Raw genomic sequence first — 57671 nt, 5'->3', positions numbered from 1 at the left:
AGGAAAATCCCGATCGCATCCTTTTCATATTTCAGTCTGTCAATTAAAGTCCATTCGGTAGCTACCGGCAGGGTCGGTTCATTAATCATGTCCGCTACCGTTCCTCCAAACAGGGATGACTGTGAAGAAGATTCACTATTCTGAAAATCATTGGAATATTTGATCAGTTTCTCAATGCCATTCAGTTTATCATTGATACCCATAAAGAAGAACTGCGCCCGGTGGAAACCAAAACTGTCGAAGGCTCCGCTATAGACAAAGCTTTCGTAAGCTTTCTTATTCACCGTCCGGGTATTGGAACGTCTGGCAAAATCGTAAATACTGGTATATAGTCCTGTCTTATTCCGTTCATCGATAATACTCTCTACCGCTTTCTCACCTACTCCCTTGATTCCAGAGAGGCCAAAACGTACTTCTCCATGATTATTTACAGAAAACTTGAGGATAGACTCATTCACATCCGGGCCTAATACCTGTACGCCCATCTGCTTACACTCTTCCATGAAAAAAGCAACCTGCTTAATATCACTCATGTTGTTGGTCAGTACCGCAGCCATGTACTCTGCCGGATAATGTGCCTTCAGATAAGCAGTCTGATAAGCGATCCAGGCATAACAGGTAGAGTGTGATTTATTAAATGCGTAAGAAGCAAATGCCTCCCAGTCTTTCCATATCTTTTCTAAGGTAGCCGGAGCATGTCCTTTTTCCGCCGCCTGAGCAACGAATTTAGGTTTCATCTTATCCAGGACGTCCTTCTGCTTTTTACCCATTGCCTTACGCAGTACATCGGCCTCACCTTTGGTAAAACCGGCCAGCTTCTGCGACAGAAGCATCACCTGTTCCTGGTAAACCGTAATCCCGTAAGTTTCTTTTAAATACTCTTCACAGGCATCCAGGTCATACTTAATTTCTTCCTCCCCGTTTTTCCTGCGTACAAAACTCGGAATGTACTCCAGTGGTCCCGGACGGTATAAAGCATTCATTGCAATCAGGTCACCAAATACTGTTGGCTTAAGTTCCTTCATGTATTTCTGCATTCCTGTCGACTCATACTGAAAGATACCTATAGTTTCACCACGCTGGAAAAGTTCGTAGGTCTTCACATCGTCAATCGGAAAATCATCGGGATCAAGCTGGATCCCTGTTCTTAACCTCACCAGTTTGACAGTATCTTTAATCAGGGTCAGGGTCTTTAAACCCAGAAAGTCCATTTTCAGCAATCCCGCACTTTCAACCACAGAGTTGTCAAACTGCGTCACATACAAATCCGAATCCTTGGCCATGGCCACAGGTACGTAATTTGTAATATCATCCGGCGTAATAATTACACCGCAGGCATGGATACCTGTATTTCTTAAAGATCCTTCCAGTATTCTGGCCTGTTGTATCGTCTCCGCACTTAAGCTTTTGGATTCGGCCAGATCTTTCAGTTCAGCTACTTTTTCATATTCATCGGCCCGCAGTACCCCTCTCAGCGATTTCTCATCAAGGTTAAAGATCTTGGCCAGTTTCAGGTTCGGAATAAGTTTGGCAATTTTATCTGCTTCAAAAAGTGGCAGATCAAGCACCCTTGCTGTATCCTTGATAGAAGACTTGGCCGCCATCGTACCATAGGTAATAATCTGGGCTACCTGGTTCGCACCGTACTTTTTGATTACATAGTCCATTACCCGGCCACGTCCCTCATCATCGAAGTCAATGTCTATATCGGGCATGGATACCCTGTCTGGGTTCAGGAAACGCTCAAATAGGAGATCATATGTAATCGGGTCGATATTGGTAATCCACAGACAGTAGGCAACTACAGAACCCGCGGCAGAACCACGTCCTGGTCCTACAGAAACATCGAGATTCCTTGCCTCCCGGATAAAATCCTGCACAATCAGGAAGTACCCCGGATAACCTGTTTTTTCAATGGTCTGCAACTCGAAATCCAGACGCTCTATGATTTCAGGAGTCAGCGTTCCGTATCTCTTTTCTGCGCCTACATAGGTCAAATGGCGCAGATATTTGTTTTCACCCCGTTTACCTCCATCCTCTTCATCTTCAACAACCAGAAACCGTTCAGGAATATCAAATTTAGGTAAGAGTACTTCCCTGGCCAGTTTATAAATCTGTATCTTCTCAATGATTTCCTGAATATTCAGAATGGCTTCAGGCAGATCAGCAAAAAGCTTTTTCATCTCCTCCGAAGACTTGAAATAATATTCCTGGTTAGGCAGGCCATAACGGTATCCACGGCCACGGCCAATAGGTGTGGCTTGTTTTTCCGCATCCTTCACACATAACAGGATATCATGTGCGTTGGCATCTTTTTTATTGATGTAATAGGTGTTGTTAGTCGCGATCAGTTTGATCTCATGTTTTTTTGCCAGTGCAATCAGTGACTTATTCACTACAGTCTCATCATCCTGGTTATGGCGCATGATCTCGACATAGAAATCAGGGCCAAACAACGATTTCCACCAGGTCAGCGCTTCTTCTGCCTGGTTTTCACCCATATTCAGTAATTTACTGGCAATTTCCCCGTAAAGGTTCCCTGAAAGAACAATGATGTCTTCCTTATACTGCTCGATAACGGCCCTGTCAATTCTCGGCACATAATAAAATCCTTTAGTATAGGCAATAGAAGACATCTTGGCCAGGTTATGATACCCGCTTTTATTTTTTGCCAGCAGTACCATCTGGTAACCATTATCCTTACGCGATTTATCCAGGTGATTTTCACAAACAAAGAATTCGCAGCCCACGATCGGGGTAATCGGCACCTCTGAAGGTTCCTCTCCTTTTTCTTCAGCCGCTTTATTTCTGGCTTCAACTCCTTTATTGTGATTAAGCACCTGGTTCACAAAATGGAAGGCCCCCATCATATTGGCATGATCTGTCATCGCCACAGCAGGCATTTTATCTGCCGCTGCTGCTGCAATCAGCCCGGGAATATTAATCGTTGACTGTAAAACAGAAAACTGCGTATGATTATGTAAATGGACAAAAGCAGCATCTTTAAGTTCCTGCTGATTATCCCTGAGTGTTTGTTTGGAAACTCCCGGTCCTTCGGTCTTCTCCTGTCTTTTCCTGATTTCATCAGAAGCAGCCTTGAGATTAAAATGTTGCAGTCCGATCACCGGTATAACCGCTGGCTGATGAGCTTGAAATTCGCGGAGATAATTCGGGTCTGCCTGGAGCTGTTCAGGTGTAAAGACCTCCATTCTGACTAACTGAAGGAAACAGCGCGTGGTTGCTTCCACATCCGCCGTTGCGTTATGCGCTTCAGCAAACGGTACACCAAATAAATAAGTATGTAATTCGGTCAGTGTAGGCAATTTGAACCTGCCTCCTCTACCTCCGGGGATCTTCAGTAAATTTGCAGTAACTTCAGTACAGGTATCCAGCACAGGCATTTGGGCCATAGGGCTCTCTACGCCCATACGGTAAAACTCTGACCCCATAATATTGACGTCGAAGCCAATATTCTGTCCTACCACGAACTTTGCCTTTGAAAGCGCCAGGTTAAATTTCTCCAGTACTGAACGGATATCAATCCCCTGTTCTGTGGCTAACTCTGTTGAAATACCATGTATGCGTTCGGCATCATAAGGAATATTAAAACCATCTGGTTTAACCAGGTAGTCTTCATGTTCCATGAGATTTCCTAATTCATCATGCAACTGCCAGGCAATCTGAATACACCTTGGCCAATTGTTCGTATCGGTTACGGGTGCATTATAATTGGCAGGTAGACCTGTAGTTTCGGTATCAAAAATTAAATACATAGAAGGGTAATTATGAATCCTTGTTTTTTCAAACAAATCAGATCAGCAAAATTACGGTTTTTTAAGAGTCCTAAGTATACGAATTTAATAAATTTCAGGAAGAATAGCTGTGTCCCTTTGGTACTGCAGCTTTATGTTCCTGAGAGACAAGCTTTGAAATATCATAGCCTCTTTGCTGACAGCGGTCGATAATTTCATCCAGCAGACTGGCTGGTAATTCAGGTTTCCGTGACAGGATAGAAAGATGCTTATGTTTGGGATGTCCTATTACCGCATAAGAATAATCTTCTGCCAGTTCTACAATCCAGTAATCTATCTTTAAAGGCCAGACAAACTGAGCTTTAAGCTGCGCATTATTAGTTCCTCTGACTACAATAAGTTTGGATCTTACATATTTTGTTTCCGTCTCACCAGCTACTTTATAAGTTGTGAATACGGCATAGTAACCATCAGGATGTATGACATATGTCTCTGTGGTTTCATGCCAGTTCTTATCCATGAAAGTCGGTATGGACAATAAAGAATACCACTTACCTGCATAAGACATGATATCAACTTTTTCAACAGGCGTATTATCCAGCATAGCGTTCCCCCTTATTTAAATGGTATTATAAGCATGTCCAGAAATTATCTGGTAAGCTCCGGCAAATGTAAATTCTTTATCATAAAACCAAGAAGGTCTGATAAAGTTTTAAAAAGCATTTTAAGAAATTCTAAAATTTGTCCATTAATTTGTTTTGATGAATTTTAAACAGTTTTTAGAAACTCCCTTAAATTTTATAACTTGGGCAGAAAGATCTGCTGAAGATTTTATCACATTTAAAAAATTGAATCCATGAAGATAACAGTTGTTGGTGCAGGAGCAGTTGGTGCTACTTGCGCAGATAATATTGCAAGGAAAGAGTTAGCAGAAGAGTTAGTTTTATTAGATATCAAGGAAGGTTTTGCCGAAGGTAAAGCAATTGACATGATGCAGACTGCCGCATTACTCGGCTTTAATACTAAAATAACTGGCGTGACTAATGATTACAGTAAAACAGCAGGTTCTGCAGTCGCTGTGATTACGTCCGGATTACCACGCAAACCGGGGATGACCCGCGAAGAACTGATTGGTATTAATGCAGGAATCGTTAAAGGGGTTGCTGAAAATATATTAAAATTCTCTCCTGACGCGATTATTATTGTGATCAGTAATCCAATGGACACGATGACTTACCTGTCGCTTAAATCATTGGGACTGCCTAAAAACAGGATTATTGGTATGGGTGGTACACTGGATAGTGCCAGATTTAAATACTACCTGAGTGTAGCGCTGAACTGTAATTCAAATGACTTACAGGGATTTGTTATTGGTGGGCACGGAGATACTACAATGATCCCTTTAACCCGCTATGCTACTTATCAGAGTTTACCTGTAACAGCTCTTTTATCAGCCGACGTACTTGCTAAAGTTGCTGCTGATACGATGGTTGGCGGAGCTACTTTAACTGGTTTACTTGGAACCTCTGCCTGGTATGCTCCCGGAGCTGCCGGAGCTGCCCTGGTTGAAAGTATAGTTCGTGATGAGAAGAAACTGTTTACCTGCTGTGTTGCCCTTGACGGAGAATATGGACAAACAGATATCTGTCTGGGCGTACCTGTAATTGTGGGCCGTAATGGTTGGGAGAAAATCATTGACTACAACCTGAACGAAGAGGAAAAAGCAGCCTTTAATAAAAGTGCTGATGCAGTCAGAGCGATGAATAATGTTCTTAAAGAAATGAAGCTTATTTAATGCGTACGATCGCAGTTCCACTTACTTTAATAAACTTAAATGATGACGGTTTCCACCTCCTGGTGGAAATCGTTGTTTATGGTCAGAAATATTGGGCCGTTGTGGATACTGGGGCTTCCAGATCTGTCTTTGATAAGGCCTTTATCGAAAAACACAGCGATGATGTTATTGTTCCGGATGACACTAATGCGACTACCCTGTTTACAACCTCCAGTACTATACAAACTATTATTCCCAGGTTAAAAATCGGCAAGCTGAATATTAAATCCTATCAGGCCGTTGCATTGGATCTGGAAACCGTTAATGAAGCCTATGTCGCAATGGGGCATCCCAGAATTGTTGCTATTATTGGGAGTGACATCTTCTTTCAGTACCAGGCAAAAATCAACTATAAGAAACTGAAAATTCAATTTTGTGCTAAACCAGCCTGATTTTTTTTAAGTTTATCCTAAAATACCTGTTTATGAAACTCCTGATTGTAGAAGACGAGCCCAATGTGGTCTCTGTGCTGAAAAGAGGATTAAGCCAGGAAGGATTTGAACTGAGTGTCGCTCCAGACGGGTTTATTGCTCTGGAAATGGTTGCGGCTCATTCTTTCTCTTTGATCATTCTGGATATCATGCTTCCAGGGATCAATGGGCTTGACTTATGTAAACAAATTAAAAAGAACCATCCGCAAACCCCTATTATTATGCTGACTGCATTAAGCAGTACAGAGAATATAGTTACCGGGCTGGATAATGGTGCTGATGATTATCTGGTTAAACCATTTAAAATAGCAGAACTGAGTGCCAGAATCCGCACGCTGCTCAGACGGTACGACGGCTTTCAGCAGGCAGATGAATTAATTACCATTGGAGATTTACAAATCAATATTTCCGCAAAAACAGTAAGCAGGGCACAGCAGGAAATCACCCTCACGGCCACCGAATACCGGCTGCTCCAGTTCTTCGCCAAAAACAAAAACAAAACTCTTTCCAGAATAGATATCCTCGAAAATGTCTGGGACATTGATTTTAACATGGGCACCAACGTCGTCGATGTTTATGTAAATTACCTGAGAAAGAAAATAGACAAAGGTTTTAGCACCAATCTTATTCATACAGTAGTTGGCCTGGGCTATCTGCTTAAAGAGAAATCGATGTAATGACATTAAACACCAGGATTACCTTCTTATTCGCTATTTTATCAGCTACTATCATCTCTTTACTGAGTGGATTCGTCTGGTATTTCGCCAATGAATTTGCTTTTGAAGATTTCTACAAAAGACTGGAGGCCCGGGTAAATATCACGGCAAAGATCAAAGTCTATCCAGGAGAAAACACCGCCGAATTTAAAGAGGTAAGACAAAAGTACCTTGAACGCCTTCCCAAAGAAGACGAACAGGTATTCGTTGCTGATAAAGCCAGTAAAATGGCTTTCGACAAAAAGGTACATCTTCCTTATAGTTTCTACAAAACCATTGAGTCAGGTCAGATGGCCCGGTATCGGAATGAGAATGTATTTTATGCTGGCAAATATTTCAAAAACGGTCTGAACGGGTATATTGTAATTATCTCAGCAAAGGACCCCTATGGATACCGCGAATTAAAGGATCTGCAAAAGATCCTGATCGCAGGTTTCTTTCTTTCTATTGCCTTATCCTATTTTGTAGGCAGGAAATTCTCGGAATTCACTTTCAGACCAATAAGAGTATTAATCAAAAAGGCCAAGGGAATCAGCGCAGAAAATTTACACCAGCGTCTGAATAATGTAAAAGGCAATGATGAGATTGCAGAAATTTCCCAGACATTTAATGAAATGCTCGACAGGTTGGAAACTGCGTTTGAAACACAGAATAACTTTATCAGTAATGCCTCCCACGAACTCAGAACCCCATTAACCATCATTAGCGGAGAGGCTGAGCTGGCCATTTTCAGAGCCGGCAGTCATGATCCTGATCTTCAGAAATCACTCCATACTATTCAGAACGAGGCCGAACGTCTTGAAAACATACTAACCAGCTTATTAGGCCTGGCCCAGTCGGGTTTCGACGGGCAGAAACAGCGTTGGGAGAATATTCGCGTCGATGAACTGATCTGGGATGTAAAAGCATCTATAGACCTGATCAATCCTGAAAACCAGATCCGGATAGATTTTTCCGGTCTCCCTGAAAATTCAGAGAGCATCAATCTCAACGGAAATTTAAACCTGATCAAACTGGCTGTTACCAATATCGTAAACAATGCCTGTAAATACTCGGATAACCGTGTTGTTGACCTCGGTTTATCCGTAACCCAACACAATATAGTAATCAGTGTCAAAGACCAGGGAATAGGCATTCCTGAGGATGAGCTGCAACATGTGTTTGAGCCATTTTTCCGTGCTTCAAATACCACCCGTTACAATGGATATGGAGTTGGACTTCCTTTGTCCCTGAATATTATACGGCTCCACAAAGGAAGTATCGCTATCAAAACTGTTCAGGAATCGGGTACCGAAATGAACATATTACTGCCCCGTTCCAGATAAACAGACCGGCAGACAATTCTAATCACTTTCTAATCTCACTCTTATACCGTTGCAATCTTCGGATAGTATCCTTGTATTAATTAATCATCAAGATACAATCAGAAAATACTGCATCATGAAAACAATTTTAATTCCTACAGATTTCCACGAAACATCAGTTCAACTTTCAGAGAATATTTTAAAGAGTTTTAAAAATGAACCCGTTAAGCTTATTTTCTTTCACGCCTACAAGCTGACTGATTCCATTTCCGATTTATTAATGCTGTCCCGCAGAAGCGCAGAGTATGGACAAATTCCAGAATCATTTTATAAGGCCTGTTATGATCTTCGCGAAAAATATAAAGAAGAAATAACCCAGATTGGCATTGAACATTTTTATGGAAGTACAATGGCTTCTTTCCGGAATTTTGCTGAAGCAAATGAGGTAGACTTCTTTCACCATCCCGAACCTTATAACTTCTGGAAAATATCAAAATACAGTATAGACCCGACTCTGTTCCTCGCAAAATCAGGTATTCCGAGACTTAAGGTTACACAGCCGGAAGAAGTTCAGACAAAACCTAAAACTGCGGCTACAAAACCTGTCATTGCTCAACTTGTCTAATCCTTTACCCTTTAACACAATGTTATGTTATTAAAAAAGAATGTCCCGCTAACCTATATATTTGGCAAAATAGCTAAAGAATTAATCATGGTATCTGCATATGCTGTCGGCATTGTTGTGCTCTATGAGAATTTCCATTTTACCAGAATCTCTATCCCGATTGCCGTACCAGCCTTATTAGGTACAGTGATCTCTCTTTTACTTGCATTCCGTTCCAACCAGGCCTATGACCGTTGGTGGGAAGCACGTATCATCTGGGGAGGAATAGTAAATGATTCCAGATCGCTTACCAGACAGCTATTATACTTTATTGACGATCCTTATTACTCGGCCGAAATACAACTGTTTAAAGAACGGTTTGTCAGAAGACAAATCGCCTGGTGTTTTGGATTAAGTCAGGCACTGAGAAATGACAATCCGACAAAGGGTCTGGAAAGACTAATGAAAAAAGAAGAACTGGACTTTATCAGCAAATATAAAAACGTACCGATGTCTATCCTTGAATTACATGGCAGGGATATTAAAATGGCACTTAAGGAAGGTTGGATTAATCCTTATCAGCAGGTAGAACTGGACAGAACATTGTCTAGTTTATGTGATCGTATGGGGGGCTCGGAAAGAATTAAAAACACCGTATTCCCGGTCACTTACAGTAAGTATATTAACATGACCATTTATCTGTTTATTATACTGCTGCCTTTCGGGTTAATCGAATTTTTCGGTTATGTAGAAGTGCCCATTGTCATTGCAATTTCTGCTGCATTTCTTTTAATTGAGAAAATGGCAATCCATCTGCAGGATCCTTTTGAGAACAAACCGACGGATACACCGACCACTACAATCTCAAAAACCATAGAACGCGATTTATCACAGATGCTGAATGATGCCAGCTACCAGGAAGACAAAATGGCGATGGAACCCGTTCATAGTTCCAAGACTTATTATATTTTATAATTCACCAAATCAGACACAAAAAAAGGAGGAGCTTATGGCCCCTCCTTTTTTTGTATAAAGACTGCTTACCTAAGCATCAATCTTCGCGTATTTCGCATTTCTTTCAATGAATTCTCTTCTTGGTGCTACCTCATCTCCCATTAACATAGAGAAGGTATGATCACACTCAGCAGCATTTTCAATTGTAGCCTGCAATAAGGTACGGTTTGCCGGATTTAAAGTAGTATCCCAAAGTTGTTCAGCGTTCATCTCACCCAAACCTTTGTAACGCTGGATATGTACACTTTCTTCTTTACCCTGACCTTTTAACCTTTGAACAGCTGCATCACGCTGCTGATCATTCCAGCAATATTCCTGCTCTTTTCCTTTTTTAACCAGATATAGTGGTGGAGCAGCGATATAAACGTAACCAGCTTCAATTAACGCTTTCATATATCTGAAGAAGAATGTCAGAATCAGCGTAGTAATGTGTGATCCGTCAATATCAGCATCCGTCATGATGACAATTTTATGGTAACGAAGCTTTGTCATGTTCAATGCCTTATCATCTTCAGGAGTACCTATACTTACCCCAAGGGCAGTAAACATATTCTTGATCTCATCGTTTTCGTAGATCTTGTGCTCCATTGCTTTTTCCACGTTAAGGATCTTACCCTTTAATGGAAGAATAGCCTGGAAATTACGGTCACGGCCTTGTTTTGCAGTTCCACCCGCCGAATCTCCCTCGACCAGGTACAATTCACATTTTTCCGGATCGCTGTCTGAACAATCGGCAAGTTTACCTGGTAAACCAGAACCGCCCATTACACTCTTACGCTGAACCATCTCACGTGCTTTACGTGCTGCTGCACGTGCAGTCGCAGCAAGGATAACCTTGTTGACGATCATTTTAGCTTCTTTCGGATATTCTTCCAGATAGATACCTAATGCTTCACCAACCGCGATATCTACAGCACCCATCACCTCAGTATTACCTAATTTGGTTTTGGTCTGCCCTTCAAACTGAGGCTCCTGTACTTTTACCGAAATTACCGCAGTCAGACCTTCACGAAAGTCATCACCGGTAATTTCAAATTTCACATTCTTTAATAAACCTGACTTATCAGCATATGCTTTCAGCGTACGGGTTAATCCTCTTCTGAAACCGGCAATGTGCGTACCGCCTTCATGTGTATTAATATTATTTACATAAGAGTGTACATTTTCAGCATAGCTGTCATTGTACTGCAAAGCAAGCTCTACAGGAATACCATTTTTAATTCCCTCTACATAAATAGGCTCAGCAATTAATGAAGGACGACCTCCGTCTAAAAACTGAACAAATTCTTTCAATCCACCTTCAGACAGGAAAAGTTCAGTCAGGAAATTCCCCTGATCATCTACTTCACGCTCATCTGTCAACGTTAAGCTGATACCTTTATTTAAGAAAGATAACTCTCTTAAACGGGATGCCAGTGTATCATAACGGTACTCTGTAGTCTGTGTAAAAATGGTATCATCAGGCGTAAAAGTGATTACTGTACCCCTTTTATCTGTTTCACCAACTTTTTTTACATCATACTGTGGTTTACCCATACGGTATTCCTGCGCCCAGATCTCTCCATCGCGGTGTACCTCTGCTTTCAGGTGTACTGATAATGCGTTCACGCAACTTACCCCCACACCGTGTAATCCTCCGGAAACTTTATAAGTATCTTTATCAAACTTACCACCGGCATGCAATACAGTCATTACAACCTCTAAAGCCGATTTTTGTTCTTTCTGCATGATACCAGTCGGAATACCACGACCGTTATCTTCAACCCTGATAGAATTATCTTTAAGAATATTTACCGTAATGGTATTGGCATGACCAGCGAGAGCCTCATCAATAGAGTTATCTACTACCTCATAAACCAAATGGTGTAATCCTTTAACACCCGTATCACCTATATACATTGAAGGGCGCTTACGCACCGCTTCTAAACCTTCTAATACCTGTATATTATCTGCCGAATAATTTGACTTTGAATCTTTTTCTTCGCTCATAAATGTTAATAAAAAATAAGATTCAAAAATAACCAATTATGGCCAATTAAAGGCAAATGTGGATAACTATTTGAACAAAAAATCGCTTTAATGACCCAAAAAAAACAAGTTATTTAGGATACTAAATTGGAAATTTTATATTTGCTAAAATTTACCCCTTCAGTTTAGGCCAGAATCGGGTATCAGAACTGAAAAAGAAATAAAAAACACAAAATAATAATAGCATAAATGAACAGAACATCCCTTAAACTAAGCACACTGGCTACAGCTGTAGCATTAGTTTCCGTAATGGCTTCCTGCCAGAACAAAGATAATAAAGCGGCTACTACAACTGCTCCGGCTAAAACCGATGCAACTGCAGTAAAACAAAACGAGTCTATAGTTTATGTAAATTCAGATTCTTTATTAACTAAATATCAGTATTTCAAAGATCTTAAAGTTAAATTAGATGCTAAATCTAAAGCAGCCCAGACAGATCTTGCGGCAAAACAACAAGCTTTCCAGCGTGAAGTTGCCCAGTATCAGCAAACTCAGAACACTTTACCAGCTGATCAGAGAGCAACTACTGAGCAGAGATTAGCTCGTAAACAACAGGAATTACAAGCTTATCAGCAAAATGCTGGTGCAGCTTTACAGAACGAACAAGGTGCTGAGCAAGAAAAATTATACAACAAAATTGCTGATTACCTGAAAATCTACGCTAAAGGAAAAGGTTATAAAATGGTATTGACTTACCAGAAAGGTAACAGTGCTATTTTATTTGCTGATCCATCCCTGGATGTGACCAGCGAAGTGATCACTGGCCTGAACGAAGGTTATAAAGCTGACAAAAAATAAGCAGCCTATCCATAAAAAAAATGCCCCGGAAAAATCCGGGGCATTTTTTTTATCCTTAAACCAGGTTATCCTTCTGCTTCATCTTCCTCAAAAAGATTACCTTTCAAATCGTCAATTTCTCTTCTGTCTCTCTTGGTAGGTCTTCCAGCCCCCCTGTCCCGGATTAATACCGGCGAATGAAACATAGATTTATACCCTTGTGTTTCTTCCAGCGGGGTAATATCCTTATATTTTGTAATTGCGATCTTAGATTCTACTCTCGTATACAATAGCTCAACTACCTCTATCACTTTTTTCTCTATTCCTTTAGAAACCTGATAGATATCTCCAGGTTTCACAATTATAGAAGCCTTCACATTCTGTCCGTTAAATTTAACGCGGCCAGCCTTACAAGCTTCAGTTGCTAAAGTTCTTGTTTTAAACAATCTTATTGCCCACAAGTATTTATCTATCCTTAATTTTTCCTGCTCTGCCATAAAAAATCAAAAATACATAAGTAAAAGATCGCGCAATACATAAAATTGATTTATTTTGTGAAAAAATAAAAATTGATAATGATTAAAGAACTCAAAAAATTAATAGAGGCGGCCTGGGAAGATAGAACTCTATTAGAATATACAGAATATTGTGAAGCGATTGAGGCTGTTATTATGCAGTTGGATAAAGGTGAACTTCGTGTTGCAGAACCGATTTTAAACTCTTGGGGAATTAACGAATGGATAAAAAAGGCAGTTATCCTGTATTTCCCGATCAGAGAAATGAAAGAAAGTACTGTTGGTCCTTTCGTATTTCATGATAAAATGAAACTGAAAACCAATTACAAAGAATTAGGTGTAAGAGTAGTTCCTGGTGCTAGCGCCCGTTATGGTGCTTACTTATCTAAAGGCGTGATCTTAATGCCTTCTTATGTAAATATTGGTGCTTTTATTGACGAAGGTACAATGGTTGATACCTGGGCAACAGTAGGCTCATGTGCACAAATCGGAAAACATGTTCACCTGAGCGGTGGTGTGGGTATTGGTGGTGTTTTAGAACCAATCCAGGCAGCTCCGGTAATTATCGAAGATAACTGTTTCCTGGGCTCAAGAGCAATCGTAGTAGAAGGTGTGCGTGTAGAACGTGAGGCTGTTTTAGGTGCGAACGTTGTATTAACTGCTTCTACAAAAATTATCGATGTAACCGGAAGTACTCCAGTTGAATATAAAGGTATCGTTCCTGCAAGATCAGTTGTGATCCCAGGTAGCTACACTAAAAAATTCCCTGCCGGAGAATACCAGGTTCCATGTGCACTTATTATTGGAAAACGTAAAGAATCTACAGATAAAAAGACTTCACTTAATGATGCATTAAGAGAAAATAATGTAGCTGTTTAATGAATATTGGTTTTGATGGAAAAAGGGCTGCCAATAACCTGACTGGTTTAGGTAATTACAGCAGGTCACTGATCTTACAATTATCAGAATTTTTCCCTCAAAACCAGTACTTTGTTTACACTCCGAAATACAAAAAAACGGGGCAGATCAATCATTTTTTTGAGAAAAAGAATATCCGTCTCGTATTGCCCGAACAATTTTCTTTTTTATGGCGTAGTTTCGGGATCAGGAAACAGCTAAAAAAGGATAATATTGCTATTTATCATGGTCTGAGTGGTGAGATTCCTGTCGGGATTCCAGCTGAGATCAGGACTGTGGTCACTATTCACGACCTTATTTATCTCCGTTTTCCACAGCACTACAAATTCATCGACCGCACCATTTACAATCTCAAGAGTAAATATGCATGCAAACATGCTGATCATATCATTGCCATCAGTGAACAGACCAAAAACGACATTATTGAATATTATCAGGTTGAGCCTTCCAAAATAGAAGTCCTCTATCAAACCTGCGATGATTCCTTTAAACAGATTATACCGCAGGATTTCAAAGACACTATCCGCCTGAAGTATAACCTGCCGGAAAAATACATCCTCAATGTAGGAACTATAGAACCCAGAAAAAATCTGTTAATTCTGATCCAGGCACTACCTTCAGTTGATCCAGCCTTTAAGTTGGTTGTCGTTGGTAAAAAACAAGCTTATGCAGAGCAGGTCATAGCCGAAATTACCCGGCTGGGACTCGAAGAAAGAGTAATTTTTCTGAAGGATATTCCATTCACTGATCTCCCTTCAATTTACCAGCTCGCAACCCTGTTTGTTTATCCGTCTTTTTATGAAGGTTTTGGCATTCCTGTGATTGAAGCCCTCTATGGAGGAATCCCTACTATAGCTGCGACAGGGTCTTGTCTGGAAGAAGCGGGAGGCCCTCATAGTATATATGTCAGTCCAAATGATCCAGCAGGTTTTGCCGGTGCCATCAATTCAGTATTAACTGACCCTGAACTGGCACGCAGGATGAAGGAAGAAGGTTTAAAGTATGTTCAGAAATTCAATACAACATCCTTATCCGCTCAACTGATGGATTCTTACAATAATTTAATAAATTTACACCATGCTAAAAACGGAAATTGACAAGGCCTTAACCGTCTTGAAAAACGGAGGTATAATCCTCTATCCAACTGATACAGTATGGGGTATAGGCTGTGATGCTACTAATGAGGCGGCTGTTGAAAAAATCAATGTAATTAAAGGCCGTTCGGCGGATAAGAGTTTTATTATCCTTTTAGACAATGATTCAAAAATACAAAGTTATATCAACGAAGTACCTGAGGTCGCTTACGATCTGATTGAATATGCCGAAAATCCTTTGACCATCATTTTTTCAGGGGCAAAAAATTTAGCTAAAAACGTAATCAATAGTGACGGCAGTGTAGGTATAAGAGTGGTCAGACACGATTTCACACAGCAATTACTACAGCGTTTCCGAAAACCCATTGTCTCTACTTCCGCTAATCTTTCCGGTCAGCCGACGCCACAGATTTTTGACGAAATCGATGAAGAAATTAAAAATGCAGTAGATTATGTAGTGGACTGGGAACAAGAGCTCAGAACTCCTAAAAAGTCATCTACCATTATGAAATTAAGCCCATCTGGTCAATTTTCCTTTATAAGAAAGTAAGTTTTACTATTTTTGCAGGCCCGGATTGTACAATCGGGAGATACCACATAAAATTTCAAGCAATAAAAAGCTCGCAATGGCTTTAAAGCAATAAAAAATAATACCCATTTTGAAAAAAAATCTAGAACATCCTGTTTTTAAGGTGCTGGCCGATATTGCCGATGAAAATCAGATCGAAGCCTATGTGATTGGTGGATACGTACGGGATATTTTCCTCAAAAGACCCTCAAAGGATATTGATGTGGTTGTTTTGGGAAATGGAATCGAATATGCTGAACTTGCCGGAAAACAATTAAAAAGCAAAGTGGCTGTTTTCAAAAACTTCGGTACGGCTATGCTCAAATACCGCGATCTGGAACTGGAATTTGTAGGTGCAAGAAAAGAATCTTACCGTGCAGATTCCCGTAAACCAATTGTAGAAAATGGCACCATTAAAGATGATCAGCTCAGAAGGGATTTCACTATTAATGCTTTAGCTATTTCATTAAATAAAGAAAACTTCGGACAACTCGTGGATCCTTTCAATGGCGTAGAGGACCTTCATAATAAGCTGATCCGTACCCCTCTGGATGCAGAAATTACTTTTTCTGATGATCCATTACGTATGATGCGTGCTATCCGCTTTGCGACACAGCTGAATTTCAATATTGATCCTCAGGCCCTGGCCGCGATCGCCAAACAGAAAGAAAGAATCAGTATTGTTTCCAAAGAAAGAATTACTGATGAGCTCAATAAAATTATCCTCTCCCCTGTTCCGTCCATCGGTTTCAAATACCTGTTTGACACAGGGCTGCTTCATATTATATTTCCACAAATGGCTAATTTATATGGCGTAGAAATCATCAACGGAAAAGGACATAAAGATAATTTTTACCATACACTTCAGGTACTCGACAATATCTGTGAAGTTACCGACGATCTCTGGCTCCGCTGGGCAGCAATCCTCCATGATATTGCAAAACCGGCTACCAAACGTTTCGAAGAAAACCACGGATGGACTTTTCATGGTCATGAAGATAAAGGAGCGAGAATGGTTCCCCAGATTTTCACGCAGCTTAAACTTCCACTGAATGAAAAAATGAAATTCGTTCAGAAACTGGTTCAGTTACACTTACGTCCTATTGTGCTTGCACAGGAGGTCGTTACCGATTCTGCTGTAAGGCGCGTACTTTTTGATGCAGGTGAAGATATTGAAAGCCTGATGTTATTGTGTAATGCCGATGTCACTACAAAAAACGAATACAAGGTCAAAAAATACCGCAATAATTTTGAGCTCGTTAAACAGAAGCTCAAAGATGTAGAAGAACGGGATAAAATAAGAAACTGGCAACCTCCTGTTTCAGGGAACGACATCATGAACGTATTTGGTCTTGCTGCCGGCAAAGAAGTTGGCATGATCAAAAATGCGATCCGCGAAGCAATACTGGAAGGAGAAATAACAAATTCACCTGATGAAGCGTTAGCATTTATGCTGCGTAAAGGGAAAGAATTCGGATTGATCCCAGTGACAGAACAACAAAAAAAATAATGTTACCATTATTGCCTAAATTCGCAGAATAAAGGCTTATAATGGCTCTATAACCCGGAAAATAAAATATATTCAAATGAAACCATCATGATTTTTCAAATCCCTCAACGAAATGAATATAAAATCATGATAGCTTCATAACCGCTAAAAAACAAATATAAACGGATGAAAAACATATTTTATTTCCTAATTTTATACTATTAGAAATACAGCTCAAATGGCAATTTACAGATTCAGACTTAGTTTTGACGATTACGATGAAGTAATCAGAGAGATCGATATCAAATCAACACAAACTTTTGAAGATTTACATAAAGCATTACATCGTAGCACAGGATATACCGCAGAAAAATCTTCATCATTTTATGTAAGCTCTGATCATTGGATCAAGGGAGATGAAATCGCCTATTTACCTACTCAGAAAAAAACAGACCGCGGTGTAGCGCTGATGGAGAAATCTAAACTAAGCAGTTTTATTGAAGATCCTCATCAGAAGTTTTATTATATATACAATTTTGATCGTCCATATGAATTTCATGTTGAGCTGATCAAAATTATCCTGCAGACAGATCCAAGTATTGAGTATCCTGTACTTTTTAAAAGTATAGGAGAAGCCCCTAAAATTTTTGATGCCAATAATTTCCCTGTGGAGGCTGTAGCTACCAGTCCTGCATCAAATGATTTTGATTTCCTGAATGAAATGGATTTTGTTCCTGAAGATACAGAAGAGATTGAAGCAATGGACGGAAGAGGAATTACAACTTCATCTAAAAATGAAGATGCAGATGATGAAGAAAGCGATACAGACGATTATAATGGTGACGAAGATTACCACGAAGATGAGTATGACAGCAAAGAAGATTATTAATGCCAGATAATGGCGAAAAATAAAACATTAATTGTAATTGCAGGGCCAACGGCAATAGGTAAAACAGCTTTAGGTATTACGCTGGCCCAGCACTTCTCTACAGAAATCATCTCTGCCGATTCCAGGCAGTTTTTTAAAGAGATGTCCATAGGCACTGCAAAGCCGCATATTGACGAACTCGCAGCCGCCAGACACCATTTTATTGATTCCCACTCGATCAATACTTTTTTTAGTACAGGAGACTTTGAGAAACAGGCCCTGGAAGTACTGGAAGAAATATTCAGTAAACATGATCTTGCCATTATGGTGGGGGGGTCAGGTTTATACCTGGATGCGGTCACTAAAGGGCTCGATGAATTACCCGATACTGATATGCAGATCAGGAGCCAGCTCAATGCCTTATTTGAGACAGAAGGTCTTGAACCTATTAAGGCACAACTTGCAGCTGCCGATCCTGAATATTACGCTAAAGTAGATCAGGCTAATACACAGCGTCTGATCCGTGGTCTGGAGTTTTTCCTTTCCACAGGTAAGAAAGTTTCCTCTTTTCTGACTAACAGTAAAAAGCAAAGACCATTCGATACTATAAAAATCGGTCTGAATATGGAACGTCCTCTTCTTTACCAACGGATCAACCACAGAGTTGACCTCATGCTGCAGGAAGGCCTCCTGGATGAAGTTAAGTCCCTTCAGCCACACAAAGACCTCAACGCTCTGAAAACTGTTGGCTACGCTGAGCTTTTTGATTATCTGGATGGCAATATCACCTATGATACAGCTGTTGAGAAAATCAAACAGAATACCCGCCGTTTTGCCAAACGTCAGTTAACCTGGTTCAGAAGAGATGAACAGATTCACTGGTTCAGCCCCGATCAGACTGATGATGTTATTAATTTTCTCGAAAATTCAATTAATCGGGTGTCTTAAAGTACAGTTAAAAGATAATCACTGATATCCTCCCTATAACCTTCTTTATACCCCCTGCTATACCTGCCGGCTATCTTTCCATGATCTTTACAGGTATAAGCCAACAAAGCGATCATGGAAAGCATCATTCCGATCAACATCCGTTTTATCATTTATCCGGCAAAATAAATTGTTCTTAAAATTATGCCTGTGCAGTTGGCCCGCCAAAATTCATTGGGAATCCTGATGGTTCTTCCTGGGTTTTGATTCTGCCATTAGCAGCCTCAAACTTTTCAATATTATCCTGCATGGCATGCATCAGTCTTTTGGCATGTTCCGGCGTCAGGATAATTCTTGATTTTACCTTTGCTTTAGGCACTCCCGGCATTACCCTGATAAAATCCAGTACAAACTCAGTATTGGAATGAGTAATAATAGCCAAATTTGAAAATATACCTTCTGCTATCTCCTCAGAAAGTTCGATGTTAATCTGATTGTCGTTATTTTGGTTTTCCATAATACAAAACTACTTCTTTAAATCCTTAGCCTGTTAACTTATTTAAAAAAGGATTAGTATAAAATGTATCACGAAAGGATTTATCTCCATGAAAATAGTTCTATAATTATTGTTGTTTTACAAAGACAGAATTTGCAACAGCTCCTCCCTTTCCTAGCACACTTTCTCCGGTATTAACCAGATTTTTCCACGTTTTAGCTGTCACTCCATCATTACCAGCTATATAAACCTCTTCCTTGTAGACAAATACAGCATTCGCAGAAGACAATCTCACCCTGCCCTGCGTACCTGAATTCAGGTTAGTTAGCTTCATATTCTTCCATAAAACCGAATTTGAGGTATTACCATTATATTCATAACCCGCAACAAACACGTCTGCTCCATTCACAAAAATAGAATTTGCAATTGCCTGTTTGTCTCCCGAAGTGAGATTGGCAACTATTCCATTTTTCCATATTTTGACAACAGACCTGGGTAAAACTGCTACACTTGCATCCTCATTACCTGCCAGATATTGATCAGCAGGATCTACATTTTCAGTACCCGATACATAAACATCATTACCGCTCACAAAAACAGATTTTGCGATAGCCTGTCTTGTTCCATCGCTTAATCGCGTAGCAATTCCATTTTTCCACATCATGGCTACACATTTCTTGTCCTTATTATATTCGTAACCAACAGCATAAACATCTGTTCCACTTACAAAAACACTATAAGCCCTGGAAAATTCCGGTCCACCGGTCAGTCTTGTAGCTATATTATTTTTCCATATGGTAGCCAATCCGCTACTAAAGCCTGAAACATAAACATCGGACCCACTTACAAAAACTGAATAAACCGATGAATACAAATCTGAAGCCAGTACGGTGGGAATCCCATTTTTCCAAACTATACACTTCCCTCCATCAATACCCGCTACATAAACATCAGTACCACTCACATATACTGAGTTTGCTTCCGCCCTGTCGGCTGTACCGTCAGTTAATACCTTTGCTACCCCATTTTTCCATATAGTAGCAACAGAATTCATTTTATTATTATAATCCCAGCCAGCTACATAAACATCATTTGTTTTAACCGGATCTGGTGGAACCACTATCGGAGGTTTTACCGGGTCAGAAGGTTTTGTATCATCCTTTTTTGAGCAAGAGCTGATAAGTACAAACAAGCCGACAGAGAAGACTAATTTCAGATTTTTCATTTTTGTATATTTTTATACTCACCACTGATAATCAAATCACTAAAATAAGAGATGATTAACAGAAAAGGTTAATAATTATCTAAAATAATTATTAACCTTTTGTTTGTAAAAAAATAATATGATTCCTGATATCTCTAAAGATGTTTTTTACTTATAATAGTAAGCATAACATTCCTGGGGTAAATTTAATTTAATCCTAGATTAGAATTTCAGTGCTACGCTACCTGTAAATCTTGCAGGTGCCTGTGGAGTTAACCTTACAGACCATGCTTTTTCACTGGTCAGGTTATCTACTTTGAAACCAACACGATATTTTGGCTTATCATAAAATACACTGGCATCTAACATAGTATAAGAAGGAATAATGATTTTGGTTGTAACTGTGTTGGTATGATAAGACCAGCTTCCTGCGTTTCCGCCAAAACCTACCCCCAGTCCTTTAAGGTCTCCTTCAGGGAAACGATAACTGATCCATAAGTTATAAGTATGCGGCGGGCCCGACTGACCTGGACGCAGACCATTGGTAGCCGGGTTGGATTTAGTTAATTTACTATCATTGTAAGCGTAACCAGCCACTATATTTAAGCCGGCAAAAGGATTTGCAGTCAGTTCAACTTCTACACCTTTACTTAACTGTGTTCCGTCCTGGATCTGATAATTTTGTGGATTGTTGGGATCATCGCGTAAAACATTAGCCACCTTTATATCATAATAGCTTACAGTTCCTACAAGTCTATGATCCAGCAGATCCCCTTTAAAACCAAACTCCAGTTGATTAGCATGTTCTGGTTTAATTGCACTTCCGTCGGCAGTTACTCCACTTTTATTAAAAAAACCATTCATATAGTTACCAAAAACGGATAGACGATCTTTAGACAGCTCATATACAAGTCCCATTTTTTGAGACAGATTCGTTTGTTTATACGGGCCGGCCTGTAACCCGCTGGTTCCTAATCCCCCTGAGACAGTACCTGTGGTAATATTATAAACACCATTGTAATCATAACGGTTAACACGTAAACTCAGCATCGCCATTAATCTGTCTGTAAGGTTGATGACATCCGAAGCATAGACAGAATAAGTATTGTCTCCGCTGCTTTCTCTACGTAGTGCCCCCTTGCTGGTCAGAGAATCTACCTTAAAACGACTTATCCGATAGCTTGCAGGCGTATTGATGAAATCTACAGTTGGCAGATTGACGGTTACTCTGTCAAAGTCATTCGAATTATTGTAATAGTCTAACCCAACTACCAGACGGTTCCGTAATTTGGCAATCTTAAAATCTCCGATAAAATTCTGCTGAATGTTAGTTGCGACAAACGCAGTGTAACCAGTAATAACCTGAGGACTGATTTTTGTTTCTGTAGTTCCCCTTAATGCTGTTATATAACCATTGATAGAAGAACGTGCACGTGAAATTATAGTCTGAGAAGTCCAGCTTTCTGAAATTTTATAATTAGCCTGCGCAAAAATGTTCAGCATTTGGGTCTGATAAGCCAGATCATTACCCATAAAGGTTTTATTGTAAGGGAATTGCAATTCCCTGATTGTTTTGGTAGAGACCACCTTCGGATCTATATAAGGATTGAAGCGAACAACGGAAGTACCTTTAGCCTGGCCAAATTCTACATCAAACAATAAAGAAAGACGGTCCGAAACCTGATAAGAGAAACTTGGTGCCAGGCTCAGACTATTAGTGAATCCCTGATCCTGAAAACTTTTCTCAAAGCTGGTTGCGCCATTTAATCTGAATAATACCGTCCTATCAGTATTAACAGGGGTGTTAATGTCAAGGGTAAGCCTGTTAAAATTCCAGCTTCCGCCAACATAACCAACTTCTCCACCAAAACCATTATAAGGTTTTTTAGTCACACGGTTATACAAACCGCCGTAACTACTAGATATATTACTGCCAAATAAAGTTGCAGAAGGGCCTTTTATAGCTTCAACACGTTCTATGTTTGCCGGGTCAATAGAAGCAAAGGCAGCACCCGCAACTCCATTTCTTGCATTAGGTTCTGTATCAAAACCACGGGAGCGAAAAGTAACCCTACCCTGGTTTGCAATCATAGGAATACCTGCACCTGGTACATTTTTGGCGATACTCCCCAAATCAGTCGCCATTTGTTCCTGGATCAATTCTTTTGGAACAGAAGAATAAACCTGTGGATTTTCCAAATTTTTCAAAGGAAGACGCGCAACATAAATACTTTCTTTTTTTGCGAACTTATTTACATTTCCAGCAATAGTTACCTCTTGTAAAGCCTGTACATTTTCTCTGGTCAGCTGATAATTAGCTGTTGTGGTTTGTCCTGTAACCACAGTAACGGACAAATCCTTCTGTGCAGCACCTAATACCTGGATCCTGACTGTATATTTTCCTGGAGCCAGATTGCTGAAAGCATATTTACCTTGTTCATCGGTCAATGTAGACTTTTTCAATTCGATTAGCGTAACGGAGGCAGAACCATAAGATTGTCCGTCTACCAGAGTCAGTGTTCCTGAAATATTTCCGTTTCCGGGGGATTGCGCAAAAGCAGTAAAAGAAGCCATTAGAAATACGGCCAAACAAATAGTGTAAAGGTGTTTCATTAATAATCGGTATTAGTTGGTGTGTTTTGTACACCACAAATATATGACTATTATTTAGACTAGGTCTAATTAAAGAAAAGATAACTATAAGTTGAAATATGATAACCAAAAAAAAGACCGTCTCACAATTACTTAGGAGACGGTCTTAAAAAAAAAATTAACTATTTAAATTATGCTTCTATTTCTTCTTCTTGTTTAGAAGCTAATAATTTGTCATACTCTTCTTGTGAACCAACGATAATCCGTTCGTATCCACGAACACCAGTACCTGAAGGAATCAAGTGACCAACGATTACGTTTTCTTTCAATCCAAGCATATTATCACGTTTACCTGCAATTGCAGCTTCGTTCAATACTTTTGTAGTCTCCTGGAAGGAAGCTGCAGAGATGAATGATTTCGTACCTAATGAAGCACGGGTGATACCTTGTAATACAGAACTGGCAGTTGCCGATCTTGCATCACGAACTTCGATCTGTCTTAAATCTTTACGTTTTAACTGAGAATTTTCATCTCTTAATTTACGCAGAGAAAGAATCTGACCTGGTTTAACCGTGTTTGAATCACCTGCATCAACAACAACTTTCTTGTCATAGATTTCATCATTTTCAATCATGAAGTCCCAACGATCTACAGAATTGTTTTCTAAGAACGTAGTATCTCCCGGATCTTCAATGTGAACCTTCTGCATCATCTGGTGTACAATTACCTCAAAGTGTTTATCATTGATTTTTACACCTTGTAAACGATAAACTTCCTGGATACCATTTACTAAGTATTCTTGTACAGCAGCAGGACCTTTAATCGCTAAAATATCAGCAGGAGAGATTGAACCGTCTGATAATGGCATACCAGCTTTCACAAAGTCATTGTCCTGAACAAGGATGTGTTTAGACAATGGTACCAGGTATTTTTTAACCTCACCGTCTTTTGATTCGATAGTCATCTCACGATTACCACGTTTCACACCACCTAATGTTACTACACCATCAATCTCGGTTACTACAGCCGGGTTAGAAGGGTTACGTGCTTCGAACAATTCAGTTACACGTGGTAAACCACCCGTAATATCTCTTGTTTTACCTGTAGCACGAGGAATTTTAACTAAGATCTGACCAGTTTTTACTGCCTCTCCATCGTCGATTGAAACGTGAGCACCAACAGGAATGTTATACTGTCTGATTAACTCACCTTTTTTATCTACTACTCTTACCGATGGATTTTTAGTTTTATCACGTGTATCAATAATTACTTTCTCACGGTGACCAGTTTGCTCATCTGACTCTTCACGGAAGGTAACACCTTCGATGATCGCATCAAATTCGATTTTACCGGCAAACTCCGAGATAATAACCGCGTTGTACGGATCCCATGAACAGATCTTATCTCCTTTTTTAACTTTAGCTCCTTCTTCAATATATAAGAATGAACCGTAAGGGATATTATTGGTCATGATCACTTTACCAGTACCTTCTTCAACGATTTTGAATTCACCTGAACGACCTAAAACAATTTGTTTTACACCTTGCTCACCTGTATCATTAGCTACAGTACGAACGTTTTCGAATTCAATGATACCATCAAACTTCGCATTTAACTGAGATTCAGCTGCAATGTTCGATGCGGTACCACCCACGTGGAATGTACGTAATGTTAACTGTGTACCCGGCTCACCGATTGACTGTGCAGCAATTACACCGACAGCTTCACCACGTTGAACACGTTTACCAGTTGCTAAGTTACGTCCGTAACAAAGCGCACAAACACCTCTTTTGTTTTCGCATGTCAATACTGAACGTATTTCCACACCTTCTAAAGGAGACTCTTCGATTGCTTTTGCGATATCTTCGTCAATATCTTCACCAGCACCCACTAATAATTTACCATCCAGAGGATTAAATACATCATGCAGTGAGATACGACCTAAAATTCTGTCATATAATGGCTCAACGATATCTTCGTTATCTTTTAAAGCAGTAGTGTACATACCTCTTAAAGTACCACAGTCAGATGCGTTCACGATCATATCCTGAGCAACGTCATGTAAACGACGGGTCAGGTAACCAGCATCTGCAGTTTTTAACGCTGTATCCGCCAAACCTTTACGCGCACCGTGGGTAGAGATAAAGTATTCTAATACTGATAGTCCTTCTTTAAAGTTCGAAAGAATCGGATTCTCAATAATTTCACCACCTGAACCTGATTTCTGAGGTTTTGCCATCAGACCACGCATTCCGCAAAGCTGACGAATCTGCTCTTTAGATCCACGTGCTCCAGAGTCAAGCATCATATATACAGAGTTAAAGCCCTGGTTATCGCTCGATAACTGTGTCATCACGAATGATGTTAAACGGTTATTGATACGGGTCCAGATATCGATAATCTGATTGTAACGCTCGTTGTTGGTAATGAATCCCATGTTATAGTTATTCCTTACTTCTTCAACTTCAGCAGAAGCCTGTTCTAAAAGAACTTGTTTTTCTGCAGGGATGTTTACATCCTGTAAGTTAAACGACAACCCACCTCTGAATGCCATTTGGAAACCTAACTCTTTAATATCATCAAGGAATCTTGATGCACGAGCCATACCAGTAACCTTCACTACATCACCGATAATATCTCTCAGTGATTTTTTAGTTAACAGTTCATTGATATATCCTACTTCTTCCGGTACCATTTGGTTAAACAATACACGACCTACAGTAGTTTCAGTTAATCTGTTAACAATATTTCCGTCTGAATCCTTAACATTTACCTTTACTTTGATAAATGCGTGAAGATCGATACGTTTTTCATTGTAAGCAATGATAACCTCTTCAGGAGAATAGAAAGAAGAATCCTGACCATTCACTACACGCTGAGCATCTGTTCTACGGCCTTTAGTAATATAATAAAGACCCAAAACCATATCCTGAGAAGGTACCGTAATTGGCGTACCGTTCGCAGGGTTCAGAATGTTGTGTGCAGCTAACATCAATACCTGGGCTTCCAAAATAGCAGCATGACCTAAAGGTAAATGCACAGCCATCTGGTCACCGTCAAAATCGGCGTTGAATGCAGTACACACTAGTGGGTGTAACTGAATTGCTTTTCCTTCAACTAATTTAGGCTGGAAAGATTGTATACCCAATCTGTGCAGCGTAGGCGCACGATTCAGTAATACAGGGTGTCCTTTTAAGACGTTTTCCAGAATATCCCAAACTAAAGGATCTTTTCTATCTACAATTTTCTTTGCAGATTTAACTGTTTTCACGATTCCACGTTCGATCATCTTGCGAATGATAAACGGTTTGAAAAGCTCAGCAGCCATATCTTTAGGTAAACCACATTCGTGTAATTTCAGGTTTGGACCTACAACAATTACCGAACGCGCAGAGTAATCCACACGTTTACCTAATAAGTTCTGACGGAAACGACCTTGTTTACCTTTCAGGATATCTGAAAGAGATTTCAAAGCACGGTTACCTTCAGTTTTTACCGCATTTACTTTACGTGAGTTATCGAATAACGAATCTACAGCTTCCTGTAACATACGTTTCTCGTTACGTAAAATAACTTCTGGTGCTTTAATCTCGATCAAACGCTTTAAACGGTTGTTACGGATAATTACACGACGGTATAAATCATTTAAATCCGAAGTCGCGAAACGACCACCTTCAAGAGGTACTAACGGACGTAATTCCGGTGGAATAACAGGAACGATTTTAATAATCATCCATTCCGGATTATTCTCAATACGTGTTCTTGCACCACGGAAAGCTTCCACAACCTGTAAACGTTTCAAAGCTTCGTTTTTACGTTGCTGAGAAGTTTCGTTTGCAGCCTGGTGACGTAAGTTATAAGATAAAGTATCTAAATCAATACGTTTCAATAAATCTTCTAAAGCTTCAGCACCCATTTTGGCGATGAATTTATTAGGATCTTTATCGTCTAAATATTGATTTTCTTTAGGTAATTTATCTAAGATATCCAGGTACTCTTCCTCAGTCAGGAAATCCATATACTGGATACCCTGCTCTTCCATTAAACCAGATTGAATAACTACATAACGCTCGTAGTAAATAATCAAATCTAATCTTTTGGTTGGAAGGCCTAATAAATAACCGATTTTATTTGGCAATGAACGGAAATACCAGATATGCGCAACAGGAACTACCAGATTGATATGTCCCATACGCTCTCTACGTACTTTTTTCTCCGTTACCTCAACACCACAACGGTCACAAACAATACCTTTATAACGGATACGTTTGTATTTACCACAGTGACATTCGTAATCTTTTACCGGACCAAAAATACGCTCGCAGAACAAACCATCACGTTCCGGTTTGTAAGTACGATAATTAATAGTCTCAGGTTTTAACACCTCACCACTAGAGCGCTCTAAAATAGCCTCCGGCGATGCCAAACTAATGGTAATCGAGGTGAAATTGCTTTTTAATTTATTATCCTTTTTGTAAGACATAGCTCTGTTGTTTGAATTTGAAAATTTAAAAAGTCAGAATGGGCTCCTGGTTTAACAGGTCCCATTCCGACATTAAAAAATTCAACATTAGTCTAACGTAATATCTAAACCTAATCCGCGCAGCTCATGTACCAGTACATTGAATGATTCCGGTACACCTGGAGTCGGCAGGTTTTCGCCTTTTACAATTGCTTCATAAGTTTTGGCTCTACCAATTACATCATCAGACTTCACAGTCAGGATCTCTTGTAGAATATTAGCCGCACCAAATGCTTCTAATGCCCAAACCTCCATCTCACCAAAACGCTGACCCCCGAATTGAGCTTTACCACCCAATGGTTGTTGTGTAATTAATGAATATGGTCCGATTGAACGGGCGTGCATTTTATCATCAACCATGTGACCCAGTTTCAGCATGTAGATAATACCTACTGTAGTTGGCTGGTCAAATTTCTCACCCGTTAAACCATTATGTAAATAAGTTCTTCCTGAAGCAGGAACACCAGCTTTAGCGATCCATTCTTCCACTTCATCATGCTTGGCACCATCAAAGATCGGAGTTGCGAATTTCACACCCAGTTCTTTACCGGCCCATGCCAATACAGTTTCATAGATCTGTCCAAGGTTCATACGTGAAGGTACACCCAGTGGGTTCAACACGATATCAACAGGAGTTCCGTCATCAAGGAACGGCATATCTTCATCACGAACGATACGGGCAACAATACCCTTATTACCGTGACGACCAGCCATCTTATCCCCTACTTTCAGTTTACGTTTTTTAGCTACATAAACTTTAGCCATTTGCACAATTCCTGACGGCAATTCATCACCAACACTGATGGCAAATTTATCACGTTTATATGCACCCAGTTCTTCGTTTACACGGATACCATAGTTGTGGATCAAAATTTTGATCTGATCATTTTTATCGTCATCAGTAGTCCATTTGTATGGATTAATGTGAGCGAATTCAAGATCAGCTAAACTTTTTTGAGTGAACTTAGCACCTTTAGGGAATAATAATTCCTTGTAAACGTTGAAAATACCCTGAGAAGTTTTACCATTTACAATCTGGAACAATTTGTCAACCAGTTCATTTTTCAGATTGGTTGTAGCCAGATTATATCTCTTGTCTAATTTCTCTATTGCCGATTTTTCTTCAGCTTTAGTAGTTTTCTTAGCTCTTGAGAATAATTTAGTATCAATTACCACACCTCTGATCGATGGAGGAGTTTTCAGGGATGCATCTTTCACATCACCCGCTTTATCTCCAAAGATAGCACGTAATAATTTCTCTTCCGGTGAAGGATCAGACTCTCCTTTTGGTGTAATCTTACCAATCAGGATATCGCCTTCTTTAACCTCAGCACCGATACGGATAATACCATTTTCATCTAAATCTTTAGTAGCTTCTTCAGAAACGTTAGGGATATCTGGTGTTAATTCCTCTTCTCCACGTTTTGTATCACGCACTTCCAATTCAAACTCTTCAATATGCAATGAAGTAAAGATGTCTTCACGAACAATACGTTCACTGATTACAATCGCATCCTCAAAGTTATATCCCTGCCAAGGCATGAACGCCACTTTAAGGTTCCTGCCTAAAGCAAGTTCACCATTTTCAGTTGCATAACCTTCACAAAGTACTTGTCCTTTAACAACTTTCTGACCTTTCTTAACGATTGGTTTTAAGTTGATACAAGTATTCTGGTTGGTTTTCTTGAATTTAATTAATTTATAAGTTTTGCTGTCACCTTCAAAAGATACCAAACGATCTGCATCGTTTCTTACATATTTGATAGTGATTTCGTTTGCATCAACATATTCAACAACACCATCGCCTTCAGCGTTGATCAGTGTTCTAGAGTCACGTGCAACACGGCCTTCCAGACCAGTTCCAACAATCGGCGCTTCAGGACGTAACAATGGTACAGCCTGACGTTGCATGTTGGATCCCATCAGGGCCCTGTTCGCATCATCATGTTCTAAGAACGGGATCAGTGAAGCAGCAATCGAAGTAATCTGATTTGGTGCCACGTCCATTAAGTCTAATTTCTCAGGCTCAATAATCGGGAAGTCACCCTCGTAACGTGCTTTAACACGTGGCGTAGTGAAATTACCTTTATCATCATAAGCAGCGTTTGCCTGTGCGATAGTTTTACCATCTTCATCTTCAGCAGAAAGATAAATTACATCTTCATCTACAGCAACAATACCGTCTCTTACGATTTTGTATGGTGTTTCTATAAATCCTAATGTATTGATCTTCGCATGTACACAAAGAGATGAGATCAAACCGATGTTTGGTCCCTCTGGTGTTTCAATCGTACACAACCTACCGTAGTGGGTATAGTGAACGTCACGCACCTCGAAACCAGCTCTTTCACGGGAAAGACCACCTGGGCCTAAGGCTGAAAGACGACGCTTGTGCGTAATCTCTGCCAGAGGATTAGTCTGGTCCATGAACTGAGATAACTGGTTGGTACCAAAGAATGAATTAATTACCGACGATAAAGTACGGGCATTAATCAAGTCAGTTGGTGTGAAAACCTCGTTATCACGGATGTTCATCCGCTCACGGATAGTACGTGCCATACGCGCCAGACCTACACCAAACTGAGCATATAACTGCTCACCTACTGTACGTACACGACGGTTTGACAAGTGGTCAATATCATCGACCTCTTCTTTGGAGTTGATCAGTTTAATCAGGTATTTAACAATTGCAATAATATCTGCTTTTGTCAATACTTTAACGTGATCAGGAGTATCCATTTTCAACTTACGGTTGATGCGGTAACGACCAACATCTCCTAAGTCATAACGTTTGTCCGAGAAGAATAAACGCTCAATGATACCTCTTGCAGTTTCCTCATCAGGTGGTTCTGCGTTACGCAAAGCACGATAGATGTTTTCAACAGCCTCTTTTTCAGAGTTTGAAGTATCTTTTTGTAATGTATTATATATAATAGTATAATCAGCCTGACTAGCACCATCATCTTTAGATAAGATAATAGTTTTAACGCCAGCATCAATGATCATATCAATATGCTCGTCTTCTAAAACAGTATCCCTGTCTAAGATCACTTCGTTACGATCTATCGAAACTACCTCACCGGTATCTTCGTCTACAAAATCTTCAACCCATTTTCTTAAAACTCTCGCAGCAAGCTTACGTCCGATATATTTCTTTAAACCAGATTTGCTGACTTTAACTTCATCAGCCAAGTCAAACAGTTCAAGGATATCTTTATCAGAGTCATAACCAATTGCACGTAACAGCGTGGTAACAGGGAACTTTTTCTTACGGTCGATATAAGCATACATGACGTTATTTACGTCAGTAGCAAATTCGATCCATGATCCTTTGAAAGGAATCACACGCGCAGAATAAAGCTTGGTTCCGTTAGTGTGACGGCTCTGGCCGAAGAACACACCCGGTGACCTGTGTAACTGAGAAACAATTACACGCTCTGCACCATTGATCACGAATGTACCCTTAGGGGTCATATATGGAATAGTACCCAGATATACATCCTGAATGATAGTTTCAAAATCTTCGTGTTCCGCATCATTACAAGACAATTTCAACTTTGCCTTTAGAGGAACACTATAAGTTAACCCACGGTCAATACACTCAGGTATATCATAACGTGGCGGGTCAATAAAATAATCAAGGAATTCCAAAACGAAAATATTTCTGGAATCTGTGATTGGAAAGTTTTCAGCAAACACTTTAAACAAGCCCTCTGTGTGACGGTTGTCTGAAGTAGTTTCTATCTGGAAAAATTCTCTGAATGATTGCAACTGTACATCTAGAAAATCCGGGTAATCTATGATGTGCTTACTACGTGCAAAATTTACTCTTTGGTCGACTTTATTTGCCAAGGTACTAAAGTTAATTTAGTTTAAGAATAAACTATTTGTTTGGTTTGCCGTGAACATCCCACCAACCAAACTTAGATGAAATGTATATAAACAGGTATAGACTCCGACTGTACAGTCGGAGTCTATGTTTAAAGTTATATTAAAATTAAGTGATTACTTAATCTCAACTACAGCTCCAGCTTCTTCTAATTGTTTTTTCAAAGCTTCAGCTTCGTCTTTAGAAACACCAGCTTTTAATTCTTTTGGTGCACCGTCAACTAAATCTTTAGCTTCTTTCAAACCTAATCCAGTTAAGTCTTTTACTAACTTAACAACTGCTAATTTAGAACCACCAGCTTCTTTCAAGATAACATCGAAAGTAGATTTTTCTTCAGCTGCAGGAGCAGCATCACCAGCAGGACCTGCAACAGCAACTGCAGCAGCAGCTGGTTCGATACCATACTCGTCTTTAAGGATTTGAGCTAATTCGTTAACTTCTTTAACTGTTAAGTTTACTAATTGCTCAGCAAACGCTTTTAAATCTGCCATTTTATAGAGTTTTTAAAATTTGACGTGAAAAATAATTTATAATAATATGAAACTTATAAGGTGTTCCTTAACCTTCTCTTTCCTGAAGAGTTTTAACAATTCCTGCGATTTTACCACCACTAGATTTCAATGCTGAAATAACATTTTTAGCTGGCGATTGTAATAAGCCAATGATATCTCCAATAAGCTCTTCTCTTGATTTCAAGCTTACTAATGTATCTAAATGATTATCTCCAACATAGATTGCTGTGTCGATAAACGCAGCTTTCAATACTGGTTTGTCAGTACCTTTTCTCAAAGCTTTGATCAGCTTAGCTGGACCATTACCTGTTCTTGAGAATAATAAGGCTGACTGGCCTTTTAATGCTTCAAAGATACTTGAATTATCACCTTCTAATCCTTCGATCGCTTTTCTGATCAAAGTATTTTTAGCAACCTGCATTTCAATACCACTTTCGAAACATTTGCGACGGATGTTGTTAATTTTCTCAACAGATAAGCTAGATGTATCGGCAATGTAAAAATTGCCAAAGTCCTGCATCTTCTCTTGAAGAGCTGAAACTACTTCGTGTTTTTCTTCTCTGTTCATAATTAGATCCCTGCTACTGATTTAGTTTCGATTGCGATTCCAGGACTCATTGTTGAAGAAACATGAATGCTCTTAAAATAAGTTCCTTTAGCAGCAGATGGTTTAAGCTTAGAAATTACTTGAAGAACTTCTAATGCATTTTCATATATTTTTTCTGCTGGGAATGATACTTTTCCTACCGAAGCATGAATGATACCACTTTTGTCAACTTTAAAATCAATTTTACCGCCTTTTACGTCAGTTACTGCTTTACCAACTTCGTTAGTTACAGTACCTGATTTTGGGTTTGGCATAAGGTTACGTGGACCTAAAACGCGGCCCAGTTTACCTACTTTTGCCATACAAGCAGGAGTAGTGATAATAATGTCAACATCAGTCCATCCACCTTCAATCTTGGCAACATATTCGTCTAAACCTACGAAATCTGCACCTGCCGCTTTAGCTTCTTCTTCCTTATCAGGGTTACAAAGAACTAAAACACGTACAGTTTTACCTGTACCGTGTGGTAAAGTAGCGATACCACGAACCATTTGATTCGCTTTACGCGGATCAACGCCTAAAGCGATGTCGATATCAACCGAAGCATCGAATTTAGTAGTTGTGATTTCTTTTACCAAAGCAGCCGCATCCTGTAAAGAATACGTTTTACCAGATTCTAGTTTAGCATGTGCCTTTTTTTGATTTTTTGTTAATTTAGCCACTGTTGTAAACTGTTTTTTGTTAATTAATTTGTCCAGGGTGCATCGCCGCTAACGGTGATTCCCATACTGCGTGCTGTACCGGCAACCATACTCATTGCCGACTCGATAGTGAATGCATTTAAATCAGTCATTTTATCTTCAGCAATTGACTTAACCTGATCCCAAGTCACCGAACCAACTTTCTTACGGTTGGGCTCAGCAGAACCACTCGCTAATTTAGTAGCATCCTTTAACTGGATAGCAACCGGAGGGGTTTTGATGATAAATTCGAAAGACTTGTCAGCATAAACAGTAATTACAACAGGTAATACTTTACCAGGCTTATCTTGGGTACGAGCATTAAATTGCTTGCAAAATTCCATGATGTTAACACCTTTAGCACCTAATGCAGGTCCTACTGGTGGTGATGGATTTGCAGCTCCTCCTTTGATTTGTAATTTAACAAGCGCACTGACTTCTTTTGCCATTTTCTGATTTGTTAATTGTAATACTCAATGTTAAAATGTTGGAAGCATGTAACATTTAAGATCTTTATTCTACTCTTTTTCTACTTGCATATAGTTAAGCTCCAGAGGAGTTTTTCTTCCGAAAATCTTAACCATAACTTTCAATTTCTTTTTCTCTTCGTTAACCTCTTCAATAACTCCGGTAAACCCGTTGAAAGGACCGTCCATTACTTTGACGTTCTCGCCAACATAGTAAGCCACATTCATGGTTTCACCTTGCTGACTCATTTCATCTACTTTACCCAGAATACGGTTAACTTCTGCCTGACGCATAGGAACCGGGTTTCCACCTTTATCCCCTAAGAAACCGATAACGCTATTCACATTTTTAATAATGTGTTCTAACTCTCCGTCTAATGTTGCTTCAATCAAAACATAACCAGGATAAAAGTTGCGTTCTTTTGCAATCTTTTTTCCTTCTTTCATCTGGTAGTATTTTTCCATAGGGATCAATACTTGCGGAACAAGATGAGAAAAACCTAAACGACTTATCTCAGAATCAATGTATTGCTTTACCTTCTTCTCTTTTCCGCTTACCGCCCTAACTACATACCATTTTAGCTGATCGTTCATTTAGCTTTATTAATTAGAAAGTGATTTATAAAAAGTATCTAAAACAAAAGTAGATCCTTTATCCATTGCAAAAATAACCACTGCAATAATAAACGAAGCTACCAAAACCAGCACTGCAGAACTTTGCAGTTCTCCCCATGTAGGCCAGGTAACCTTCTGGGTCATTTCCTCGTATGATTCTTTAATAAATTGAACTATGCTAGCCATATCTAAGTTTTTGCACGGGAACAAGGATTCGAACCCTGATCAAAGGTTTTGGAGACCTCTATTCTACCGTTGAACTATTCCCGTGTATAAGAATTAACCTCTGCAGGTTAAAACAAACATTTCATTAGAACAAAGTACTCAGACTCTAACGTCCGAGTACTTTGTCTTATTATTTAATAACTACCCGAAGGTCGTTACAAAATTATTTTACAATTTCAGTTACCTGACCAGCACCTACTGTTCTACCACCTTCACGGATAGCGAAACGAAGTCCTTTTTCCATTGCGATTGCGTTGATCAATTTTACATTGATGGTAACGTTATCACCTGGCATAACCATTTCAGTTCCTTCTTGAAGAGTGATCTCTCCAGTAACGTCTGTGGTACGGAAATAGAATTGCGGACGGTATTTGTTAAAGAATGGAGTGTGACGTCCACCTTCAGCTTTTGATAATACATAGATCTCAGCTTTGAAATCAGTGTGAGGAGTTACAGAACCTGGTTTACAGATAACCATACCACGACGGATATCAGTTTTCTCAATACCACGTAATAATAAACCTACGTTATCACCTGCTTCACCATAATCAAGGATCTTACGGAACATCTCAACACCTGTTACAGTTGATTTAAGATTTTCTGCACCCATACCTAAGATCTCAACTGGATCTCCAGAGTTGATTACACCACGCTCAATACGACCAGTTGCAACAGTACCACGACCAGTGATCGAGAATACATCTTCAACAGGCATTAAGAAAGGAAGTTCAGTCAAACGTGGAGGGATTGGAATGTAGCTATCTACAGCATCCATTAACTCCATGATTTTACCAACCCATTTAGCATCACCGTTTAATCCACCCAAAGCAGAACCTTGAATAACTGGGATTTCATCACCTGGGAAATCATAGAAAGATAATAATTCACGAACTTCCATCTCTACTAATTCTAGTAATTCAGGATCGTCAACCATATCCACTTTATTCATGAAAACCACCAATGAAGGTACACCTACCTGGCGAGCCAATAGAATGTGCTCACGAGTTTGTGGCATAGGACCATCTGTAGCCGCTACAACGATAATAGCACCATCCATTTGCGCCGCACCTGTAACCATGTTTTTCACATAATCCGCGTGACCTGGACAGTCAACGTGAGCATAGTGACGGTTAGCAGTTGAATACTCAACGTGTGCAGTGTTAATAGTGATACCTCTTTCTTTTTCCTCTGGAGCAGAGTCAATCGAATCAAATGAACGCGCCTCAGATAAACCAGCATCAGATAACACTTTAGTGATAGCTGCTGTTAAGGTTGTTTTACCGTGGTCAACGTGACCGATAGTGCCGATGTTTAAGTGCGGCTTGCTGCGGTCAAACTTTTCTTTTGCCATGTTTTTATACTTATTAGTAGGTTAACTTTTATTTTTAATTATTGTTTTGATACAATTCAATACAAAAAACTCTGTTGATTCTGTTTATGAAGACAGATTTAACAAAGCTTTTTTATTTTTATTCCTGAGCCAACGATGGGACTTGAACCCATGACCTCTTCCTTACCAAGGAAGTGCTCTACCGCTGAGCTACGTCGGCTTAATATTCCCTTCACAATCTTCAATACCGGTCCGGCATTAAACTGTGACCATCCTGCCGACTGCTCTTTGAATCAAGAGCGAAAGACGAGGTTCGAACTCGCGACCTATAGCTTGGAAGGCTATCGCTCTACCAACTGAGCTACTTTCGCTTTTACTTATTTTAAAGTGGGGGGAGAAGGATTCGAACCTTCGAAGTCTTGCGACAACAGAGTTACAGTCTGTCCCATTTGGCCACTCTGGTATCCCCCCATTCCTCTAAACCGTCTCATCTACCAGATGCAGGTTTAAAAGAGCCTCCTATCGGGATCGAACCAATGACCTACTGATTACAAGTCAGTTGCTCTACCAGCTGAGCTAAGGAGGCTTATTATTATTTTTTAAACATTCACAGAACAAACCAACTCTTTATGGGTTAACCCCTGTTCCGAATTGGAATGCAAATCTACAAGAATATTTTAAAGTTGCAAAACTATTTTGAAAAAAAAACCAGCAGTTTATTTCCTGCTGGTTTCATATTTAAAATTTACAAAAATAGATCCCTAATAATCAGTGACTTCATCAGCGTTCAATACCGTGTTAAGCTCTGAAACTTTTATTCTATTTTTTTCTTTATGTTTTGTTATTTGCTTTTTCAACGACTCTATCGACAAATCCGTCGCCTCTTCGAAAGACTTGCATTGTTCCTTCGCAAACAATATTCCGCCAGGAACCATCAATTTTATTTCACTTATTTTGTTAGCCTCATCATCTACGTTCTCTAATTTCAAGTAAACTTCACCACTTATGATCTGGTCGTGGAACTGTTCCAGCTTATCAACTTTTTTCTGAATAAACTCTAACAACTTGTGGTCTGCATTGAAATGGATTGATTGAACTGTAATTTTCATGTTGTCCTCCTTTTTTATGCCTTTGGATGGGCTTGTTTATATATTGTTTTTAATCTTTCAATAGAATTGTGCGTATATACCTGGGTAGCCGCTAAACTGGCATGGCCCAGTAATTCTTTAATCGCATTCAGATCTGCTCCCCTGTTCAGCAGACTTGTTGCATAAGAGTGTCTTAATACATGGGGACTCTTTTTATCCTGTGTGGATATATAAGTCAAATAACTTTTTACCAGTTGATAGATAAAGACCGGGTAAACGGCGGCTCCTTTATTAGTAACGAATAAGCTACTCGTTTTGTTATTAAATTTCTGTAACGATTTCAAGTCAATGTAGTCTTTCAGCTGATTGATAAGCTGTTTGGTCACAGGAATAATTCTTTCTTTTTTCCTTTTACCCAAAACTTTCACAGATTCACCATAAAAATCAATATCTGTTTCTTTCAGCCCCAGCAATTCAGCTAAACGCATCCCTGTTCCAAAAAGCATTTCAATGACCATTTTATCCCGGACCGAAGGGAAAGTGTCGTCAAAGAACTCTCCCGAATCGAGCAGGTGATCTAACTTCTCTCCATCTATAAACACAGGCAGACGCTCAGGTGTTTTAGGCGCCCTGATCCTGGACATCGGACTTGTCAGGATAATTTTCTGCCGGTACAGATATTTATAATACCCCCGCAGACTGGACAGTTTTCTACCGATGGAACTGGCCCCTGTCTTATCTTCCATCAGGTGCACGATATAATCTCTTATATGTACGTATTGCGCCTCTTCCGGCCGGAGTTCGTAAGTCTGCTCAACAAATCCGTCAAACTGCATCAGATCCGTTCTGTAGGCTAACACGGTATGCGCAGAATATCGCTTCTCGTGCTGCAGATAGTTTAAGTAGGACTCTACTGTCATTTAGTATAATGGTTACCCCGTAAGGTGAATGTACACAAATAGTCTATAAAAAGAAAGCACCACCGGAAAAATCCGATGGTGCTTTACAATATTTATAACAAATTAAAAGGGACGAATTAAATCTTTCCTTCTAAGTGCATATTTTCTTTATAAATCGCGTGTTTAACTAATGTACGACGAGCTACAGATTTTTTCTCGTATGCCTGACGGCTGCGTAGTTCTCTCAATACACCAGTTTTCTCAAATTTCTTTTTGAAACGTTTAAGGGCTTTATCAAGTGATTCGCCGTCTTTAATATTAATTATGATCATAACGTTAAAATACCTCCTCTCGTTGTTTTGGGATGGCAAAGCTAACACATTATTTATTATAAAACAAGTAAACTATTTTGAATGTGATAATTAGCTTGTACTGGTTGGGTTAAATAGTAGTGCTGGTCGGGATGAGTACATATCCGGCATACCTTGATAGCATGGTGGGTCCATGCTTTTCAACTAGCTAAAATCTATGGACTTGCTATGGAGGAAGATTATGCCAATACTGGTTCAGTCCAAACCAGTACCCGACTACTACCCGACCAGTACCCGAACAATATCGGGCAAAAAAATCCATAGACTTAACAGCTGTGGGTTTTGACAGCAAAAAAAATCCGGTGAACTTTCGCTCACCGGATTGGTCAAAATATATTTGGTTAGAATATGTCTGTTTTGATTTTTAACAGTTTTTTAGATTTAGGCTGTTATTTTATTTATTCATAATCTCTCTCGCGATTACGATTTTCTGTATCTCTGAAGTTCCCTCTCCTATGGTACATAATTTACTGTCACGGTAATACTTCTCTACCGGGAAGTCTTTTGTATAACCATAACCGCCAAAGATCTGTACAGCCTCGGTAGCAGCCCTTACAGCCACCTCAGAAGCAAAGTATTTAGCCATAGCTGACTCTTTCGTCATTTTCAGTCCACGGTTCTTTAAATCTGCCGATTGTCTGATCAGTAACTCTGCAGCTTCGATCTCGGTAGCCATATCTGCCAGTTTAAAACTTATTGCCTGGAAGCTGGAAATAGGCTGTCCGAACTGATGTCTCTCCTGTGCATAGGCCAGCGCAGCTTCATAAGCACCTTTGGCTATCCCTAAAGATAAAGCTGCAATAGAAATCCTTCCACCATCCAGCACTTTCATTGCTTGTTTAAAACCTTCTCCTACATTACCCAACAGATTAGCCACCGGTACACGGCAGTTATCAAAGATCATTTCTGTAGTTTCAGATGCACGCATCCCTAATTTATTCTCTTTCTTTCCAGCTGTAAAACCAGGAGTACCGCGTTCAACAACAATGGCAGAAATACCTTTAGAATCCCCTTTTTCACCAGTACGTACCATTACTACGGCGATATCTCCTGATTTACCATGTGTAATCCAGTTCTTCGCACCATTTAAGATATAATGATCACCGTCCAGTGTGGCCGTAGTCATCATTCTCAGCGCATCAGATCCGGTATTGGCTTCAGTTAAACCCCAGGCACCAATCCATTCCGCTGTAGCTAATTTGGGAAGCCATTTATGTTTTTGTTCTTCTGTTCCAAAAGCAAGAATATGTCCGGTACATAATGAATTATGTGCAGCAACAGACAAACCTATAGATCCGCAAACCTTAGCGACTTCTACAATTACATCTACATACTCCTGATAACCAAATCCCGAACCTCCGTAAACTTCCGGCACCAATACTCCCATCATTCCCAGTTCACCCAATTTCTTAAAAACTTCAACAGGAAAAGTCTGTACTTCATCCCATTCCATTACATGGGGACGAATATTCTTCTCCGCGAAATCCTTAACCATACTTCTGATCATCAGCTGATTTTCTGAAGTGCTAAAATTGAAACCTGTATTTTGTGCTAACGTATCCTGCATGTTTTATATTTGAATACGGCAAGTATAGAGAATATAAGCACAGTACAAGCAGTTGAATATTTGCCTGGTAACAGAACGAAACAGTATTTAGTTCATTTTACAGTACAGGGTAATAACAGGGACGCTAAAACGGTAGCAAAATTATTTCAAATAATTCATGCTCTAATAAGAGGCCAATGCGAAATTATGGTCAGAAAATGTTTTTAACCTGTCTTTTCCATTCAGAAAATCAAGCGCTATAATAAAAGAATAGCCAGCAACAACAGCCCCCATTTTTTCAATCAGTTTAGAAGCAGCAACTACAGTTCCTCCGGTTGCCAGTAAATCATCATGGATCAGCACATGTTGTCCAGGTAAAACAGCATCTTCATGCATTTCCAAAGTAGCACTTCCATATTCCAGGTCATAAGACTGTTGTATAGTTTTATGTGGTAACTTACCCGCTTTACGGATAGGGACAAAAGGCACATTCAACAGATTGGCCAAAGCCATTCCAAACAGAAAACCCCGGCTTTCAATTCCTGCGATCACATCAATTTTAATATCAGCGAGCTGGCTGGCTAATGCGGCAGTAATTTCACCACATAAAACGGCATCTTTTAAAATTGGTGTAATATCCTTAAATACAATACCAGGTTTCGGAAAATCGTTTACATCCCGGACAGTCTGTTTAATTTTTGTTTCAATCATGATTAAAAGAAATATATGGGGCTAACCGCTCTATAGTTTCAACAGATAAGATAGCCACTTTTTTAAGATCTGCAATATTACCATAATTTCCGTGTTGTTTACGAAACTGAATGATCGCATTGATCTGTTTATACTTTAAATAGGGATGATTCTTCAAATCATCAAACATTGCCGTATTGAGGTTAATTCTGACCAGGGCATGATCATCCAGACTGATCTGGTCTCTAATCTCCAGATACTTCAGACTGTCCAGTCCAAATACCTCCATTAACTGCTCCTTTTTGTAAAAACCGCCAAGACGCTGTCTGTATTTAAAAATCCTTCTGGCAAACACGGGACCTACTCCTTTAATCTCCATCAGCTGTAAAGTATCAGCAGTATTGAGCGGTACCAAAACCATTTTCTCCTTCACAGGATAGCTGCCGGAAAAATTCCGCCGCTCCGGTTTCGCTATCTTTTCTATATGAATATAAGGTAACAACCGGTGATACATTTCAGGACTGACCGGATACATCTTTTGCAGATCTTCTTTTTTAGAAAACCGTCCTCCTTTTGCCCGGTATCTGAATAGAACAGCTGCCTGTTTAGCGGAAAAGCCCAGTCGCTGCCATTCTTCCATCCCGATCAGGTTCGGATCAAAATCAAACAGTTCAGATTTTACATCCAGCTTTTTAATCTGGTGAAGCTTTCTTTTCTCCGCAAGGATTAATTGCAATTTCTGAATAGCCGGTCTTTCCATATCCAGACTAGTCTGTTCCGGCTCAAAGAATTCCAGCAGAAAAGGAACCATACTGATTAGCACAAGTAGAAAGATCAGTACCAGTAAGCCATTATACTCCCGTTTCGAAAAGCTGAAATAAGCAGTTATCCATTTACGCATCTTCAGCTAATGTAATCCCGATCATTACAGAAAAACAAATTTTTCCTGCATCCAGCCTCTTCCATCTGACTTATACCATAAACCTTTGAGCGCAGCAAATATTCTACTATATTTATAGACTTTAACTCGTAAACCAATGAATAAAAACTTACTACACACAATTACAGTAGTCATTCTGCTATTTACTACAAATTTAACTTTCGGACAAAACAAAATTCTTGTCTTTCAATCAGATTTCGGTTTAAAAGACGGTGCAGTCTCAGCCATGAAAGGAGTTGCAGTCGGCGTTTCACCTGACCTTAAAATATTTGATGTTACCCATGAGATACCCGCCTACAACATTTGGGAAGCTGCCTACCGCCTGGTACAGACAGTTCCTTATTATCCAACTGGAACAGTATTCGTTTCTGTAGTAGATCCAGGAGTAGGAACTTCAAGGAAATCTGTCGTGCTGAAAACCAAAACCGGGCAATTTATCGTCACCCCCGACAATGGTACACTTACCCTGGTTGCCGAAGCTTTAGGTATTGAAGAAGTCAGACAGATTGATGAGGTGCTGAACAGAAGAAAAAATTCTGAGAAGTCCTACACCTTTCATGGCCGTGACGTGTATGCCTATACAGGGGCAAGGCTGGCATCCGGAGCCATCACTTTTTCTCAGGTTGGTAAAGAACTGCCCAAAGAAGTTGTAACGATCCCTTATCAGAATGCAGTGCTGGAAAATGGAAAATTAAAAGGGAACATTTCCATACTTGATATCCAGTACGGAAATGTCTGGACTAATATCAATGGTGACCTGGTTAAACAACTGGGAGCCGGATATGGTGATCAGCTTCACCTGGTTATTCTTCATCATGGGAAAAAAGTATATGAAGGCGATGCCCCATACAGCCAGACTTTTGGCGCGGTACCAGTAGGCCAACCATTAAGTTATCTGAACAGTCTATTACAATTATCCTTTGCCTTAAACCAGGAGAGTTTTGCTGCAGTACACAAAATTGGAAGTGGAAGTGAATGGAGCGTAGAAGTCACACTTAAGAAAACCAGGTAATGAATAAACGAATTACGCTTTTACTCCTATGTTTATTTATTTCAGGAATCGCCTTGGCACAGAACAGGGTGATTACCGGCCATATTTATGATCAGCAAGGTCATCCCCTGGCAGGTGCTACAATCATTATATCACCGTCGGGTAAATCGACAACGAGTAATGGACAGGGCACATTTAAAATAACAATAGCCGAAAACGATCATATACTGGGTGCCAACTATATAGGATATGAAGTCTATAAAGAGAAATTATCAGCCGGCAGCAATTATAACATCAGTTTAATTCCTTCTTCTGCTAACCTCGAAGAGGTTGTCCTGGTAGGAACCAGGAGCTCCGGAAGAACAAGATTAAATACAGTAGCGCCTGTAGATGTATTTAATCTCCCAAAATTACAGCTGATGGCCCCACAGACTGATCTGAATCAATTGCTCCAGTACGCTTCTCCCTCATTCAATTCCAACCGGCAGTCTTCTTCGGATGGCAGTGAACATATAGACCCGGCGAGTATACGCGGATTAGGCCCTGATCAGCTTCTGGTATTAATTAACGGCAAAAGAAGACACACCACGTCACTGGTCAATAATCAGGGTACTGTAGGAAACGGATCTGTGGGTACAGATATGAATGCTATTCCTGCATCGGCAATTGAACGTATCGAAATACTACGTGATGGCGCTTCTACACAATATGGATCTGACGCGATTGCCGGCGTAGTCAATATAGTACTGAAACAGAATACCAATAAGCTCCTGGCCTCTGCAACTGGTGGGATTACCTCCCGCGGAGATGGAGAAACAGCACAGCTGGATTTGAATTATGGTACTTCATTAGGAAAAAACGGAGGTTACCTGAACCTGACAGCCGCAGGTTTATACAGAGGCAAAACTACCCGTGCCCAGAATAATGACCTCATCATCTTTGATCAGTCTGCCCTGGGTAATTATTTCTCCTATGCGTCTGCAGCTAATCCGACTGCCTCCCGTCAGTATGATGATGCCCAACTAAAAGCTAAGGGGCTGACCAGAGATGATTTCAATTTTCAGATCGGCGATGCCAAAATCAGAAACTTGTCTTCCTTTTTCAATCTTGGCCTCCCTTTTAACAATGGAAAAACTGAGTTTTATGCCTTCGGCGGATATAGCTACCGGGCTGGAGAAGGTTTTGGTTTCCGCCGGCTTCCCAGTGATCCTACAGTAAATGTTTATAGCATTTTCCCAAACGGATATCAGCCTAATACCACTTCACAGATTCAGGACCGTTCAATAGCACTAGGGCTAAAACAGACGCTGGGGAACTGGAAAATGGATCTGAGTAATGTACTTGGTGACAACAGGTTTGATTATGCTGTAAACAATACAGTGAATGCATCACTCCAGGCTGCCTCACCAACCAGCTTTAAAGCCGGCGGACATGAATTCCTGCAAAACACATCTAATCTTGATTTCAGCCGGAAACTGGATGTAGCTTCGGGATTAAACCTCGCTTTCGGTGCTGAGTTTAAAATTGATGATTATCAGATCCGTGCCGGAGAAGAAGCATCCTGGAAAAACTATGCACTGGTCAGCAATCCCGATGGTACAGTCTCCAATCCTTCGGGCCTGGCCGGAGGTTCGCAATCTTTTAATGGTTTCTCCCCGGTAAACGCTATTCATAAAAGCAGGAATAATACCGGTATTTATGCAGATGCAGAACTCGATGTTACTTCAAAATGGTTAATTAACGGAGCGACCCGTTTTGAGCATTACAGTGATTTTGGTTCTTCCCTAACCGGTAAATTTGCCACGCGGTACAAAGTGGTCAAAGGCTTTAATCTCCGCGGGGCTGTCAGTAATGGCTTCAGGGCACCTTCGCTGCATCAGCAATTTTTCAGTGCCGTAAGTACAGATATTCTACCGGACAACACATTGGGTCAGTCAGGCTTTTTCACCAACAACAGTCCTGTAGCCAAGGCATTGGGAATTCCCAAACTTAAACAGGAAACCTCTATGAATTACAGTGTTGGTTTTACAACACAGCCATCAGGTGATTTTAACATTTCAGTGGATGGTTACCTGACCAATATCAAAAACAGAATTGTGCTGACCGGCAGTTTTGGTTATGATGCTTTTGGTGACCCGGTACCGGCAATTCAACAGATCATTAACCCGTTCGGAGTAACTTCCGCCCGCTTTTTCAGCAACGCTGTGGACACCCGGACCATGGGGGTTGATATTGTTGCTGATTATAATTTCAAAACCGGCACCCATCTCTTTAATGTATCACTGGGTTTTAATTACAACAGTAATAAAATTACGGATAATCTTCATATTCCGGATCAGTTAAAAGGGCAGGAAGATATCTTCTTCTCCCCCAATGACAGAACCTTGATTACCAAAGGGACACCAGCTGTAAAAACAAACCTGGCACTGAACTATAGCTATAAAAAATTCAGTATATTGTTACGTAATGTATATTTTGGAAAAGTGGACAGGAACAGTTTTCCCTTTGGCGAGGAACAAATCCATAGTGGTAAGATTGTGACTGACTTATCACTGGCCTATACACTGAAACCAGTAACCTTCACCCTAGGCGCCAATAATCTGTTTGATATCTTCCCGGATAAACAGATTTATGCTAACAGCTATTTTGGTGTATTCAAATATGCTTCAGTACAAATGGGTACACTTGGTGCCTATTATTTTCTGCGTGCAACCTTAGATCTGCCCCGTTTTAAATAATATTTGATCCACAATCTTCAGGGTTGGCTGTATAGTCGACCCTTTTTATCGTGCGGGCCATCAAATTAAAAATATAAATCTTATTTTTGAGATCGATTCAATCCCCCCTTTTAAAAATACATATGAAGATCATAACAACCAAAGAATTTGCTAAGGCCACTAAAATTGATAAACTCGGTGTTCCTGGGCTGGCAGATCTGTTGATGGAGGTCATGAAATTGAATGATATCAATAAGGTTTTCTCTCAAAATCAACACTTCAATGGTTTAGAGTTTGTAGATAAAATACTGGAAACAATTGGGGTATCTATTGATTTTGATGAAGATGATCTGAAGAACATTCCAAAGACCGGTGGTTTCATCGCCATAGCCAATCATCCTTATGGCGGCGTCGAAGGCCTGGCCCTGGTCAAGCTTTTATGTACTGTCCGTCCTGAAGCTAAAGTAATGGTTAATTTTATTCTTCAGAAGATCCCTAACCTGAACGAATTCTTTGTCGCTGTCAATCCTTTTGAAAATGTACAGCACTCTTCGAGCATCAGCGGATTAAAAGCAACCTTCGATCTTTTACAAAACGGGATTCCTATAGGGATCTTCCCCGCAGGAGAGGTCTCTACCTTTAGCCTGGACAAACAGGAAATCACAGACCGCATCTGGCATCCGGTAGTCGGAAAATTAATAGCCCGCGCAAAGGTGCCCGTAGTCCCTATTTATTTCCATGGAAATAATGGTGTACTGTTTAATATTCTTAGTTTCATCCACCCTACCCTGCGCACGGCAAAACTCCCTTCGGAGTTTCTGAATAAACAAGGGTTAAAAATCAAGGTCAGAATAGGGAAACCCATTCATATAGAAGACATCTCTTACCGGAATAACACGAATAAATTATTGGATTTTCTTCGTGCCCGTACTTATGCGCTGGGTACCAGTATTGAACAGGAAAGAAAACTTTTCAATCCGATCAATATTTTCAAAATCAAGAAAACACCGGAACCGATTATTGAAGAAACTTCAAGGGCAAGTATTGTTGAAGAAATTGAACAGCTGGAAACGTACCGTGTCTGGATGGAAAAAAACTATGAGGTTTATATTACTCCTTCAGCCAATATTCCAAATGTCCTGAGAGAAATAGGTCGTCTGAGAGAAATTACATTCAGAGAAGTCGGCGAAGGTTCCAATAAAAAAATAGACCTGGATAATTATGATATCTATTATCATCACTTATTTATATGGGATACAGAACAACAGAATATCGTTGGTGCCTACCGGATTGGTAAAGGTGATGAGATCCTGAATACTTTAGGAAAAAGAGGTTTCTACCTTTCTGAACTGTTTAAAATAAAAGAACCTTTTTATCCTGTATTACGTCAGGGTATTGAACTGGGACGCTCATGGATCCGTAAAGAATACCAGCAAAAAGCTTTACCCCTGTTCCTGTTATGGAAAGGTATTTTAAAATATTTACTGGATAACCCGCAGTACCGTTATATGTTTGGCCCGGTAAGTATCAGTAATAACTTCTCCAAGTTCTCCAAATCACTGATTGTTGATTTCATTACCAAGAATCACTTTGATTATGAGTTGGGACAATATGTAAGACCAAGAAATAAATTTAAAGCTGATTTATCAGCTATTGATAAAGACCTGTTGATCGAAAGCAGCGATTCACTGAAAGATCTTGATGTATTGATTTCAGACATTGAAAACACACATATTAAAATCCCTGTGCTCTTAAGACAATATCTGAATCTGAACGCGAAAATTATCTGTTTTAATATAGACCCTAAGTTTTCAGATTGCCTGGATGGGTTCCTGGTTGTGGATATGCAGAGTATTCCACCAGAGATGCTTGAAAAGATTGGCAAGAACTTCTAAAATACAAATAGCCCGGACATCCACCCGGGCTATTTTGTTATCAACTAAACCTAAACTTGATAAATACTAACCAAATATTTATAGCGCAAATATAGAGGCCATATGTTAAGTCAGGATTAAGTATTGGTTATCTGTGTTAAACATTTCTATACATTAATAACACATCATCGAACGATTGATTCGGCCAGCAAAAACTGGAGTTCTGCTCCATTCAAACTACGTGATGCAATTTTTCCATCAGGAGTAATCAGCACTGATTCTGGTGTTCCCTGTATCCCGTAAAGTTTAGCTACATCCACAAGGCCAGCCTTCATCCCGGCAACCTGAGTCCAGGGAAGCTTGTTTTCCTGCAGGTTTTTTAACCAGTTACTTTTACGTTTGATATCATCGGTACAGATTCCTATAATCACCAGGTTTTTGTCTTTATAAGTATCATACGCTTTACGTATCCAGTAGTTTTCAACTTTGATCAGGTCATTCCCCAAAGCCCAGAAGTATAGCAGAATATATTTGCCACGATAGGAAGATAAACTTACCGGTTTACCATCTTGATCGTATTGTACAAAATCGGGTGCGGTCATCCCTTTAGATCCGGGACGGGCTCTTTTTAACCGTCCGGCGATATGCTGTCCTTCAGGGGTATTCCGTAAACCAGCAGCCATAGAATTATAGGCAGCTTGTGTTCTGAGTACATCAGTAATGTATGCATTCCGGGTAATCTCAGTCAAAGCATAAAGACTGAAATAAGAATCCGGATGCAGAGCAACAAATTTTAACTGCTGTTCAAAATGCGCAAGCAAATATTGATAGTGTTTAACATCAATCTCCCTGGAAGATGCCGCCGAATTACGCAGATATTTTGGAATAGCATACCGCAAGCTCATAAAAGTGGTATCGGTCTCTCCCAGAACGAATCTGGTATAAGCCTGGTATTCGTCATTCCATCTGGAGCCACTAACCTTTCCATGTTTGATGGAGTCTACGGCAGATACAGTCAAAGCTGTATTTTCTAAAAAGAACCTCAGCTGATTGATGTGATCATCTTCCCAGAGATCCTGGATCGTAGTGCCCATTGTATTCACATAGATCATGGCTATACCTGGCTTTTTCACGCTCCCGCTAAATTGATAAACACCGGATTCGGTCATGACCGAATCGATGCTTTCATTAGATTTACCACCGTCATAACATAAGAATACTTTAGCCGGCTGGCTCAGGTTATTCAGTTTACCTGTAATCGTGAAGCCTTTCTGCTGGGCAAAAGCAGAACTGAAAACTGCAAAAAAAATGAACAAACCAACAAGTAGCTTTTCTCTGTATAACCGCATCTGTCAAAATAAAATGGATGAATCTTCAATATTGGGCTAATATAAGAATTTAGCGGACGCCCATATAGCAAAAAGGCCCCACCTGAATCAGATGGAGCCTTTTGATATGACGCTCTTTAAAAGAGCTGGTATGGATTAGAAACTGTATCTCAGACCAAACTGCATTTGGAAACGTGATGCGAAGAAGTCTTTTGAATAAGTACTTGTATTAGCCTGGCTAAAAGTATAAGTCGGGTAAGTTGTTGGTGTACCCGCTGTTACTGTTTTTAACCCTACACTTGCCATTGAGTTGTAAGTATTTGGAGAGAAATACTGAACTCCCCAGTTTTTGTTCAGCAAGTTAGTTAAGTTAATGATGTCATAAGTAAAGGTTAAAGTATGCTTATGTTTACCACTTTCTACGATTCTGATATCCTGAGCGAAACGGAAGTCCAGCTGTGTATTCCAAGGAGTACGTGCAGCATTTCTTTCTGTAAATTCACCTCTTCTTGTTTTAAGATATTTATCACCATCAATGAATGAATCAAAAGCTGCTGCCTGTTGAGCTGCTGTCTGTCCACCTGCGATATCTTTAAAGAAGTTAACAGTTTCGCCAGCTTTAGGAATGTACACTAAACTTACAGTCTGACCCGTTCCGTCGATCGTTGAGTTCAGGAATCCATAAGAGTAAGGAGATCCTGATTGTGCACTATAGAATAGGGAGAAATTAGACACGTATTTGTTAGCTCTGTCCCAGTTAATTCTGTAGTTAACTGTAGACACGATACGATTACGGATATCAAAGTTTGAAGTAGCTAACTGAGGATTGTTAGGGCTTAAAGCCTGGTTCAACTGCCAGTTAGATTCCATTGAGTTTCTGATACCGTTGGTCACATCTTTAGACTGTCCGTAAGTATAAGCTGCCATTACATCTAAACCAAAAGGGAAAGATTTTGAAATCTGACCAGTTACACTGTAACGGTAACCTTTGCTTGTATTAGATAACAAATAAGCATTCGTGTATAAAGGGTTGATTTTAGCACCTGAATAGATTGGTTGCTGATGCTGTGTATCATAAACCATATAAGTAGGATTATCTACATAATTGATCTGCTGGAATTTCAGGTCATTAATAACTTTAGTGTAAATTCCCTCTAAAGTAAATTTCCACTGGTTTTCAGTTTTATAATCTAAAGCTAAACTGCTTCTCCATGTTTTTGGCATTTTGAAGTTGTTGTCGATTAAATCCACCTGAGTTGCACCAGCTGCGTTATTCACATTTATACCTTGTTTAGTCACGAAACCAGCTTCACCATTTCCTGTTAAGGCATCTTTAATCGGATCGCTTCCCGGAGCAAATGGCACGCCACCTTTTTTAGCCGGCTGGTTATCATAAGCACCATAAGTTACACCATTGTTGTAATAAGCGTAACCTAACCAGGCAAAAGGAACTCTACCTGTAAATAATCCGCTACCACCACGCAAAATCAGGCTCTGATCACCTAACATATCAAAGTTAAAACCTACCCTTGGAGAGATTTGTACCTGACCGAAGAAACTATTTTTAATCTGACTTGGCTGCGTATAAGTATAAGTAGTTCCGTAATTAGGATCCACTGGAGAACCAGTAGTTTTTGAACTTAATGGTTGTTTGTTTGGCATATCAGATAAGTCAAATCTCAAACCATAAGTCAGTTTGAAACGGTCAGTTACCTGCCATTGATCTTCTCCGTAAACACTGTACATATTTAATTTAAACTGTGCGGGAGGGTTAGCCATAATGTTATCCCTTGAATTGTCAGCATAGTTATAGTTCGTACGGACACGGCTCGGGTTACCCGCTAAGAAATCTGCAACGCTACCATAAGCTACACGACCATTCCATGAGTTCACAAAACCATAAGTGATATTGTATAACTCATTGTGTGTACCGAAAGTAAATGTGTGTCTTCCTTTAGTTAAAGTAAAGTTATCTGTGAATTCAAATGTTTTTTGTTTCATATTGAAGATACTTGCCTCACGGTCAGTACCTAAGAAAATAGTTCCACCATTAGCACCGCTAATCTCAATCTGAGGTAAAGCAGGATTGGAAGTAGGAGTTCTGTAATCATGGATATTGGAGTAACCAACTACTAAACTGTTTGAAGCGTCGTTGTTGATTCTGCTTTTTAATTCAGCAACGGTAGAACTCTGATTATTCTTTTGTACATAATCAATACCACCGAACCTGAAGTTCGACTGGTCACGCTCTAAGTTAGTCGCTTCAGAAGTAATCGTGTTATTACGGATACTCAATTGATTTTTATCATTGATATTCCAGTCTAAACGATTAAAGAATTTATTTGATTTAGAGTAGATATTATAGTTACCATAAGCACCTGCATCTACACCATATTTGTTTTTCATCAGATCTGAGATCGCCTGTGCCTGTGCTAAAGTAAGAACAGTCATATCAGGAGAACCTGCGCCTAAGATCACAGGATCCTGACGACGGGTAATCTCTTCGTTAGTGAAGAAGAATAATTTATTTTTAATGATTGGAAGACCTACTCTGAAACCAGTCTGATAATCATGGAAAGACGAAGGCTCTTTAGATCCGTCACCTGTTTTATTTCTTCCGATCAGACTTGCATTACGACCGTAACCATAAACAGATCCGGATACATCATTTGTACCAGAACGGGTTACTGCGTTTACACTACCTCCGGTAAAGTTACCAACTTTCACATCGTAAGGAGCCAATAATACCTGAACATCCTGGATAGCATCCATAGACACAGGACTTGTTCTTGTACTGCTTCCTGGCATGCCAGAACTTCCGCTCTGTCCACCTAATGAAGGACTAAAACCAATTGCATCATTATTAATTGCACCATCAATAGTTACGTTATTATATCTGAAGTTGGTACCCATAAATGAGTTATCCTTGCTACCCTGAGGAGTTGCACGGGTTAAATCTGGTAAACTTCTGTTTACTGAAGGCATATCTTTGATCTGCTGCTCACCAATCTGTGTGCTTGAACCAATTTTAGTACCACCTCTTTTACCTTTTACGGTAACCTCACTCAGTTGCTGACCTTCATCTAACATTGTGAAGTCCATACGCTGATCAACACCTAAACCAAGGTCTCTGATTTCTTTTTCCTGTTTGTTGTAACCAACATAAGTAACTGTTACTTTGTAAGGTCCTCCAGGATTTAAGTTAGTCAAACGAAAATATCCGTCCGGTCCTGTAACAGCACCATATTTCGTTCCGGTTGGAACATGGATGATTAAAACGCTAGCTCCGGGAATAGTTATTCCCTTTGCATCTTTAATTCTACCATTGACACTGGATGTCGTTACCTGGGCAGTTGCTCCTAACCCCAGAAAAAGGAGCATCGTAAGCAATACACAGGAGAGATTAATTGTTAGAAATTTTTTCATTTTTCTTGCTGCTATTTTTTTTTGTAAAACTAGGGCAGCAATATGACCTTAATATTAATTTCACATGAACGAACCCATGAGTTAATATTAAATCACTGATAAATTAAAACGAGATTAAAATTTGGTAAAAAACAGCTGTTAAAACAATAAGAACTACGTATTAGCTGTTTCAGAATATTTCGCATGTGCCATAATACGCCTTAAAATAGTGTTTCGGCAATATTAAGCTTATGTTAAGCGGACCCAAATCACACATAAATTAAAAAAAGAAGGCCATAGAACTCCCTGCCCCTGACCTTCTTTTTTAAATTTATGCGATAATAACAATCGTACGGCTCCGGCTAAATGCTGAGAGCTAATATTTTATACCCACTTTAAGACAGATGAAATGCAGCAGCCAGATCGGCCCGATTAACAGAAACTTAACATCCTGTAAAAATGAAGGCTTTTTTCCTTCGATCTTATGTCCGATGAATTGTCCGATCCAGGAGAGCACAAAAATCAAGCTACAAACCAGCCAGAGTGCAGGCCCGCCTGCAAGTGACCATTTCTCTATCTGTACAATAAAAAAGGCTGCTACAAAGATCAACAGGATCATCATATAGGAAAGTACCGGTGAAAGACGGTAATAATAATATCCGGAGAAGGCTATAACAAAGGAAGCCCAGTTCACAAATCCATTATACTTACCCAGGAACCCGAGATAAGGAAAGGGGATCGACCAGATTAATCCCAATAGACTAAATACGATCAATGGTACACAGATCCAGTGAATCAGTTCATTAGACGGATTCTGATGACTTTCTGCATACGTATCAAAAAGAATATCCACTTCTTTCTGGGGTTCTGCTTTTCCCTGCCGGGCGACCTGCTTCTTCATTCTATAAAAATAAAAAAAAGCGATAGAATAATCTATCGCTTCATTAATAATATTTTTTCTTTACTTATTTCGCAAAGGCAACAGAACGTGTTTCTCTGATTACAGTAACTTTGATCTGTCCAGGATAAGTCATTTCCGTTTGAATACGGTTTGAGATATCAGCTGCAAGTAATTCAGCCTGCTGATCCGTTACTCTTTCACTCTCTACAACAACCCTTAATTCCCTACCTGCCTGGATAGCGAATGTTTTCTCTACACCAGGATAAGAAAGAGCCAGTTCTTCCAGTTCTTTTAAACGTTTGATATAACTTTCCACAACCTCACGTCTTGCACCAGGACGGGCACCTGAGATCGCATCACATGCCTGGATGATCGGTGAGATCATCGAAGTCATTTCAATTTCATCATGGTGGGCTCCGATAGCATTACAGATTTCAGGATGTTCCTTATACTTTTCTGCCAGCTGCATACCCAGGATAGCGTGTGGTAACTCAGGATTATCATCAGGAACCTTTCCTATATCATGCAGTAATCCTGCGCGTTTTGCCATTTTAGCATTTAAGCCTAATTCTGCAGCCATTGTCGCACAGAAATTCGCTACCTCACGTGAGTGATGTAATAAGTTCTGTCCGTAAGATGAACGGTAACGCATACGTCCGACCATTCTGATCAGCTCGGGATGAAGACCGTGTATACCTAAATCGATCACGGTACGTTCACCGATCTCCACAATTTCATCTTCAATCTGTTTCTTGGTTTTTGCAACCACCTCTTCAATACGTGCAGGGTGGATACGTCCGTCAGTCACCAGACGGTGTAAAGCCAGACGTGCGATCTCTCTTCTTACCGGATCAAATCCAGAAAGGATAATTGCTTCAGGTGTATCATCGACAATGATCTCGATACCTGTAGCAGCTTCAAGCGCACGGATATTTCTTCCTTCACGTCCGATTACACGACCTTTGATCTCATCACTTTCAATATGAAAGATAGATACTGTATTTTCAATAGCTGCTTCCACAGCAGTACGCTGTATGGTCTGGATCACAACTTTTTTAGCTTCTTTAGTTGCAGTCAGTTTCGCCTCATCTACGATATCCTTCACCTGGATCATCGCCTGTGTTCTGGCTTCCTGTTTCATGTTTTCAACCAGCTGGTTTTTGGCTTCTTCAGCACTTAATCCTGCAATGGTCTCTAATTGTTTTACATGCTGGTTTTTCAACAGGTCAACTTCTTCTTGTTTTTTAACTGCTATCTCAGTTTGCTTATCCAGATTTTTCTTACTGTTGTCCAGTTCCTGTTCCTTACGGTTCATGTTCTCCAAACGCTGGTTCACAGATTGTTCTTTCTGTTTAATAGCGTTTTCACGTTGGTTCACCTGGTTATTTTTCGCATTTACTTCCTGTTCATGCTCAGTTTTTAACTGTAAAAATTTCTCTTTCGCTTCCAGCAGCCTGTCTTTCTTTAAGATCTCAGCATTACTTTCAGCTTCCTTTAAAATTTTCTTCACTTTTGTCTGTGCGGCGATCTCCTGTGATTTCAACAGGTTGCGCAGCAAATATCTGCCCACCAGTATACCAACGATCAGGCTGGCAAGTACATATCCAATTATTGCTATTATTTCCATCTTAATTTATATATAAAAACATGCATAAACATCTTATGATGCTCATGCAGGTCTCTTATTACCCTATTTAATTTAAACCTAAAAAAAAACCGCAGTTAAATTTTTAAGTCCCTTGCGTTACCAGATAAATACATGCTGAAATAACCTGGCTGATTCCACAGCCGATGCCTGTATTTAAAGATTACGAAACAATGAAACTAAAAACCTAACAACGGTTAAATTCCTATTATGCTTTTGAAATTAACGGACGATCCTATCTGGCAAAAAAATCGTTCAGTAAACTATCTAATTCTTCAACTTTTTCAGCTACCGCAGTATCTTGATCCTGCACCTTATTCTCTACCCTTAATACAGCCGTTGCATAATGCAATACAGCCATAGATAGTAAATCCTGTTTATCTCTGACCGCATAATTTTCCTGATAGTCCTTTATACGTTCATTGATAATTTTGGCTGCCCGCCTTACAATTTCCTCCTCTTCCATATTCACCTTTAAAGGGTAAATGCGGTCAGAGATAGTTATTTTTATCGAGATTTCTCCCATTTCTTAGCTTTGTTTCAATTTCGTGTAATCCTTATTTCTTAAGCAACACTACACATTTATCGATTTCACGCACAAAATCGTTAATTTTTTGCTTTATATCAAGTGTCTTCTCGCTTGTTCCTTCAATACTTTTAGCCAATTTAAGCACCCTCATCTTTTCATCCATGTCCGAGTTCTTAATTTTAGCGGCATTCAAGGCTAACTTAACAGATGAATTTTCCTGCTTTAACAACTCGTTTTCCTCTTGTAATGCATTACAAAGCTCGATAAGCCGAGCCGCTTTATGTAATACCGAATCTAATTGTTCTGCAACCGAAGACATCTTTTATTTAAAAATTGATAATATTTATATTTTTCCTAAAAGTAATAAATAAAATTACTTTCTTATCTCTGCTTTCGCACTTTGGGCTAAGTTAGCTATAATCTTTTGCATAACGGCATCAATCTGTTTGTCGGTCAGCGTCTGCTCTTCATCCTGTAAAGTAAAGCTTAAAGCATAAGACTTCTTGTTTTCCGGTAATTTATCTCCAACATACACATCAAATACCTGTACATCTTTAAGCAGCTTCTTCTCGGTTTTAAAAGCAATAGTTTTTAACGATTCAAAAGTCACTTCGGTATCTACCAGCATAGAAAGATCTCTTCTCACTGCCGGATACTTAGGGATTTCTTTACTTATAATTTTGTTCTTTCTAACGATATCCAGTAATAAAGCCCAGTCAAAATCGGCATAGTACACATCTTTGTCTACATCAGTCTGTTTTTTATCTGCTGCCGTCACTGCACCGAAAGTAACAATTGTCTGAGGCCCCCTGAAGTATTTCAAACCATAAGCATAATTTTCATCGCTGATTTCTTCGGTCTGGTAATTGGTAATCCCCAATCTGCCGATCACCGCGTCAACCGCTGCTTTCATACTATAGAAACTCACTGGTGAAGGTTTTTGGTTCCATTGCTCGGCCGAATCAGCCCCGGAAAGTACAAGCATTAATCTTGGACGTTCTACATATTTCTCATTTATCAAATGATAAGTTTTACCAAATTCATAAAACTTAACATCACCGCTTTTTCTATTTTGATTATAAGCTACACTTTCCAGTGCCGGCATCAGTAAACTCTGACGCATTACATTCAGATCTGAACTTAAAGGATTCAGGATCTGTACAGCTTCTGCCGGGTTTTTAGAATAAATACCCTTGGTCAGTGAATTACACCAGATCTCCAGGTATCCGTTAGCTGTCAGCAGATCAGCAATTACATGCTGCGTCTGCTCTTTATCCGGCTTGGCCGTAAATGCCAGTGAAGCATTGATCTTTGTCGGGATCGCAATATTGTTATATCCGTAAATCCTTAATACTTCTTCTGTAACGTCGCATTCGCGGGTAACGTCTACCTTGAAACTAGGTACCTGAAGTGATAAACCTTCGGCTGTTTCGGCAACCACAGTAATCCCAAGTGAAGTGATAATGTCTTTAATCTCCTGGTTAGGAATAGAAGCACCGATTAAACCGTTGATGTTATTATAATTGACTTCAACAGCAAACGGAGCTACTGGTACAGGATACAAATCGGAAACCGCAGAAGAGATTTCACCTCCCGCCAGCTCCTGAATTAACAGTGCTGCACGTTTTAAAGCGAACAGGGTCATTTCAGGATCTGTACCACGCTCATAACGGAAAGAAGCATCTGTTTTCAAGGCATGTCTCTTCGCTGTTTTACGGATAGACACTGCATTAAAATAGGCACTTTCCAAAAACACATTTTTAGTCTCTGCACTTACTCCCGAGTTCTGACCTCCGTAGACACCAGCGATGGTCAGTGGTTTTACCGCATCACAGATCATCAGATCTTCGGCAGAAAGCTTACGCTCTACGCCATCTAATGTTACAAATGGTGTTCCTTCAGCACATTTTTTGACTATTACTGTTTTGCCTTCAATCTGATCTGCATCAAAAGCATGAAGTGGCTGGCCCAGACCATGCAGGACATAATTGGTGACATCAACTATATTGTTAATCGGACGGATACCGATTACTTTTAATATATCCTGCAACCAGTCGGGAGAAGCTTTTACAGTTACCCCACTGATTGATACACTGGTATAACGCGGACAGGCGAAAGTATCTTCTACTGTTACCGCTATCGGTAAATCTTCGTTAGCTATCCGAAAAGAACTTAAGTCCGGCATCTTCAGTTCAATACGCAGATAAGCAGCTAAATCTCTTGCTACACCAAGATGTGAAGCTGCATCGGCTCTGTTTGGTGTCAATCCTATCTCATAAAGATAATCGTCTTCCATTTTGAAATAGTCTTTGGCCAGCTGTCCAACAACAGTATCTTCAGGTAATACCATGATACCTGCATGTGAACCACCTAAACCAATTTCATCCTCTGCACAGATCATTCCTTCAGAAACTTCGCCCCTGATCTTTGATTTATTGATTTTGAATGGTTCGCCTTCGTTCGGATATACTGTAGTACCTACGGTAGCTACCACGACTTTCTGTCCCTCAGCCACATTTGGCGCACCACATACAACCTGTATAGCCTCTTCACCTCCAACATTTACTGTAGTTACCCTCAGCCTGTCAGCATTGGGATGTTGAACGCATGTCAGCACATGGCCAATTACCAATCCTTCCAGACCACCTGCCACAGGCTGTACTTTTTCAAGACTTTCTACCTCCAGACCAATATTGGTCAGTATCAGTGAAAGCTCCTGTGGGTTAAGGTCAGTTTGTATGAATTGTTTAAGCCGGTTGTATGATATC

General features: G+C 39.8%; 46 protein-coding genes and 5 tRNA genes (2 of these 51 cut by a window edge). 16 read left to right on the top strand and 35 right to left on the bottom strand.

Annotated features, from left to right (window positions below):
• A protein-coding gene (dnaE, locus tag HDF25_RS13205; protein WP_184625401.1) for a DNA polymerase III subunit alpha crosses the window boundary here: on the bottom strand, positions 1-3773 show its 5' portion. The gene continues 661 nt to the left of window position 1, outside the view; 3773 of the gene's 4434 nt are visible here — the first part of the coding sequence; it begins with the start codon at positions 3771-3773; its stop codon lies off the left edge, out of view.
• 94 nt (positions 3774-3867) lie between these two features.
• Complete coding sequence (locus tag HDF25_RS13200) at positions 3868-4356, bottom strand: lipocalin family protein (RefSeq protein ID WP_260409370.1); 489 nt, start codon at positions 4354-4356, stop codon at positions 3868-3870.
• 252 nt (positions 4357-4608) lie between these two features.
• Between HDF25_RS13200 and mdh the strand changes: the two genes are divergently transcribed.
• From mdh to HDF25_RS13170, 6 genes are all read left to right on the top strand, one after another.
• Positions 4609-5547, top strand: coding sequence for a malate dehydrogenase (gene mdh, locus HDF25_RS13195; protein ID WP_184625399.1), 939 nt, complete (start codon positions 4609-4611; stop codon positions 5545-5547).
• A complete protein-coding gene (locus HDF25_RS13190) occupies positions 5547-5978 on the top strand; it encodes a retropepsin-like aspartic protease (protein WP_184625397.1) in 432 nt (143 codons plus the stop codon). Before mdh ends, HDF25_RS13190 begins: the two co-directional genes overlap by 1 nt.
• A gap of 32 nt (positions 5979-6010) precedes the next feature.
• Entirely contained in the window at positions 6011-6694 is a 684-nt protein-coding gene (locus HDF25_RS13185) for a response regulator transcription factor (RefSeq protein ID WP_184625395.1), read from the top strand.
• Positions 6694-8058 (top strand): sensor histidine kinase, encoded by a 1365-nt coding sequence (locus HDF25_RS13180; RefSeq protein ID WP_184625393.1) that lies wholly within the window; start codon positions 6694-6696, stop codon positions 8056-8058. The genes HDF25_RS13185 and HDF25_RS13180 overlap by 1 nt, the downstream gene beginning before the upstream one ends.
• Before the next feature lie 115 nt (positions 8059-8173).
• On the top strand, positions 8174-8662 hold the full coding sequence (locus tag HDF25_RS13175) for a hypothetical protein (protein ID WP_184625391.1): 489 nt from the start codon (positions 8174-8176) through the stop codon (positions 8660-8662).
• 24 nt (positions 8663-8686) lie between these two features.
• Positions 8687-9616: a bestrophin family protein gene (locus HDF25_RS13170; protein WP_184625389.1), complete on the top strand. Its 930-nt coding sequence runs from the start codon at positions 8687-8689 to the stop codon at positions 9614-9616.
• Between the two features lie 69 nt (positions 9617-9685).
• Here the strand turns inward: HDF25_RS13170 and gyrB are convergent, their stop codons facing one another.
• A complete protein-coding gene (gyrB, locus tag HDF25_RS13165; RefSeq protein WP_184625387.1) occupies positions 9686-11644 on the bottom strand; it encodes a DNA topoisomerase (ATP-hydrolyzing) subunit B in 1959 nt (652 codons plus the stop codon).
• Between the two features lie 228 nt (positions 11645-11872).
• Here gyrB and HDF25_RS13160 point away from each other — a divergent pair, with 228 nt between their 5' ends.
• Positions 11873-12481 carry an OmpH family outer membrane protein gene (locus tag HDF25_RS13160; protein ID WP_184625385.1) on the top strand — a complete coding sequence of 203 codons (609 nt, stop codon included), beginning with the start codon at positions 11873-11875 and terminating at the stop codon, positions 12479-12481.
• Between the two features lie 65 nt (positions 12482-12546).
• On the opposite strand, the gene HDF25_RS13155 is transcribed toward HDF25_RS13160, so the two are convergent.
• A complete protein-coding gene (locus tag HDF25_RS13155) occupies positions 12547-12957 on the bottom strand; it encodes an RNA-binding S4 domain-containing protein (protein ID WP_184625383.1) in 411 nt (136 codons plus the stop codon).
• A 78-nt stretch (positions 12958-13035) separates the two neighbouring features.
• Here HDF25_RS13155 and HDF25_RS13150 point away from each other — a divergent pair, with 78 nt between their 5' ends.
• The 6 genes from HDF25_RS13150 (at position 13036) to miaA (ending at position 18860) form a co-directional block, all read left to right on the top strand.
• Entirely contained in the window at positions 13036-13854 is an 819-nt protein-coding gene (locus tag HDF25_RS13150; RefSeq protein WP_184625381.1) for a 2,3,4,5-tetrahydropyridine-2,6-dicarboxylate N-succinyltransferase, read from the top strand.
• Positions 13854-14990 carry a glycosyltransferase family 4 protein gene (locus tag HDF25_RS13145; protein ID WP_184625379.1) on the top strand — a complete coding sequence of 379 codons (1137 nt, stop codon included), beginning with the start codon at positions 13854-13856 and terminating at the stop codon, positions 14988-14990. The genes HDF25_RS13150 and HDF25_RS13145 overlap by 1 nt, the downstream gene beginning before the upstream one ends.
• Positions 14971-15537, top strand: coding sequence for an L-threonylcarbamoyladenylate synthase (locus HDF25_RS13140; protein WP_184625377.1), 567 nt, complete (start codon positions 14971-14973; stop codon positions 15535-15537). The genes HDF25_RS13145 and HDF25_RS13140 overlap by 20 nt, the downstream gene beginning before the upstream one ends.
• Before the next feature lie 109 nt (positions 15538-15646).
• Positions 15647-17065 carry a CCA tRNA nucleotidyltransferase gene (locus HDF25_RS13135; RefSeq protein WP_184625375.1) on the top strand — a complete coding sequence of 473 codons (1419 nt, stop codon included), beginning with the start codon at positions 15647-15649 and terminating at the stop codon, positions 17063-17065.
• Positions 17066-17282: 217 nt separating this feature from the next.
• Positions 17283-17933, top strand: a complete 651-nt coding sequence (locus HDF25_RS13130; protein ID WP_184625373.1) for an IS1096 element passenger TnpR family protein — start codon at positions 17283-17285, stop codon at positions 17931-17933.
• Positions 17934-17942: 9 nt separating this feature from the next.
• Positions 17943-18860 carry a tRNA (adenosine(37)-N6)-dimethylallyltransferase MiaA gene (miaA, locus tag HDF25_RS13125; protein ID WP_184625371.1) on the top strand — a complete coding sequence of 306 codons (918 nt, stop codon included), beginning with the start codon at positions 17943-17945 and terminating at the stop codon, positions 18858-18860.
• Here miaA and HDF25_RS13120 read toward each other — a convergent pair.
• The 24 genes from HDF25_RS13120 to HDF25_RS13005 form a co-directional block, all read right to left on the bottom strand.
• Positions 18857-19012, bottom strand: a complete 156-nt coding sequence (locus HDF25_RS13120) for a hypothetical protein (protein WP_184625369.1) — start codon at positions 19010-19012, stop codon at positions 18857-18859. The two genes, miaA and HDF25_RS13120, sit on opposite strands and share 4 nt — an antisense overlap.
• A gap of 29 nt (positions 19013-19041) precedes the next feature.
• Entirely contained in the window at positions 19042-19356 is a 315-nt protein-coding gene (locus HDF25_RS13115) for a DUF3467 domain-containing protein (RefSeq protein WP_184625367.1), read from the bottom strand.
• 106 nt (positions 19357-19462) lie between these two features.
• Entirely contained in the window at positions 19463-20560 is a 1098-nt protein-coding gene (locus HDF25_RS13110; protein ID WP_184625366.1) for a hypothetical protein, read from the bottom strand.
• A 201-nt stretch (positions 20561-20761) separates the two neighbouring features.
• Positions 20762-23152, bottom strand: a complete 2391-nt coding sequence (locus HDF25_RS13105; protein ID WP_184625364.1) for a TonB-dependent receptor — start codon at positions 23150-23152, stop codon at positions 20762-20764.
• A gap of 170 nt (positions 23153-23322) precedes the next feature.
• Positions 23323-27615 (bottom strand): DNA-directed RNA polymerase subunit beta', encoded by a 4293-nt coding sequence (gene rpoC, locus HDF25_RS13100; RefSeq protein WP_184625362.1) that lies wholly within the window; start codon positions 27613-27615, stop codon positions 23323-23325.
• Positions 27616-27702: 87 nt separating this feature from the next.
• Positions 27703-31506, bottom strand: a complete 3804-nt coding sequence (gene rpoB / locus HDF25_RS13095; protein ID WP_184625360.1) for a DNA-directed RNA polymerase subunit beta — start codon at positions 31504-31506, stop codon at positions 27703-27705.
• A 153-nt stretch (positions 31507-31659) separates the two neighbouring features.
• The gene (gene rplL, locus HDF25_RS13090) at positions 31660-32034 is read right to left on the bottom strand and encodes a 50S ribosomal protein L7/L12 (RefSeq protein ID WP_183865812.1); all 375 of its coding nucleotides are present in this window, start codon (positions 32032-32034) and stop codon (positions 31660-31662) included.
• Between the two features lie 67 nt (positions 32035-32101).
• Complete coding sequence (rplJ, locus tag HDF25_RS13085) at positions 32102-32623, bottom strand: 50S ribosomal protein L10 (RefSeq protein WP_184625358.1); 522 nt, start codon at positions 32621-32623, stop codon at positions 32102-32104.
• A gap of 2 nt (positions 32624-32625) precedes the next feature.
• Positions 32626-33324, bottom strand: coding sequence for a 50S ribosomal protein L1 (rplA, locus tag HDF25_RS13080; RefSeq protein WP_184625356.1), 699 nt, complete (start codon positions 33322-33324; stop codon positions 32626-32628).
• A gap of 23 nt (positions 33325-33347) precedes the next feature.
• Positions 33348-33791 (bottom strand): 50S ribosomal protein L11, encoded by a 444-nt coding sequence (gene rplK / locus HDF25_RS13075; protein ID WP_037443979.1) that lies wholly within the window; start codon positions 33789-33791, stop codon positions 33348-33350.
• Positions 33792-33860: 69 nt separating this feature from the next.
• A complete protein-coding gene (nusG, locus tag HDF25_RS13070; protein ID WP_041878241.1) occupies positions 33861-34403 on the bottom strand; it encodes a transcription termination/antitermination protein NusG in 543 nt (180 codons plus the stop codon).
• 9 nt (positions 34404-34412) lie between these two features.
• On the bottom strand, positions 34413-34610 hold the full coding sequence (secE, locus tag HDF25_RS13065; protein WP_183881480.1) for a preprotein translocase subunit SecE: 198 nt from the start codon (positions 34608-34610) through the stop codon (positions 34413-34415).
• Positions 34611-34623: 13 nt separating this feature from the next.
• A tRNA-Trp gene (locus tag HDF25_RS13060) sits at positions 34624-34694 on the bottom strand.
• Between the two features lie 118 nt (positions 34695-34812).
• Positions 34813-36000, bottom strand: coding sequence for an elongation factor Tu (gene tuf, locus HDF25_RS13055; RefSeq protein WP_184625354.1), 1188 nt, complete (start codon positions 35998-36000; stop codon positions 34813-34815).
• Between the two features lie 127 nt (positions 36001-36127).
• Positions 36128-36199, bottom strand: a tRNA-Thr gene (locus HDF25_RS13050).
• A gap of 78 nt (positions 36200-36277) precedes the next feature.
• Positions 36278-36350 (bottom strand) — tRNA-Gly (locus tag HDF25_RS13045).
• A 17-nt stretch (positions 36351-36367) separates the two neighbouring features.
• Positions 36368-36450: transfer RNA gene (locus HDF25_RS13040), tRNA-Tyr, on the bottom strand.
• A gap of 42 nt (positions 36451-36492) precedes the next feature.
• Positions 36493-36565: transfer RNA gene (locus HDF25_RS13035), tRNA-Thr, on the bottom strand.
• Positions 36566-36740: 175 nt separating this feature from the next.
• Positions 36741-37088 (bottom strand): ribosome hibernation-promoting factor, HPF/YfiA family, encoded by a 348-nt coding sequence (hpf, locus tag HDF25_RS13030; RefSeq protein ID WP_184625352.1) that lies wholly within the window; start codon positions 37086-37088, stop codon positions 36741-36743.
• 14 nt (positions 37089-37102) lie between these two features.
• On the bottom strand, positions 37103-37987 hold the full coding sequence (locus HDF25_RS13025) for a tyrosine-type recombinase/integrase (protein ID WP_184625350.1): 885 nt from the start codon (positions 37985-37987) through the stop codon (positions 37103-37105).
• A 116-nt stretch (positions 37988-38103) separates the two neighbouring features.
• Complete coding sequence (gene rpsU, locus HDF25_RS13020; RefSeq protein WP_041878250.1) at positions 38104-38298, bottom strand: 30S ribosomal protein S21; 195 nt, start codon at positions 38296-38298, stop codon at positions 38104-38106.
• A gap of 433 nt (positions 38299-38731) precedes the next feature.
• A complete protein-coding gene (locus HDF25_RS13015) occupies positions 38732-39904 on the bottom strand; it encodes an acyl-CoA dehydrogenase family protein (protein WP_184625348.1) in 1173 nt (390 codons plus the stop codon).
• A gap of 162 nt (positions 39905-40066) precedes the next feature.
• Positions 40067-40594, bottom strand: a complete 528-nt coding sequence (locus HDF25_RS13010) for an adenine phosphoribosyltransferase (protein ID WP_184625346.1) — start codon at positions 40592-40594, stop codon at positions 40067-40069.
• On the bottom strand, positions 40587-41474 hold the full coding sequence (locus HDF25_RS13005; protein ID WP_184625344.1) for a ComEA family DNA-binding protein: 888 nt from the start codon (positions 41472-41474) through the stop codon (positions 40587-40589). The genes HDF25_RS13010 and HDF25_RS13005 overlap by 8 nt, the downstream gene beginning before the upstream one ends.
• A gap of 136 nt (positions 41475-41610) precedes the next feature.
• On the opposite strand from HDF25_RS13005, the gene HDF25_RS13000 reads away from it, so the two are divergent.
• The 3 genes from HDF25_RS13000 (at position 41611) to HDF25_RS12990 (ending at position 47116) form a co-directional block, all read left to right on the top strand.
• The gene (locus HDF25_RS13000) at positions 41611-42525 is read left to right on the top strand and encodes an S-adenosyl-l-methionine hydroxide adenosyltransferase family protein (protein ID WP_184625342.1); all 915 of its coding nucleotides are present in this window, start codon (positions 41611-41613) and stop codon (positions 42523-42525) included.
• Positions 42525-45242: a TonB-dependent receptor gene (locus HDF25_RS12995; protein ID WP_184625340.1), complete on the top strand. Its 2718-nt coding sequence runs from the start codon at positions 42525-42527 to the stop codon at positions 45240-45242. The genes HDF25_RS13000 and HDF25_RS12995 overlap by 1 nt, the downstream gene beginning before the upstream one ends.
• Positions 45243-45364: 122 nt before the next feature.
• Positions 45365-47116: a lysophospholipid acyltransferase family protein gene (locus tag HDF25_RS12990; RefSeq protein WP_184625338.1), complete on the top strand. Its 1752-nt coding sequence runs from the start codon at positions 45365-45367 to the stop codon at positions 47114-47116.
• 164 nt (positions 47117-47280) lie between these two features.
• Here the strand turns inward: HDF25_RS12990 and HDF25_RS12985 are convergent, their stop codons facing one another.
• The 7 genes from HDF25_RS12985 to pheT all read right to left on the bottom strand — a co-directional run.
• The gene (locus HDF25_RS12985) at positions 47281-48444 is read right to left on the bottom strand and encodes a TlpA disulfide reductase family protein (protein ID WP_184625336.1); all 1164 of its coding nucleotides are present in this window, start codon (positions 48442-48444) and stop codon (positions 47281-47283) included.
• Between the two features lie 135 nt (positions 48445-48579).
• Entirely contained in the window at positions 48580-51849 is a 3270-nt protein-coding gene (locus HDF25_RS12980) for a TonB-dependent receptor (protein ID WP_184625334.1), read from the bottom strand.
• A 355-nt stretch (positions 51850-52204) separates the two neighbouring features.
• A complete protein-coding gene (locus HDF25_RS12975) occupies positions 52205-52729 on the bottom strand; it encodes a DUF962 domain-containing protein (protein WP_184625331.1) in 525 nt (174 codons plus the stop codon).
• A gap of 64 nt (positions 52730-52793) precedes the next feature.
• Positions 52794-54356 carry a ribonuclease Y gene (gene rny, locus HDF25_RS12970; protein WP_184625329.1) on the bottom strand — a complete coding sequence of 521 codons (1563 nt, stop codon included), beginning with the start codon at positions 54354-54356 and terminating at the stop codon, positions 52794-52796.
• Between the two features lie 253 nt (positions 54357-54609).
• The gene (locus HDF25_RS12965; RefSeq protein WP_184625327.1) at positions 54610-54900 is read right to left on the bottom strand and encodes a cell division protein ZapA; all 291 of its coding nucleotides are present in this window, start codon (positions 54898-54900) and stop codon (positions 54610-54612) included.
• Between the two features lie 31 nt (positions 54901-54931).
• A complete protein-coding gene (locus HDF25_RS12960) occupies positions 54932-55222 on the bottom strand; it encodes a hypothetical protein (RefSeq protein ID WP_184625325.1) in 291 nt (96 codons plus the stop codon).
• A 54-nt stretch (positions 55223-55276) separates the two neighbouring features.
• Positions 55277-57671: the 3' portion of a phenylalanine--tRNA ligase subunit beta gene (gene pheT / locus HDF25_RS12955; RefSeq protein WP_184625323.1), read on the bottom strand. The gene runs 5 nt beyond the window's last position; 2395 of the gene's 2400 nt are visible here — the last part of the coding sequence; the start codon falls outside the window, past its right edge — the gene reads right to left on this strand; its stop codon occupies positions 55277-55279.

It is taken from the genome of Pedobacter cryoconitis (assembly GCF_014207135.1).
Classification (GTDB): domain Bacteria; phylum Bacteroidota; class Bacteroidia; order Sphingobacteriales; family Sphingobacteriaceae; genus Pedobacter; species Pedobacter cryoconitis_D.
This window is presented reverse-complemented; position numbering and strand designations above follow the sequence as displayed.

Bases quoted from the DNA above. Each gene is read 5' to 3' on its own strand.
- HDF25_RS13200 (WP_260409370.1), bottom strand. From the start codon at position 4,356: ATGCTGGATAATACGCCTGTTGAAAAAGTTGATATCATGTCTTATGCA.
- mdh (WP_184625399.1), top strand. From the start codon at position 4,609: ATGAAGATAACAGTTGTTGGTGCAGGAGCAGTTGGTGCTACTTGCGCA.
- HDF25_RS13190 (WP_184625397.1), top strand. From the start codon at position 5,547: ATGCGTACGATCGCAGTTCCACTTACTTTAATAAACTTAAATGATGAC.
- HDF25_RS13185 (WP_184625395.1), top strand. From the start codon at position 6,011: ATGAAACTCCTGATTGTAGAAGACGAGCCCAATGTGGTCTCTGTGCTG.
- HDF25_RS13180 (WP_184625393.1), top strand. From the start codon at position 6,694: ATGACATTAAACACCAGGATTACCTTCTTATTCGCTATTTTATCAGCT.
- HDF25_RS13175 (WP_184625391.1), top strand. From the start codon at position 8,174: ATGAAAACAATTTTAATTCCTACAGATTTCCACGAAACATCAGTTCAA.
- HDF25_RS13170 (WP_184625389.1), top strand. From the start codon at position 8,687: ATGTTATTAAAAAAGAATGTCCCGCTAACCTATATATTTGGCAAAATA.
- gyrB (WP_184625387.1), bottom strand. From the start codon at position 11,644: ATGAGCGAAGAAAAAGATTCAAAGTCAAATTATTCGGCAGATAATATA.
- HDF25_RS13160 (WP_184625385.1), top strand. From the start codon at position 11,873: ATGAACAGAACATCCCTTAAACTAAGCACACTGGCTACAGCTGTAGCA.
- HDF25_RS13155 (WP_184625383.1), bottom strand. From the start codon at position 12,957: ATGGCAGAGCAGGAAAAATTAAGGATAGATAAATACTTGTGGGCAATA.
- HDF25_RS13150 (WP_184625381.1), top strand. From the start codon at position 13,036: ATGATTAAAGAACTCAAAAAATTAATAGAGGCGGCCTGGGAAGATAGA.
- HDF25_RS13145 (WP_184625379.1), top strand. From the start codon at position 13,854: ATGAATATTGGTTTTGATGGAAAAAGGGCTGCCAATAACCTGACTGGT.
- HDF25_RS13140 (WP_184625377.1), top strand. From the start codon at position 14,971: ATGCTAAAAACGGAAATTGACAAGGCCTTAACCGTCTTGAAAAACGGA.
- HDF25_RS13130 (WP_184625373.1), top strand. From the start codon at position 17,283: ATGGCAATTTACAGATTCAGACTTAGTTTTGACGATTACGATGAAGTA.
- miaA (WP_184625371.1), top strand. From the start codon at position 17,943: ATGGCGAAAAATAAAACATTAATTGTAATTGCAGGGCCAACGGCAATA.
- HDF25_RS13120 (WP_184625369.1), bottom strand. From the start codon at position 19,012: ATGATAAAACGGATGTTGATCGGAATGATGCTTTCCATGATCGCTTTG.
- HDF25_RS13115 (WP_184625367.1), bottom strand. From the start codon at position 19,356: ATGGAAAACCAAAATAACGACAATCAGATTAACATCGAACTTTCTGAG.
- HDF25_RS13110 (WP_184625366.1), bottom strand. From the start codon at position 20,560: ATGAAAAATCTGAAATTAGTCTTCTCTGTCGGCTTGTTTGTACTTATC.
- HDF25_RS13105 (WP_184625364.1), bottom strand. From the start codon at position 23,152: ATGAAACACCTTTACACTATTTGTTTGGCCGTATTTCTAATGGCTTCT.
- rpoC (WP_184625362.1), bottom strand. From the start codon at position 27,615: ATGTCTTACAAAAAGGATAATAAATTAAAAAGCAATTTCACCTCGATT.
- rplL (WP_183865812.1), bottom strand. From the start codon at position 32,034: ATGGCAGATTTAAAAGCGTTTGCTGAGCAATTAGTAAACTTAACAGTT.
- rplJ (WP_184625358.1), bottom strand. From the start codon at position 32,623: ATGAACAGAGAAGAAAAACACGAAGTAGTTTCAGCTCTTCAAGAGAAG.
- rplK (WP_037443979.1), bottom strand. From the start codon at position 33,791: ATGGCAAAAGAAGTCAGTGCGCTTGTTAAATTACAAATCAAAGGAGGA.
- nusG (WP_041878241.1), bottom strand. From the start codon at position 34,403: ATGAACGATCAGCTAAAATGGTATGTAGTTAGGGCGGTAAGCGGAAAA.
- secE (WP_183881480.1), bottom strand. From the start codon at position 34,610: ATGGCTAGCATAGTTCAATTTATTAAAGAATCATACGAGGAAATGACC.
- tuf (WP_184625354.1), bottom strand. From the start codon at position 36,000: ATGGCAAAAGAAAAGTTTGACCGCAGCAAGCCGCACTTAAACATCGGC.
- hpf (WP_184625352.1), bottom strand. From the start codon at position 37,088: ATGAAAATTACAGTTCAATCAATCCATTTCAATGCAGACCACAAGTTG.
- HDF25_RS13025 (WP_184625350.1), bottom strand. From the start codon at position 37,987: ATGACAGTAGAGTCCTACTTAAACTATCTGCAGCACGAGAAGCGATAT.
- rpsU (WP_041878250.1), bottom strand. From the start codon at position 38,298: ATGATCATAATTAATATTAAAGACGGCGAATCACTTGATAAAGCCCTT.
- HDF25_RS13015 (WP_184625348.1), bottom strand. From the start codon at position 39,904: ATGCAGGATACGTTAGCACAAAATACAGGTTTCAATTTTAGCACTTCA.
- HDF25_RS13010 (WP_184625346.1), bottom strand. From the start codon at position 40,594: ATGATTGAAACAAAAATTAAACAGACTGTCCGGGATGTAAACGATTTT.
- HDF25_RS13005 (WP_184625344.1), bottom strand. From the start codon at position 41,474: ATGCGTAAATGGATAACTGCTTATTTCAGCTTTTCGAAACGGGAGTAT.
- HDF25_RS13000 (WP_184625342.1), top strand. From the start codon at position 41,611: ATGAATAAAAACTTACTACACACAATTACAGTAGTCATTCTGCTATTT.
- HDF25_RS12995 (WP_184625340.1), top strand. From the start codon at position 42,525: ATGAATAAACGAATTACGCTTTTACTCCTATGTTTATTTATTTCAGGA.
- HDF25_RS12990 (WP_184625338.1), top strand. From the start codon at position 45,365: ATGAAGATCATAACAACCAAAGAATTTGCTAAGGCCACTAAAATTGAT.
- HDF25_RS12985 (WP_184625336.1), bottom strand. From the start codon at position 48,444: ATGCGGTTATACAGAGAAAAGCTACTTGTTGGTTTGTTCATTTTTTTT.
- HDF25_RS12980 (WP_184625334.1), bottom strand. From the start codon at position 51,849: ATGAAAAAATTTCTAACAATTAATCTCTCCTGTGTATTGCTTACGATG.
- HDF25_RS12975 (WP_184625331.1), bottom strand. From the start codon at position 52,729: ATGAAGAAGCAGGTCGCCCGGCAGGGAAAAGCAGAACCCCAGAAAGAA.
- rny (WP_184625329.1), bottom strand. From the start codon at position 54,356: ATGGAAATAATAGCAATAATTGGATATGTACTTGCCAGCCTGATCGTT.
- HDF25_RS12965 (WP_184625327.1), bottom strand. From the start codon at position 54,900: ATGGGAGAAATCTCGATAAAAATAACTATCTCTGACCGCATTTACCCT.
- HDF25_RS12960 (WP_184625325.1), bottom strand. From the start codon at position 55,222: ATGTCTTCGGTTGCAGAACAATTAGATTCGGTATTACATAAAGCGGCT.